Below are 57,671 nucleotides of genomic sequence, written 5' to 3'. Positions count from 1 at the left end.
CGGCTACCAATAATGCTTTGCTATAGTTGATCCTGCTATTCAGTTGTTTGCGCGCCAAAACAAGTTGATCACAGGATAGTTCTTGGTCTCGTCTATAACGGCTATAAGCCAACCAAACCAATGGATGGAACCAAAATAGCGCAAGCATGGCATGTGCTAAAAGATTCCAATAAATGTCATTGCGATCAAAATGACAAATCTCGTGTTGAATAATAAGCTGTTGCTGCTCATCATTATAAAGTTCTTTAAAATCATGTGGTAACACTAACTTTGGTTTAATAATACCAACAAGCATTGGACTATAGGCCTTTTCACTTTGATAAATCGCTAGGCTCTGAGGCAAAGTATTTTGCCTAGTAACATTAGTTAGATGGTGTTTTGATAGAGGAACGAGTGATAACTGCATTAAAAAACGAAAGTGATTAACGAACCAATAAAAAACTAGCAAACTTGATGACGTGACCCAAAAAGATAACAGCCAATATTGCGTAACGTTCTCTGTTATGTTGCTCGTTGGTTTTACAACATAACGTATAACCTCGGTATTTACGCCGCTTAACTGCGATGCCACCGGGGATGGTAAACCATAAATTAATAGCCCTATTGGCACTAAAAGCCAAATACGATATACCCCGTTAGCGCCTAAATGGCGCATTACCCATGCATGCGAAATGAGCAAAATTGCCAGCATGACGGTCAAAGGGAATAATAAATCAACAATAAATTCAGCCATTGTTATCATCCTCATCTTGAGTTTGTTCCCAAGTATCTATAATGGCTTTTAACTCGTTTATATCATCTTTATTAAGCTTATTATCCTTTGCAAAACCTGCAATTAATGGCGACACTCTGCCGCTAAATAAGCGCTCAATTAAATTGGCGCTTTGATTTTGCGTATAGGTTTCTTTATCTAATAACGGCGTATATAAATAACTTCTCTGCTGCTTTTCATAGCTAATTGCTTCTTTTTTGACTAAGCGATTAAGCAAGGTTTTCACCGTCTTGTCATGCCAAGGCTTTTGTTGATTTAGCCGCTCAATAACTTGATTTGCCGTTGCAGGATATTGCTGCCATAAAGCATCTAACACCTCAAATTCCGCATGACTTATTTCTGACATTGTTTTTCCTATTTACTCGACATGACTTTAATGATTACAAATGTAATCGACAACTCAAAGATTACACCTGTAATCAACAGTGTCAACTTTTATTTTTGTTTTACGCTAATAATTGATATTTTTATCGGAGAAAAAACAGATTAATGCTGTCTTGAGGCTATGATTTCGCTATAATATCGCTCGCTAAAAATTCATCCATTTGTCATCTAATTAATTAACAGGTAATTTGCATGTCTGTACAACAGCAGGAAGTCGATATTCGCAGAACGTTTGCGATAATTTCTCACCCTGACGCCGGTAAAACAACAATCACTGAAAAAGTATTACTTTTCGGACAAGCGCTACAAAAAGCGGGAACGGTAAAAGGTAAAAAATCAGGTCAACATGCAAAGTCTGACTGGATGGAGATGGAAAAAGACCGTGGAATTTCGATCACGACCTCAGTTATGCAATTTCCATATGGTGACTGTTTAGTTAACTTATTAGATACACCTGGTCACGAAGACTTTTCGGAAGACACTTATCGAACCCTTACCGCGGTTGATTCTTGTTTAATGGTTATTGATACCGCAAAAGGTGTAGAAGACCGTACCATTAAACTAATGGAAGTTACTCGTTTACGTGATACCCCAATTATTACTTTTATGAATAAAATGGATCGTGATGTTCGTGATCCTATGGAAGTCATGGACGAAGTTGAAGAAGTACTCAAGATAAAATGTTCACCTGTTACTTGGCCCATTGGGATGGGAAAGGAGTTTAAAGGTGTTTACAACATATTAGACGATGAAACTATTTTATATCAATCCGGTCAAGGCCATACAATACAAGAAAAGCGTGTAATTAAAGGGCTAGATAATCCTGAGTTAGATGAAGCGGTTGGCAACTATGCAGATGACTTACGCGAAGAATTAGAGCTTGTAATTGGCGCTTCCCACGAATTTAATCTGGATGAGTTTTTAAAGGGTGAATTAACCCCGGTATTTTTTGGTACTGCCTTAGGAAACTTTGGTGTTGATCACATGCTAGATGGGCTCACTAAATGGGCACCAACGCCAATGCCACGCAGTACCAATAAACGTGAAGTTAAAGCAACCGAAGAAAAGTTTTCGGGCTTCGTTTTCAAAATTCAGGCAAATATGGATCCAAAACATCGTGACCGCATCGCCTTTATGCGTATTGTATCGGGTAAATATGAAAAAGGCATGAAAATGCGCCAAGTGCGTATTGGTAAAGACGTTAAAATTGCCGATGCCGTGACCTTTATGGCAGGTGATCGCTCGAACGTTGAACAAGCATTTGCCGGTGACATTATCGGTCTGCACAATCATGGCAGTATTCAAATAGGTGATTCTTTCACCTCAGGTGAAGATATGAAATTCACCGGTATTCCTAACTTTGCACCAGAGTTGTTTAGACGCATTCGTTTACGGGATCCATTAAAAGCAAAACAGTTACAAAAAGGCTTAATTCAACTCTCTGAAGAAGGTGCCGTACAGGTATTTCGACCGTTTAGTTCAAACGATATGATTGTTGGTGCTGTTGGTGTTCTGCAGTTTGAAGTTGTTGTTCAACGCTTAAAGTCTGAATATAACGTCGACGCAATATATGAACCTATCAGTGTTGCCACAGCGCGCTGGTGCACATGCGATGATGAACGAACGCTAGAGCAGTTCCAGAAAAAAGCTTATGATAACCTCGCGCTCGATGGTGGTGATAACCTTACGTATATAGCGCCAACGATGGTTAACCTAAATTTAGCGCAAGAACGCCACCCAGATATAACGTTCCATCATACGCGAGAACATTAAATTTTATTAAGTGCGATGACACAGCTTAGAGGTCATTGCACAACACCCATTAACGCTATGGTTTGTATACCGATAGCTTGCTATAAGCAAATAGACAGAGATAAAAAATGAATATTAAACAACTACTTGCTGAAAAAGTTACAGCAGCGATGGTAGCGGCAGGGTTACCCGCCGACACAAACCCAGCAATAAGCATATCCACGAAACCACAGTTTGGTGATTACCAAGCAAATGGTGTGATGGGTGCGGCAAAAAAATTAAAAACTAACCCACGAGAGCTGGCAACTAAAGTAGTCGAACAGCTTGATTTAAATGGTATTGCAAACAAAGTTGAACTTGCAGGCCCAGGTTTTATCAATATTCATTTAGATGAAAAATGGCTATCAGCTCAACTAACCACTATTGCTAATGACGCACATAGTGGTGTGACTCAACGCAAAACTCCGCAAAATGTTGTTGTTGATTATTCAGCGCCAAACCTTGCAAAAGAAATGCACGTTGGACATTTGCGCTCAACCATTATTGGTGATGCAGTAGTTCGAGCGCTTGAATTTCGCGGTGATAACGTTATTCGCCAAAATCATATGGGTGATTGGGGTACACAATTCGGTATGTTACTCGCACACTTGAGTGACAAATTACAGGCTAACGAGGTTGCAGAAACTGCCTTAGCTGATCTTGAAGCCTTCTACCGTGAAGCGAAAATTCGCTTTGATGAAGAAGAAGGATTTGCCGATAGAGCACGCGATTACGTTGTTAAATTACAAAGCGGCGATGATGGATGTGCAAGATTGTGGCAACAATTTATCGATATCTCTATTGCGCATAGTGAAGAAATTTACAACAAGTTAAACGTTACCCTTACGCGTAAAGACATTATGGGCGAAAGTGCCTATAACGATGACTTACCTAAAGTGATTAAAGCATTAATGGCAAAAAATATAGCTGTTGAAGATCAAGGCGCTAAAGTCGTCTTTATCGAAGAAATGGCCAATAAAGATGGTGAGCCATCAGTATTTATCGTGCAAAAATCAGGAGGCGGCTACCTATACGCAACCACTGATTTATCGGCATGTCGTTATCGTAGCAATGAATTAAACGCTGATCGCATTATCATTTTTACCGATGCTCGCCAATCACTGCACTTTAAACAAGTGGAAGTCGTTGCGCGTAAAGCAGGCTTTTTACCGGAGAGTGTGCGTTATGATCATTGTCCATTTGGCATGATGATGGGTGACGACGGTAAACCGTTCAAAACTAGAACTGGCGGTACAATTAAACTTGCTGAGCTATTAGATGAAGCGGTTGTCCGTGCAAAAGATGTTATAAAAGAGAAAAACCCAGATTACACAGATGAAAAGTTAACAGAGATTGCAGAGAAAGTAGGTATTGGCGCAGTAAAGTTTGCAGATCTTTCTAAGAATCGCACCAGTGATTATATCTTCAATTGGAAAACTATGCTCAGCTTCGAAGGCGCAACTGCACCTTATTTACAATATGCATATTCACGTATTCAAAGTATTTTTGCTAAAGCGGCATTATCGCCAGAAACACTTAATACAGCATGTAACATCGTAGAACCGCAAGAAAAAGCACTCGCATTAAAATTATTACAGTTAGAAGATGTCATTGATGCAGTAATCAATGACTGTACACCTAACTTGTTATGCAATTATTTGTATGAATTAGCAAGCTTATATATGAGTTTTTATGAAGCCTGCCCTATTTTAAAAGATGGTATTAAGCCAGAAATAAAAGCAGCCCGTTTAGCGTTGTGTGCGCAAATATCATATGTTCTAAAGCAAGGCCTAGAAATATTAGGCATTGATGTAATGGAAAGAATGTAAGGATAGATGAATGAATGTGTTGCTAATTGATAGCAGTGAACAATCACTAGCAACAATTAACTCAGCGCTTAAAAAACAAGGATGTAAAACCGCACATACAGCAAATGCGGTAACAGGCTTAAAGCTGCTACAAAAGCATCGGTTTGATGTAGTTATAGCAGCTGATAGGTTAGCGCGTACTAGCTTAGAAAATCTACTTAAAGCAATTGAAATTAAATTTCCAACGCTCATTCGTATCGCAGTCGTTACCGACAAGGTTGCCGGTATTGACCAACATACTCACTATTTATATCAAAGACCGGTAAAGATTAACGCACTGATCTCTACAATCCACTCGTTTAGTGGTACACATCAAACGATTACAAAAAAGGTCGTTGTACAAAGTGTTGCAAAAGTAAAAACGTTACCAAGCCCGCCAAAAGTTTACATGCAACTGAATCAGTTACTGAAGAAGGCGAATGTAGACTCAGATAAAATAGCTAATATCATTTCACAAGACCCCGCTTTAACAGCGAAAGTACTTCAGTTTACCAATAATACCTTTGCTCGAGCTGAAAAGCCCATTACCAGTATTACTGAAGCAATCACTAAAATGGGTGTTGATACGCTTAGCTGTATTGTAATGACAGCAGAACTTTTTTCGTATCAGCCAAATATTCCAAACTTTTCAATTTTAGACGAACAACTTAAAGCATTGTCTACAGCCAAATTAGCCGCTTCATTGGTCCCAGCAGCGTTAAAACAAGATGCTTTGCTTGCAGGCCTTTTACATGGCATTGGGAAATTAGTGTTATTCGAAATCGATAAAGACCTGACATTAAAATATTTTAAAAATAGGGCCAAAGCATCTGATGATGTGGTGCTAGAAAAGCGAATTTTTTCAACTGATCATTGCCATGTTGGCGCTTATTTATTGCATATTTGGGGTTTTCCATACCATTTAATTGCGGCGATTCTAAATCAAAATTCTCCGAACAAGTTACTCGAACAACCTTTTGGTATTGCCCAAGCGACTTATTTAGCAACTGCATTACTTAAGAAAAAACCTGTTGATAAAGACTTTCTAATTCATTATCAACTTGAACAACAACTCGAAACACTCCAAGATAGTGCAGCAAAGTTAGCAAAACCACGGTAACCTTTATGCTATTTACCGATAGCCATTGTCATTTGGACTTTGAACCGCTAAGTGACAAGTTAACGCTGTTATTAGAAGACTGTTCCATCAATGGTATACACCGATTGATAATACCCTCTGTTGCACCAAATAATTGGCAATCCGTATTAGACCTTAAACATGCATCAAAACCTGAGCTTACCTTATTCCCTTGCTTAGGCATCCATCCTTGGTATCTCAATGACCTTTCAACCGAAGCACTTCAAGCGCTAAACACGCTAGTCGCGCAACATATTGATCACATCGTAGCTATTGGAGAGTGTGGCATCGATGGAAAAATAGCTAATGAGCAAAACAACTTAGCAAAACAGCAATATTTCTTTAAAGAACAAATTAAAATCGCCAACGATTATGCTAAGCCTATCATCATTCATCATAGACGCACCCATAATGAGTTGATCGAAATACTAAAAAAAGACAAACCGAATAAAGGCGGTTTTTTGCATGGTTTTTCAGGTAGCTACCAACAAGCAATTACCTATATAGACATGGGTTTTAAATTAGGGATTGGCGGAACAATTACCTATGAAAGAGCAGAAAAAACTCGAAAAGCGATCAAACGCTTGCCATTAGATGCGTTGGTCCTAGAGACTGATGCACCAGCTATGCCATTGTCAGGTGAGCAAGGCTCGCCAAACTCACCTTTAAACATTACTAAAATATTTAAAGCATTATGTTTGTTACGTGATGAAACACCTGAACAAATTGCACAGCAACTTGAGTTAAATATTGACCGCATTTTGCACGCCTAGCACAGGCGAGCAGCACTATCGCTCTTTCGCTAAACGAAAGCTTTGTCGGCTAAAACGATTCAAGCCTCGCGTTAACAAAAAGCCAACGACGCCAGCTAACATAAGCATTACTCGAAACATAGAGAAACTCTCCTGAGAGGCATTTTCTAGAGACTGAGTAAATGACTTATTTAATAACGTAACACGTAAATACCCTTTTAAGTCTTGACCTCGAACTTCACGAATAACCGGTAATTGCTGACTCGCTACGCTCTCTTGCGCTTCTCCCAGGCCGTAAATCGCGAGTACAGATTGTTGTTCGCTACTCGACAGAAGTAATTGCCCTGTTTCATCATAAAGACTAATATCTTTGATCCAAGGCGCCTGCGCACTATAATCAATAAACTGTTGTAACTTTTCTTGAGGTTCATCCCATAATGTCAGGCTAGTTACCGCCATTTGGCCAACAACTTCATCAGATAACTCAATAAAATGCTCAGTAATCGCTACTTTTTGTTCCCCATAACTAAACACCCAAATATTCATAACAACGACAATGAGTAAAATAGCTATAGCTAATTGCGTTATTTTATTATAAATAGATGACAATCTAGGGTATAAATGCGGTTGATTTTGTGTCATAAAGCAAATCTCGTCGCGCGTTAACCACACTATAAAGTGTTATAGTCGATTTTTAAATAAGCGTACGACAATATTTTTGAATATAAAACCGAACCAGACAAAGGTAATACCGTGACAAGTGCAGTAACTCAACTCTCTCTTTCTGAACATGCTTCTCAATCATTGGCACAAGTATTTAAACAAACGACGCTCGATAATCCTTGTTATATTTCGATAACGAAAGAAGCATTTGTATTTGAGCCAAAAGCAGCTTCAACAACATTATCAAATGATAGATGCGAGCTAGTAGTGTTTTCAACATTAACGTTATCTTTATTAATTGAATTAACAAAAACCTGCAATATTACGCTAATCGCCTTAACAAAAATCAATCATAGGGCTTCGTTAACAAGTTACCGTTTTACCATTCGTACAAATAACATTACTGCAAGCATTAAATTACTCGCTGATTTTATAAACGTTCAAAATATTGAAGCAGCAATTATCGATCATGCACCCTCACTAGATAAACCTGGTCTTCTCGTTATGGATATGGATTCAACAACGATTGAAATTGAATGTATTGACGAAATTGCAGTACTAGCCGGTGTAGGAGAGCAAGTTGCAGAAGTAACCGAGCGGGCTATGCAAGGTCAATTAGACTTTGCGCAAAGTTTACATCAACGTGTCGCTACATTAGCTGGTTCTCCAGTTTCCATATTAGCCGATGTCGCAAAAGACATACCATTAATGCCTGGGCTCACTTCTTTAGTAGAGACCTTGAAGGCACATCAATGGCGTGTTGCTATTGCATCAGGCGGATTTACTTATTTTGCCGATCATCTACAACAGTTGCTTGGCTTAGATGCCGCGTACGCTAACACATTAGAGATAGTTGATAATAAACTAACCGGTAAAGTTGTCGGTGACGTTGTTGATGCTCAAGCAAAAGCTGATTGCTTGAGCGCGTTACGTGAAAAGTACGCTATCGATAAAAACCAAACTGTCGCAATGGGAGACGGGGCAAATGATCTTGTCATGATGAATGCTGCGCATCTCGGCGTCGCTTTTCATGCAAAGCCAATCGTTTTAAAACAAGCCGATACCAGCATAAATAATGGCGGTTTAGACCTGATGTTGCATTGGCTGGTATAGCGCTGTTTAACAAGAACAGGGGCGCACGAAACTGTAATACACTAAGCTGATACCCGCGCTATGTTAAGCGGGTATTTCTTCCATTTGTAGCTTATAGCGAGCTAATGCTTCTTGTGTTACATCAAAGAGCTGAACTACACCCGCAACGCTAAATATTTCTTGTTCTATTTGCTTCCCTCTATGCATCGCATAGGTACTAATATAACTAAGCTCTGGGTTCAAATACTTCATGTCTGGCTTATCAGTACGAGATAATTTCAATTGAATACAGTAAAACTCACCACGCTTAAGCGCATTTTTAATGAACATCTTTTTAATCATGTCTGACTGTAACTCAGACTCTAATTTTGTATTGACTGCCTGCTCAACAATTTCGCTACTTGGGTTTATTGATATATAAAGTGTTTCACTAATTGATGGATCATCAGACTGCATTTTCTTTAATGATGCAGTAAGTACACTCGTTACATTTGCATGGTTAAGTACAGGGTAAAGGTTAAAATAATTATTCCTGTCACTCAGCTGTTTACAACGCGTTAAAAAAGGGTTATCTGTATCATTAGTTGCAATTGTTTCATACTTATAACGACTACCACTTGACTGCACTAAGAACGCAATCGTTTGTAGGCTTTGGCTATAAATATTGCGCAACGCTTTAGCAAGGCCAGGGCTAAACATTGCATACTCATCAGGTGTAAGTTTATGACGGTTTTTCTCAATCAATGCTTTAAAAAAAGAACGCCCAATATGCTGATGTTGTTCAACATAAACACGTAAGTGTAATACCGTTTTATCTTTACTGACGCGCATCACCTCATAAGGTAACTCGTTAAGGTTAAACGAAGAGGTAATTTTTTGTAATTGCGGAAATGTAACATTAATAACATTACCACGAATCAACACACTTGCTTTCTCTAATTCAACTTTCAAACCCGACGTTGAAAAATCTTCAGAAACACCATGCCATTTCACGCCATCAGCAGCAATTGCAACGGGTGTTTTATATTTAAATCTAGGTTCTTGTCTTTGGTTATTGTAATTGATACCCACATCATCAATAGCGAGCGGCTCGAGTAAACGCTTATGGCCAAAATTTTTCAGCTTATTGGTATTGATATTTTCAAAATCTAATTGTTGATAAAACACCGACATAGCTTCTGATTCAACACGATATGCAATGACAATACTTGCTAAATTGGACAATGAGACAAGCACATCTTCTGCAATTGGTTGGTTTAAATGTTGATCTCGTTTAGTAATCGTGTCAGCTAACGTAAGCGGCGAATAAGCACGAGACTCATCCAAAGACAATGCATATAACTGATGCACAGCAAAACTCGCTTTATTGGCTGCAAACCCCAAAAACTGTTTCTTAAACGCTAAGTCATCTTCAAGTTGAATAGTATCAGCGGTATAAAAGTAACTTTTCCCATTACTTGTGTGAATAAAGCTATAAACTAACAAAGGTTTATATTGGCTTGCATATTTTTTAATGCGTAGTAAACGCTCTGGCGTAACTAAAAAATTTAACGTACTTTGCCGGTTTTCATCTTGCCAGTATTGAAAAACATTCTGATTATTATGGCAGGTTAAGACATAACGAGGATGTACCCCTTGCTCATTATCCTCGATAAAAATAGGTAACTCATTTGATTTAGGCAAAATAAACTGCTCTATACTTCTCGATTGTAAAGCAGCTATTGTATTGTCTAAGTTAATTTTATACCGGCGCTTATTTCCTTGAATAAACCCGCTAATAAATTGTCGAATACCATCACGGCGAGGCTCTGTAGTGGATATGCGTTCTAACCCTACCAACTGTACATTATCGACAATATGAACATTCCGTACTTGATAATTAAACTCGTCGTTCTTACCAAACTGAAATTCACCCTCTAACCCAGTAAATCTCAACGAAACCATTTGACGAATGGTAAAGCTTTCCTCGCCTTTATAGCGAAATTTACAACCATTAATACTGATATCCGAGCTAGTTACCTCAACGATTTTGTTACCATTCAATTCAACAGTAAGTGGAATAGCGAAATTCATTCGCTCTTCTTTACGATTATAATATGGCCCAAAGGTAAATAGTTCTGCAGGATACTGAGTTTTCTCTAGTACTCTAGCTTTTGGTGTTACGGTATTACTGGGAGCAGAATCAAGCAGTTGGTCTTTTTCACGTTGATACATGACTCTAAAATTATTTTCAGTGTTCATAACCGCTTCATAAACACCAAAAGTATAGCCATTATATTGATTGAAAGTTTCTTCAAAACACTTAATTGCAATATCATCAAGGTAATGTACCCTGTCTTCATGCTCAAATGGACGACATTCACCATCAACATGACCTCGCAGATCAATTAAACGCGTGCAAGGAGCAGCAAGACGTTTAATCTCCATCTTCAACAAGAAGCGATCTGTTTTCGATAATTTACTTGTCGCTTCACTGTAGCGGGATTCAAAATCGTCAGCCGTTACAGTACCTGAAAACTCATCGATAATAGCTTGATATTTTGAAAAATCTTTAGTCATTTGGCCATCAATGTTAGTACAATTAAATTGGGGTTATACCCATAGTCGAATTCATTATAATGTGAATCATTTAAATGTCATACACTAAGTTGGCATTTAACACCTAAATCATTAATATTTTTAAGCAATAAACGTACCTAATATAATTATATGGCAAAAAATAAAACTTCTTATGTCTGCACAGAATGCGGCGCTGACTATTCCCGTTGGCTTGGCCAGTGTAATGAATGTAAATCTTGGAATACTATTTCCGAGTTTAGGCAACCTAAAGTGTCGAATAACCAACAAAGATATGCCGGTTATGCCGGCTATACAGAAGCAAAAGTTCAAACGCTTGACACTATCGATTTGGCCGATTTACCCCGTTTTTCATCTGGGTTTACGGAGTTTGACCGCGTTTTAGGTGGCGGTATTGTGCCGGGTAGTGCCATTTTGATTGGTGGTGAACCAGGAGCAGGTAAATCTACTCTTTTATTGCAAACTATGTGTGTATTATCCGCACAAATGTCTGCTCTTTATGTCACAGGTGAAGAGTCGTTACAACAAGTCGCCATGCGCGCCAAACGCCTTGGTTTGAAAGCGGAACAGTTAAAACTCCTTTCAGAAACAAGTGTTGAAAACATTTGCCACGTTGCAGAAAAAGAGCAACCCAAAATTATGGTTATTGACTCTATTCAAGTGATGCATATGGCTGACATTCAATCGGCACCGGGAAGTGTTTCTCAAGTCAGAGAAGCCGCAGCTTTCTTAACCCGATTTGCAAAGCAAAATCATGTTGCCATGATTATAGTTGGTCATGTTACGAAAGACGGTGCTCTTGCTGGGCCTAAAGTATTAGAGCACTGTATCGATTGTTCGATAATGCTTGAAGGTAGCACTGATTCAAGATATCGAACCTTACGCGGCAATAAAAACCGATTTGGTGCAGTCAATGAATTAGGTGTGTTTGCCATGACAGGTACGGGCCTAAAAGAAGTAAAAAACCCATCTGCAATCTTTTTAACACGAAGTGAAGAACAAACTCCCGGTAGTATTGTCATGGTACTTTGGGAAGGCACACGTCCATTATTAGTGGAAATACAAGCACTTGTTGATCATTCAGCCTTGGGTAACCCGCGGAGAATTGCAGTAGGTGCAGAACAAAACCGATTAGCCATGCTTTTGGCCATTTTAAACCGTCACGGGGGTCTACAAATGAATGACCAGGACGTATATGTGAATGTTGTAGGTGGTGTTAAAGTTTCGGAAACGAGCGTTGATTTAGCCCTAATGTTGGCATTGGTTTCTAGCTTTAGAGATAAGGCATTACCGCAAGATCTAGTTGTTTTTGGCGAAGTAGGTTTATCTGGAGAAATTCGACCAGTTCCAAGTGGTCAAGAGCGCATTAATGAAGCCGCTAAGCATGGTTTTAAACGTGCTATAGTGCCACATGCTAACAAACCAAAAGATGCTATAGATGGTATGGAAGTTATTGGTGTTAAAAAAATTAGTGATGCATTAGAAGTCATTTAATCATGTGCAAACTAACCTATTGGCTTACAAATATACACAAGACAGGAACGTTATTATGAAATTATCCCACCTATTATTTTGGTACTGCATTACTTGTACTTCGTTGCCGACTTGGGCGTCAGATAACCCTTTCATCGGTACTTGGCAGTTAGTCAGTGGTGAATATCTCAATGAAAATAAAGAAATCATTGCATACAGCACACTCGGTATTCGCTCACAAAAGGTAATCAATGCGAGTCACTTTAGTTTTGTCTCGTTTTCTGATGATAAATTTTGGGCTGCAGGTACCGGCCAATATTCTTTTAATGCTACGCAATATATTGAAACACCAACAATGGCATCATACCCCTTAGAAGGAGATGGTACTTATACCTTCACTTACGAAATTAAAGGGGATCAATGGCATAATGCGCGCTGGCATGACGGTATTAGAGTTGAATATGAAATTTGGCAAAAAGTAAAATAATTGTTACAAAACTTAACTAACTACTGGTAACTACTGGCCAACAACCGACAATATTTTGCATTAGCTTATTGTTTTCCATTAGTTTAATTTTTCTAACAGTTACTAATCGTAACAAAAAGGCTACTTGACCTTTCAAGGTTGACTTTATCTTCTTAGTCGCCATTATAAGTACGGTAAAATGACTTATAAAAACGATAAGAGACATCTATGAAAAAATCACTTTTAGCCATGTCGATCGCTTCAATTTTGTTAAGCGCATGTGGCCAACAATCTACCTCAAATACAACTAAAGAAGAAACCAAAACAGAAACCGTTGCTAAAGCAAGTACTGAAGCAAAAGCTGAACTCGGTACGTTTGGTGTCGATTTAACAGCACGAAACCTATCTGTTAACCCTGGTGATGACTTCTTCATGTACGCGAGCGGAAACTGGTATGATAACTATGAAATGCCAGCAGATAAAACGCGCTATGGTGCGTTTAATGCGCTTGCCGAACGCAGTGAAAAACAAGTTAAAGAAATCATTGATGATGTAACGTCTCGTGAAAATTTAAATGCAGAAGAGCAAATGGTTGCAGATTTCTATAATAGTTATATGGATGTCGACACTATTAATAAATTAGGTATTAGCCCTATCCAATCAACACTTGATGATATTGCAGCAATTAATTCAGTTGATGATCTTATCAAAATGTTTGGTCAAGCATGGCTAACAGGTGTTGCAAGCCCATTAAGTGGCGGCATGTGGTTTAACCGTTTAGACCCTGACAAATATGAAATGTCACTTGGTGCGAGCGGACTTGGTATGCCAGATCGTTCTTACTATTTAGAAGATAGCGAACGCTTTGAAAAAACACGTGCAGCATACGTTGCGCACATCGCTGAAATGCTTGCTTTCGCAGGCGTTGAAAATGGTGAAGAGAAAGCACAATCAATTTTAGCCTTAGAAACTAAAATCGCAGAAGGCCATTGGCCACGTGAAAAACGTCGTAACCGCGACTTAACATTAAATCAAATTGAGCGCTCAAAACTAGCAACAGAATACCCAGGTTTCAATTGGGATCTTTATTTTGCTGAAACACAATATAAAGTACCGCAATTGAACATATCTCAGCCAGAGCCGGTAAAAGCAATGATTGCACTAGTTGGTAGTGAAGATCTTAATGTCTGGAAAGACTATATGACGTATCACGCCATCTCAAATAATGCATCGCTATTATCAGAAGATATTTACAACACTAACTTCAAATTTTATGGCACAGAGTTACGTGGTCAACAAGAACCTCGTCCTCGCTGGAAACGCGCTGTTGCACAAATGTCTGGTACGCAATCATTAGGCTTTGCTATTGGTAAAGTTTACGTGAAACAATATTTCCCGGAATCTTCTAAGCAACAAATGGCAACGTTAGTAGAAAACTTACGTAAAGCCATGAGTGAACGAATCGAAGGCTTAGATTGGATGGGTAAAGAAACCAAAGTGAACGCACAGGAAAAGTTAGCTGCGTTTAACCCTAAAATTGGCTACCCTGATGTATGGCAATCATTCGACGGCTTAAAGATTTCTGACACTGACTTACTTGGCAATATCAAAAATATCCGCCAATTTTTCCGCGCTGATAGTGCGTCTAAAGAGTTAGAGAAAACAGACCGTAACCGTTGGGGCATGACACCACAACAAGTTAACGCATACTACAACAGTTCATTCAATGAAATTGTATTCCCGGCCGCTATCTTACAACCACCATTTTTTGATCCAAATGCAGATCCAGCAGTTAACTATGGTGGCATTGGTGCCGTAATTGGCCACGAAATGGGCCACGGTTTTGATGATCAAGGTTCAAAATCTGATGCTAAAGGAATACAACGTAACTGGTGGACCGACGAAGATCGTGCTGCATTTGATGCAAAAGCAGATGCACTCGCTGAACAATACAGCAAATATGAACCAATCCCAGACAACTTTGTTAATGGTCGCAATAGTTTAGGCGAAAATATTGGCGATGTTGGTGGTATTGCAATGGCATATCACGCATACAAGCTTAGCTTAAATGGTAAAGAAGCACCGATTATCGATGGCTTAACCGGTGATCAGCGATTCTTCCTTGCATGGGCGCAAGTTTGGAAAGAAAAACGTACCGAAAAAAGTATGCTCAGTCAATTGCGTGCTGGTACACATGCACCAGGAAGATTCCGTGCACTTGCACCACGAAACCATGATGCTTGGTATAAAGCGTTTGACGTAAAAGAAGGTGATAAGCTTTATTTAGCACCTGAAGAACGCGTACGTATTTGGTAAAACAAATACTCATAAAAAAAGCCGGTATATACACCGGCTTTTTTTATACTTTCGTTAACACAATAACAATAAAGTTACTGCCTTTTACCGTCATCGGTTGGCGATCTGTCAGCAATAATAAATCTCCTCGTTGAAAGTCGACCTGATGCTTACATACCGTTGTCATCGTTAACATTTCTTGCTTTTCATTCGTCGCCGCATAGATGAAAAAAGCTTCGTCTTTACTGTACTCAGTATGAGCTATCGAAACGGTGCTTCCCCCCTTATAATAATGGCACTCTACGTTGTACTCGTTTTTGCGCGTCATTAAATTTAAAGCTTGCACAGGACCATCTATTAAGGTTGATACGGTTTGACTATTACCATCAAACACAGCACCATCGAACAAATTCACTAAAGTATCGTGACGTTGAACTCCCGCTAAGCGATGCTTTAAGTACATGCCCTTACCTGCCACTAAAAATAAATCACGCCGTGTTTCAGGAAAAGTTGAGAACTCTCCACTTTCACTGATGGTGGCTAAACTTAACCGCCAATCAAAGTGGTTAACAGTACCACCATCATTAATAGCAAGTTCACATGTTTCACCAAGGCCATTTTTCCAAGGTTTACGTACAAAGTCTTTTTGAGGTATTACCTTTATCACAATTAATCAGGCTCATAATCTAAATTAGCAGACAACCAACGTTCAGCCTGTTCAATCGTCATATCTTTGCGCGCTGCATAATCTAGCACCTGATCCTTAGCTAATTTGGCCACTGCAAAATACTTGCTGTCTGGGTGAGCAAAGTACCAACCACTCACTGCAGCGCCTGGCCACATGGCGTAGCTTGAGGTGAGTTCCATGCCAATATTTTCTTCAACATTTAAAAGCTCCCATAGTAGACCTTTCTCGGTATGATCCGGGCAAGCTGGATATCCTGGCGCTGGTCTTATTCCTTGATACTTCTCTCGTATCAAGTCTTCATTTTTCAATGATTCATCCGCTGCATAACCCCAGTATTCAGTACGTATTTTCTCATGTAAATACTCTGCTGAGGCTTCTGCTAAGCGATCAGCAACCGCTTTTACTAATATACTATTATAATCATCATGCTGTGCATCAAAGGCTTTCGTTAAGGCTTCAATACCAAAACCAGCTGACACAGCAAAAGCCCCCATATAATCATCAATACCACTATTTTTATCAGCAACGTAATCTGCCAAACACCTATTATATTGGCCTGCTGGCTTTTTACTTTGTTGTCTCAACTGGTGCAGTCGCATTAATGGTGTAGCTTTACTTTCGTCTTCAAAAACCCATAAGTCATCTAGTTCACTGTAAGCAGGAAATAATCCAAATACCGCTTTTGCAGTTAACTTTTGGTTTTGAATAATATCATCGATCATGGCGTTTGCATCGTTAAAAAGCTTTGTCGCTTCTTCGCCAATCACTTCATGTTTTAAAATTAAAGGGTACTTACCAGACAATTGCCAGGTCATAAAAAATGGCGTCCAGTCTATGTAATTTCTTACGATATTTAGATCTAGTGAGTCTAAGACCGTAACCCCTAACATTTTGGGCTTTATTGGCGTGTAATGCTCAAAACTAATCGGCGTGCGATTTTCACGTGCATGTTCTAGTGTTATTAAACTCGACCTTGGTCCTTTTTTGTAATGACGCTCACGAACTTTCTCATATTCCTTATCTTGCCTTGCAACAAACGCTTCACGTAAATCATTTGATAGCAAATTACTGACTACCGAAACAGAACGAGAAGCATTCGGTACATAGACAACAGGTTCTTTATACTGATGTTCAATTTTAACGGCTGTGTGCGCTTTTGACGTTGTTGCTCCGCCAATTAACAGAGGTAATGCAAACCCTTGTCGCTCCATTTCTTTAGCAACGTGCACCATTTCATCAAGTGATGGCGTGATCAAACCTGATAAACCTATTACATCAACGTTTTCTTCTTTCGCTACACGCAAAATATCTTCACATGACACCATGACACCTAAATCTATAATGTCGAAGTTATTACACTGTAAAACAACGCCTACAATATTTTTTCCAATATCATGTACGTCACCCTTAACCGTAGCTAATAATACTTTACCGTTTGACTTTGCTTCCGTTTTTTCTGCTTCAATAAATGGGTTTAAGTGTGCTACAGCTTGTTTCATTACCCGCGCCGATTTTACCACTTGAGGTAAAAACATCTCGCCTGCGCCAAATAAGTCACCAACAACATTCATACCATCCATTAAAGGGCCTTCAATGACATCAAGTGGTTTAGTAGCAGTTAATCTTGCCTCTTCTGTATCAGAGACAATATATTCATTTATCCCCTTAACCAACGCATGTTCTAAACGTTTATAAACAGGTAAATCGCGCCATGCTAAATCTACTTTACTGTCTTTTTTACCGCCTTGCCCACGATACTTTTCCGCGACATCAAGCAACCTTTCAGTAGCGCCGTCATCTGTATTTTGAATAACATCTTCTACCGCTGTTTTTAAATCGAGCGGTAAATCAGAGTAGATAGCCAGTTGACCCGCATTTACGATCCCCATATCCATACCATTTTTAATGGCGTGATATAAAAATACGGCATGAATTGCCTCACGTACAGGGTTGTTACCACGGAATGAGAAAGATACATTCGATACACCACCTGAGATCATGGCGTATGGAAGGTTTTGCTTAATATCAGCAACAGCTTCAATAAAATCAACCGCATAGTTATTGTGCTCATCAATACCTGTAGCAACTGCAAATATATTAGGATCAAAAATAATATCTTCTGCAGGGTAGCCAATTTCTTCGACTAAAATTTTATAAGCGCGTTGACAAATTTCATATTTTCGTTTTCGTGTGTCTGCTTGACCAACTTCGTCAAACGCCATGACAATAACTGCTGCACCGTAACGTCTCAATAACTTGGCTTGATGTCTAAACTGTTCTTCACCTTCTTTCAAAGAGATTGAATTAACTACGCCCTTACCTTGAATGCACTTAAGGCCCGCTTCTAAAATATCCCACTTAGAAGAATCAAGCATAATGGGCACTTTCGCAATATCTGGCTCGCCGGCAATAAGATTTAAAAACTTAACCATTGCAGCTTTAGAATCCAACATGCCCTCATCCATGTTGATATCAATAATTTGCGCACCATTTTCTACCTGCTGTAATGCAACAGCAATTGCTTGTTCGTAGTTTTCTTCCGTGATTAATCGACGAAATATTGCAGAACCAGTAACATTTGTTCGTTCACCCACGTTAACGAACAACGTATCGTCCTGAATAGTTAATGACTCTAAACCAGATAAGCGACACGCTATTTTTCTCGCTTCAACTTTACGGGGTGCAAGGTTCGCTACTGACTCCGCCATACCTTTGATATGTTCAGGTGTGGTACCACAACAACCACCAATAATATTTAAAAAACCCGAACTCGCCCACTCTTTAACATGAGTATTCATGTCCTCAACGCTGAAGTCATACTCACCAAAAGCATTTGGAAGACCAGCATTAGGATGAGCAGAAACAGCAAAATCACAAATACGACTCATTTCTTGAACATATTGTCTTAATTCAACCGGTCCTAGCGCACAGTTCAGGCCAAAAGAAATCGGTTTAGCATGTCTTAGAGAGTTATAGAACGCTTCAGTTGTTTGGCCCGATAATGTGCGGCCAGACGCATCTGTAATCGTTCCTGATATCATGACAGGATATTTAACGTCGAGTTCTTCAAAGACTGTTTCAACAGCAAAAATTGCCGCCTTAGCATTTAACGTGTCAAATATCGTTTCAATTAAGATGAGATCAGACCCGCCTTCAATAAGCGCGTGTGTAGATTCTTTATAGGCTTCAACTAATTGGTCGAAAGTAATGTTTCTATATGCAGGATCATTTACATCTGGTGAAATAGAACATGTTCTATTTGTAGGCCCTAAAACACCTGCAACAAATCGAGGTTTATCTGGATTTGTTGCAGTATACTCGTCAGCGACTTCTCTTGCTAATTTTGCAGCAACTAAGTTAATTTGCGCGCTATATGACTCCATGTCGTAATCTGCCATGGCAATCGTCGTTGCATTAAAAGTATTCGTCTCAATAATATCAGCACCTGCAGCAAGATATTCTCCATGAATGGCTTTAATGATATCCGGCTGTGAGAGCACTAACATATCATTGTTGCCTTTCACATCTAGATGCCAATCTGCAAATTGTTCACCGCGGTAATCTTGCTCTTCCAATTTGTAAGCTTGGATCATCGTTCCCATCGCACCATCTAAAATTAAAATGCGATTGTTTATTTGCTGTTCCAATAGTGAAAATGAAACTGACTTTTTCATGCTACTACTCATAATTAACTTTGATTACTTGGGTGGATTGCTTGAATATTGTTAGCATCAAGCTGATACGGTGTAATTTGGTAAACGTAATAATTTAACCAGTTAGTAAATAATAGACTACCGTGACTCTTCCAATTACATATCGGCTGTTTTTTAACATTATTATCGGGGTAATAATTTTTTGGTATCATTACGTTATTTGATGTTTTTAAATCTCGTTTAAATTCGTCATCAAGTGTTGTTGCATCATATTCTGGATGACCTGTTAAATAGACCTGCTGTTTATTTTTACTTACAGCTAGATAGACGCCTGCCTCTGGAGATTCAGCAACAACATTTAAATTAGGCACGGAAAGATAATCAGCTTTATCAATATAACCAAATCGTGAATGAGGCACGTGAAAAAAGTCTTCAAAGCCACGTGTTAATTCTTCTTTTACATCTAACGGGCTATGTAAATAAACACCTGAAAGTTTTTCTGTACGTAAGTGACGATTAAGACCATAATGATGATACAAAGCAGCATGTGCAGCCCAGCAAGAAAACATGGTCGAGGTTACATTTTTCTCCGCCCAATCAAATACTTCACATATTTTGTCCCAGAATGTAACTTTTTCATAATCAAGTAACGCCAATGGTGCGCCCGTAATGATTAAACCATCGTATTGTTTTTCTTTAATATCATCAAAAAGGCGATAAAAGTTATCTAAATGCTCTTTGGGCGTATGTTTAGATTCAGCAGTATTAATGCGTACAAATTCAATGTTTATCTGTAATGGTGTATTCGATAACATGCGACATATCTGTACTTCCGTTTCAATTTTATTAGGCATTAAATTTAAAATAGCGACTTCCATTGGTCGTATATCTTGATTAATAGCTCTATGCTCTGACATAACAAAAATATTTTCATTATCAAGCACTTGTAAAGCAGGTAATTGATCTGGAATTTTAATGGGCATTACTTACACCTAAGGTCGATTCATTTAAATGTTCTCGAGATAACCTTTAAAGATTATTATAGCGTGTAATGTGCCTTGGTTTTTTAGCTATGTCAACTTCTAAACGTATAGACGTCTAAAACATATTTTCATATGATAGATTTCTCAGCGCCAAACAATATTTCAATACACAAAATATTAACTTGCTAATAAAAAAACCGCCTATCGGCGGTTTTTTCTTTTTGAAGCAATTTAGGCTTTATTCAGCCTCGACAACTTCTTGTTCTTTACTATCTTTGCTACGCGTTAAAAACATTTCGCGTAAACGTGTATCTAGCTCTTTTGATATTTCTGGATGCTCACGCAAGTAATCAACAGCTTTCGCTTTACCTTGGCCAATTCTATCGCCATTATAGCTATACCAAGCACCTGCTTTTTCAACCATTTTATTTTGTACACCTAGGTCAATCAATTCGCCTAAACTATTGATACCTTCGCCGTAAAGAATTTGAAATTCAACTTGCTTAAACGGTGGAGCAACTTTATTTTTCACTACTTTAACACGCGTTTCATTACCAACAATTTCATCACCTTGTTTAACTGCGCCAATACGACGAATATCTAATCGAACAGATGCGTAAAACTTAAGCGCATTACCACCAGTAGTTGTTTCAGGGTTACCAAACATTACACCAATTTTCATACGAATTTGGTTAATGAAAATCATCATGGTATTAGATTGTTTTAAATTACCCGTTAATTTACGCATTGCTTGAGATAACATACGTGCTTGAAGACCCATATGAGAATCTCCCATATCACCTTCAATTTCCGCTTTAGGCGTTAACGCTGCCACAGAGTCAACAACAATAACATCAACAGCCCCTGAACGCGTCAGCATGTCACAAATTTCTAATGCTTGTTCACCTGTATCTGGTTGAGATACAAGTAGATCATTAATGTTTACACCAAGTTTTTCAGCGTAGATAGGATCTAATGCATGTTCTGCGTCAACAAACGCACAGACTTTCCCGTTACGTTGAGCTTCTGCAATAACTTCCAACGTTAACGTCGTTTTACCACTTGATTCTGGACCATATATCTCTACAACACGACCCATTGGTAAGCCACCAGCACCTAGCGCAATATCTAAACCTAACGAGCCTGTAGAAATGGTTTCAACATCCATGCTACGATTTTCACCTAGCTTCATAATTGAACCTTTACCAAACTGACGTTCAATTTGGCTTAACGCAGCTGAGAGTGCTTTTTCTTTATTATCGTCCATTTCTTGCTCCAATGTTTCGGATAAATCTTTGTAATGCGCAAAGTATACTGTATGGTCGTACAGTATCAAGTGTTTTTTTACGCGCAAGTAAAATTTATACTTAACCAACTGATTTATCATGAAATTTAAAAGCAGTAACCTTCATATCATCTTGTTAAGTTCAGTATTTCAATGGTTTATACAGTAATAACAACAGTGTAATAATTAACGGGTGATGGGTTGAACTGCCTGTGGCATAATATCTCGCTGTAACGATAATCTATATGGCTTAGTGCCAACGACAATAATTAAGAGTATCAATGGCAACGCAAAATCTCGATAATACTTCTCATACCCCAATGATGCGTCAATATTTGGCGATAAAGGCTGAATTTCCAAACATTTTAGTATTTTATCGTATGGGTGACTTTTACGAATTATTCTTTGATGACGCTAAAAAAGCGGCTGATTTACTCGATATCTCTCTTACTGCTCGTGGAAAATCAGGCGGCAATGCCATTCCTATGGCCGGAGTTCCATATCATGCCGTAGAAGCGTATTTAGCAAAACTTGTCAAACTTGGTGAATCTATTGCCATTTGTGAACAGGTGGGAGATCCTGCAACAAGTAAAGGGCCAGTAGAACGAAAAGTAGTGCGTATTGTTACGCCAGGCACTATAAGTGATGAAGCCTTGCTCTCTGAGCGACAAGATAATTTATTAGTCAGTATTTTTCAAAACGAAAATGCTTTTGGCCTTGCTTATTTAGATATGACAAGTGGTCGCTTTATCATTTGTCAGCCACAGTCAAGCGAACAGCTGCAGGCTGAGCTTCAGCGATTATCGCCTGCCGAGCTTCTTTATCCAGAATCTTTCACGAATGAAGCGTTGATTAGTGAATTTAAAGGAAAGCGAAGAAGGCCCGATTGGGAATTTGATAATCAAACTTCTGTAGCGCTATTAAATCAGCAGTTTGGTACCAAAGAACTAAAAGGCTTTGGCGTAGAATCTTACCCATTAGGTATTGCTGCAGCCGGCTGTCTATTACAGTATGTCAAAGATACGCAACGTACAGCCCTACCGCATATTCGATCAATTAAGGCAGAATCTGCACAACAAGGTGTTATTTTGGATGCTGCTACTCGGCGAAACCTTGAACTTACCCAAAACCTGCAAGGAGGATTAGAAAATACGTTATCTTCTGTACTAGATCGAACATCTACCCCAATGGGCTCTCGGCTATTAAAACGATGGCTACATTTCCCTTTACGCGATCTAACAACACTGCAAGCAAGACAAAACGCAATAACAACGCTAATCGAACACGAGTACTATTTTGATATCCAAGATTTGTTGAAAAGAATCGGAGATATCGAACGAATTGTTGCACGAATTGCCTTACGCAGTGCAAGACCACGTGATTTTGCAAGATTGAAAAGCGCTTTGCATGTGCTGCCAGAGTTACAGCCCATTATTTCGACAACAAACAGCACATTGTTAACTCATATTGCTGAAGATACTAAACCAATACCTTCGCTGAGTAGATTATTAGATAATGCAATTGTAGAAAATCCGCCTGTATTAATAAGAGATGGCGGAGTAATAGCACCAGGTTATCATCAAGAACTTGATACGTTGCGTGATTTGAGTCAAGGGGCAACAGAATTTCTAGCACAATTAGAACAACGTGAGAAAGAAAGAACGGGCATTCAATCATTAAAGGTTGGTTATAATAAGGTACATGGCTTTTATATTGAAATAAGTCGTGCCAATGCCAATGAAGTTCCTGAAGAGTATATAAGACGCCAAACGTTAAAAAACAATGAACGATTTATTACTGAAGAGCTAAAAAGCCACGAAGAAAGAGTATTAACGGCGCAAAGCAAGTTTTTAGCCTTAGAAAAGAAACTGTACGATGAACTTTTTGATATCATTTTACCCGATATAGCACAATTACAATCATTAGCGGCATCGCTCGCTGCACTTGATGTGTTAACAAATTTTGCAGAACGTGCCGAGTCACTTCAATACACTCAACCACAACTAGAAGAAACACCAGGGATCTACATTGAAGCTGGCAGGCACCCTGTTGTTGAACAAATGACTGTCGATCCATTTATTGCAAACCCTGTTGAATTAACTAATAGCCGAAAAATGTTGATTATTACTGGTCCTAATATGGGGGGTAAGTCAACATATATGAGGCAAACAGCACTCATTGTGTTACTTGCTCATGTTGGCTGTTTTGTACCTGCAGAATCAGCAAAAATAGGGTTAGTCGATCGCATTTTTACTCGTATAGGCGCTTCTGATGATCTTGCCAGTGGTCGTTCAACGTTTATGGTAGAGATGACAGAAACAGCAAATATTCTACATAACGCAACGAGTAGCAGCTTAGTACTACTAGATGAAATTGGTCGAGGCACAAGTACATATGACGGTCTTTCTCTTGCGTGGGCATGTGCGGAAATGTTGGCAGTCAATACTAAAGCATTTACATTATTTGCCAGTCATTACTTTGAATTAACCTTACTTGCTGAACAAATACCAACACTTGCAAATGTGCATTTAGATGCAAAAGAGCATGATGATAAAATTATTTTTATGCATGCAGTACAAGAGGGAGCAGCAAGTAAAAGTTTTGGTTTGCAAGTAGCTCAACTTGCAGGCGTGCCACGCGTCGTTATCCAACGTGCAAAACAAAAACTTAAAGAATTAGAAACACAGCAAACATACTGTCAAACACCTTCGGAAGCGACTTATGAGCAATTGACTTTAGTTGAAACTAATCACCCTGTTGTAACAGCATTAGAATCAACAGATATTGACAACTTAACGCCTAGGCAAGCACTTGACCTGCTATACAAATTAAAAGAAAACGTTTAAAGCATAAAGTAAAAGCGAGCTCAAATAGAAAACCAGCCAGTAGGCTGGTTTTCTAACAAAACAAAAAACTATTTATGCTTGGAACAACGCTTCAATTGACAAGTCTTGAGCACTTAAAATATCTCTTAAGCGTTTTAACGCCTCCACTTGTATTTGACGGACACGTTCACGTGTTAAGCCAATTTCAACACCTACGTCTTCGAGTGTCGCTGCTTCATAGCCTAATAAACCAAAGCGACGCGCGAGTACTTCTCGTTGCTTTGAGTTTAGTTCATTTAACCAATGAACAATATTATTTTTAATATCATCGCTTTGTAAGTTATTCTCAGGACCGTTAGCTTTTTCGTCAGGAATAACATCTAACAATACCTTATCTGATTCTGCCCCGAATGGTGTATCTACCGACGCAATACGTTCGTTTAAGCGCAGCATTTTCGACACATCAGCAACAGGCACATCAAGCTCGCTGGCAATATCTTCCGCGGTTGGTTCATGATCGAGTTTTTGAACAAGTTCCCGCGCAGTGCGTAGATATATATTAAGCTCTTTTACAACATGTATAGGTAAACGAATCGTGCGTGTTTGATTCATGATCGCGCGTTCGATTGTTTGCCTAATCCACCAAGTTGCGTAAGTAGAAAACCTAAAACCACGTTCTGGATCAAATTTTTCCACGGCACGAATGAGACCTAGATTACCTTCTTCAATTAGATCAAGTAACGGTAATCCGCGATTATTATATCGGCGTGCAATTTTAACAACGAGACGTAGATTACTCTCAATCATACGTTTTCTAGAGGGTTCGTCGCCTTTTAAGGCGAGGCGAGAAAAATAAACTTCTTCTTCAGCAGTCAATAACGGTGAAAAGCCAATCTCACCTAGGTATAACTGTGTGGCGTCTAAATTTGAAGGTACTTCATCCTGTACTTTGTCTAATACTTCCTGTTCAGCTGCATTTGCAGCATTATCGACAATTTGATTTTTTAATTCTTTTTTTTTGCTCATGCTATATCTCCCATCATTAGCAAAGCTGAATTACTTATAAAATACTCACGTCATCTCCAAATTATTATTTTAGCTATTATCTTCTCGGCAGATATTTAAGGGGATTAACTGGCTTACCGCGAAAGCGAACTTCAAAATGAAGCATGACTCTTTCCGCACCACTATCACCCATCTTCGCAATAGTTTGACCTGCTTTTACAGTTTGCTGTTCCTTGACCAAAATTTGATTGTTATGAGCATAAGCACTAAGGTAATCATCATTATGTTTAACAATAATTAACTGGCCGTATCCTCGTAACACATCACCGGCATAAACTACCTTGCCATCAGCTGCTGCTTTCACAGAATCATTACGATTACCTGCGATGTCTATTCCTTTACTACCTTGCTTTCTTGTAGAAAACTTATTAATAAGTTTTCCTTTAGCAGGCCACTTCCACGTTCTAATTTTTTGTGAAAATGTACCTGAATCGTTAGAGGGCTTTCTGTATGTTTTTTGTCCTCTTACATTTTCACCATACTCTTGCTTTTTATTTGTTGCAACAGGTTTTTTTACAACTTTTTGTTGTTGATTATGAAAGGTTTTACTGGAGCGTTTATTTTTACTCGGCTTCACGGATTTTTTCGCTAAGAAAATTTTTTGTCCGGGAAATATTTTAAATGGTGGCGAAATATTATTGATGGATGCAAGCGTTCTCACATCGAGTCCTGCACGCCAAGAAATCGAATATAAGGTTTCACCTTTTTTAACGATATACTCAGCACCAGACAAACTGTTTCTCACTTGCTTACTGAGTGGTACCTTCGCTTTTGCTTCAACCACAGGTGCAGGTGTTTGCCTAGACGAGCAGGCAAATAAAGTAACTAATAATAAACAAACAGCAATTCTATTAAGCACACATCCCTCTTATAGTTTTACTTTATTATCTACCGCAACATGAAGTAAAGAATGACAATTAAGGCAACTAATAACCACCCCAAAATATCAACCCATTTGCGCAGCTTTTGTTCCATCGTATCACCGCCCAAATAGATCAAACCGGCAACAAGAAAAAAGCGTAAACCTCTTCCTACTGCAGAAACCAATAAAAATGGCCAAAATGCCATATGTAAAAAACCGGCGCTTACCGTAAATATTTTATAGGGGACGGGTGAAAAACCTGCAATAAATACAACCCATACTCCCCATTCTTGGAACCATAAAACGGCTTGATCAAATGTTTCCTGTTTACCCCATTCAGTAATAACGGGTTGTATCCAAGGTTCAAACATATAGTAACCAAGGGCATAACCTGCCACACCACCAATTACCGATGCGATTGTCGTCAATGTTGCATAAAACCATGCTTTTCTACGTTCAGCTAACACCATTGGTGCAAGGAGTACATCAGGAGGAATTGGAAAAAAAACAGACTCAGCAAAGGTGAGTATTGCCAATATGTGTGGGGCAAACTTATGCTTTGCCCACTTTATCGTCCAGTCATAAAGAGACGTAAATATTTTCATTGTACCGCTCCTGGTACTAAAGGCACAAAACGCACAGCTTCAACGTGCTCTTCAATGAAGTTATCCCCTTGGCGTTTAATTATTTTAAGTATTTGTGTTTGCTCACCAACAGGAATCACGAGCCTTCCACCGTCGGCTAATTGTGCTAACAAATCACTCGGTACAGTATTGGGTGCTGCCGTCACAATAATAGCCTGAAAAGGAGCCTTACTTTTCCAGCCCTTCCAACCATCTCCATGCTTCATAGAGATATTATGTAAATCTATCGATTGCAGCTTTCGTTTTGCCTGAAATTGCAGTGATTTAATACGTTCTACAGAGAAAACGTGCGGAGTAAGTTGAGCAAGTATAGAGGTTTGATAACCTGAACCAGTACCAATTTCCAAGATACTGTCTGGCATTCCATCCTCTAATAACAGTTCGGACATTTTAGCAACAATATAAGGCTGAGAAATTGTTTGTCCCTGCCCAATAGGTAACGCAGTATTATCGTAAGCTTTATGAGCTAATATTTCAGGCACAAATATTTGTCTAGGGCTTCTCGCAATAGCTTGTAATACTTGTTGATTTTTAATACCTTCTGATTGCAGTTTTTGCGCCAGCAACTCACCACTACGTGTGGATTTTCCACCCACTCGATGTCCTACTCTGACATTCATTTTATTATTCTCTTAAATTAAATTCACTAACCCATTCGGTCATTGTTTGCATACTTTTATATGCAGTCATATCAACGGTTAATGGCGTAACAGATGCATAACCTTGACTTACCGCATGAAAATCTGTGCCTTCTCCTGCGTCGAGTTCAGCACCTAATGCCCCATACCAGTATATTTTACGCTGCCACGGATCTTTACTCATTTTCATCGTTTCGGCTTTATGACGATGACCTAATCTTGTTACTTTTATACCCTTTATGTCTTCAATGGACAGGTCAGGCACATTTAGATTAATAATTTGATCAGCAGGCAATGGATGTTCTTTTAGCCGTTCAATAAACTGAGCAGCAACAATTGCAGCCGTTTTAAAGTTATTTTCATGTTTACCCACTAACGAAACCGCTACGGCGGGCATCCCCATGTGTCGTCCTTCAGTAGCAGCAGCGACGGTACCGGAATATAAGGTATCATCTCCCAAATTAGCACCGTGGTTTATGCCAGCCACTACCAAATCTGGTGCAGGATCCATTAATTGGCTAATACCTAGATGCACAGAGTCTGTCGGCGTGCCATTGACGGAATAAAAACCATTGTCTAGTTTTTGAGCGCGCAATGGGTTTAATAGTGTTAACGAATTACTTGCACCACTGCAGTTTCTATCAGGCGCAACAACCGTAACATCTGCTATTTTAATTAATTCGTCAAACAACGCCTTAATGCCAAATGCGTTTACGCCGTCATCGTTACTTAAGAGAATTCTCATGCTTTGCCACTCCCCTGTCGTACTGTTAAATCTTGATAACACACTAATTCACGCAATACAGCGGTTGCAAAACATCCTGACTCAAGTGTGAATGTGAGCTTAGCGAGTTGTTGTTTTTCATCAGTATCTATGCCGCACATTTGGGGAAGTAACCTTATGCGCCTTCGCTCTTGTTTAAGACCAAATTCTTCCAAGCCTTGACGTAGGCCATCACACATTTCTGCCACTTGCGCTTCATCATCAGCAACGTCGGCAAAAGTAAACAGTTCCCCTTTACCCCACATGGCCGCAGTGAGATCTACATCACCTTCTATAAGCCGCGCTGATAGCTCTTCTGTTACCTTATCAACTTTAAATACTGAATTAGTACCCGATAGCATTAATGCATCACCAATTTTTATTACATCAAATATTTTATTTTCTATTCTGTTGGCGACAATTTGATTAAATATAAATGAACGTGCTGCCGACAGGTAAATACCTCGCATTTTTTTGTTTTTTACTTTTGCGCCAGCAAACATTTCTCGTGCCTTGGCAACATTGCCGCCGTCAATGCCAAAACGTTGTTCGCCAAAGTAATTCGGCACGCCGAAACGACTAATAGCAAGCCAACGTTGCTTTAATGCTTCAAGATCACTTACGTTTCTTAATACAATTTGAAAGGTATTCCCACTGAGCGCACCTATGCGTAACTTTTTGTGATGACGTGTAGTGGTAATAACGTCGACACCTTCAAGATTAAAACCATCTAAATTATCAATTGTTTTTCCAGGAAGGTGAACACCAAACCACTGCTCAGTTACCGCAAAGCGATCCTTTAAACCCGCGTAACTTACTAAGGTATCTTTAATATTAAAAAAGTTTGCCAACTCCTTTGCAACAAATCCTGTATTAACACCTTTTTTTCTAATTTTTACAAAGAGATGCTCACCGTCACCTGAGGGTTCGAATGGCAACATTTCAAAGACTTTAAAGTCTTCTGGGCTCGTACGCAGGTCAGCGGTTATATTAGGTAAGCCATACAAGTAATGCCATTTTTCCATGATGCTATTAGTCATGCGGTACCAACAATACAACGGCATGAACAGCTACACCTAATTTCTCACCCACATAGCCCAACTTTTCAGTAGTTGTCGCTTTAACATTTACTTGGTTTAACTCACATTGTAAATCGGTAGAAAGTATTGTTCGCATATCAACAAGGTGTGGCGCCATTTTAGGTGCTTGTGCCACGATAGTAATATCAGCATTCCCTAGCTTAAAACCCTGTTCAAACATCAGGTTAACAACATGGCGGAGTAATACACGACTGTCTATATTTTTAAAAGCATCATCAGTATCAGGAAAATGGTTACCAATATCTGCAAGACATAACGCACCTAACATTGCATCACATAATGCATGAATGGCAACATCACCATCTGAGTGCGCAATAAACCCTGCTTGATAAGGAATTTTTACACCTGCCATCACAATCGGGCCTTCACCACCAAATTTGTGAACATCAAAACCGTGCCCTATTCGCATAATGATTCCTGTTGTTTCATTAAGATAAATTCTGCCATAGCAAGATCATTAGGTTGTGTTATTTTAATATTATCTGCACGACCTTCGACCAATAAGCTATCTTCGCCGGCTAATTCCATCGCAGAAGCCTCATCGGTGACGACCTCACCTTTAATTAATGCTTGTTCAATCGCACTCTGTAATGCTTGAGCGTGGTACATTTGTGGTGTTAATGCATGCCATAGTTGTTGACGCTCTACTGTCCTATCTACAAGAGATAACCCGTTACTCATTAGTTTTGCACGTTTCATTGTATCTCTTACCGGCACAGCTAATAACCCACCGCGTTTGTGTCTAGTGCATTGTTCAATAAGCAAACTAATGTCTTCATGTGTAATACAAGGTCTTGCTGCGTCATGAACAATAACCCAATCTGCCGCTAAACGTTCAATAGCGCATAAGCCATTGAGTACCGAATCAACGCGCTCTTTGCCGCCTGTTGCTATATGCACATTTTCGTACTTTGACAGCTGAGTACTATCAAAATATTCATCATTTTTGCTAATTGATAAAACAACGGCTGATATCTTGGGGTGGCTTACAAGCTTGTCTACGGTATGTTGCAGAATCGTTTTATTTGCAATAGTTAAATATTGTTTAGGGCAATTCGCTTTCATGCGTTTGCCTACGCCCGCAGCGGGAACAACTGCAACTATTTTAGGAAAATCAGGCATTAGCGCGTTTAGCCTTTATCAGGTTTTTGTGTAATGATACGAACAAATGTTTCATTCTCTTTTATCATACCTAACTCATTACGGGCACGTTCCTCTATTGCCTCAACCCCTGACTTTAAATCGTCGGTATCTGCGTAAAGTAACTTGTTTCGTCTGATTAACTTGTTGTTATCAGCTTGTTGACGTGCAATTTCATCTTCTAACGCAAGATAATCAGGTACGCTGTTTTTACCAAACCAAAGTCGGTATTGCAGCATAACCAAAAAAATAAGCAAAATGCCTGTTATCACGCGCATGAAGTTAAGAATATTATTTTAAGAATAGGGTTATTATAAGTGCGATAAACGTGCTGTAAACAACCAAGCATCAATTCACACGTTTATTATTGAAGGTTGCTTGAAATTACGCCAATTTATCTCACAAGAAAGCAACAATTCACGTAACGTTGGCATGACAGGGTTTCCTTTTACATCATTGTTCCAAGTATGCCCAGAGCACGCAGCTGTCATCACCTTTTTGTTTGGTTTTAATAACTGTAATCGCTCATATTTCTGCTTTGTTAAATCAAACCAACCAAAAGTATTTGTTCGAAATCGATTGTTTTCAACATCAATTCTATCGATTGAATCTAACATTATCCGATTATTATCCGCTATAGGTACCACTAAACCCAAAGCAAGTTTGTTTGTTAAATACCATTGACTTATTGCGCTGGAGTCCTGTCCCGTTAAAGGCATATGCGCAGATTGCTTCGCTGACCAACTGGCATTTTGAATATCGAGTGTAAGTGGCGTTTCTGCTTGTAGCATTTTTTCAGCTGTGCGCTTTATATAGTAGGAAAGGCTCTTTAAACGCCCTTGAAGGACGTGAGGGTTATCAATTTGTAAATTAGATAAGGTTGCAATTTCTCTTTCGTACAAGGCACAACACAACTCTGCAAAGTCTGCTGATTGAGTTTCATCTTGCCATAAAGATACTTGCGTTGTCATAACTGTTATATGTTGCTCTTTAACCTTATTTGTTTACGCTTTAAGCATACTGCATTGTAACTCAAAGATAAATTGCTTATTCAGGCTCGCAAATGAGACTTGATATTTAATCGATTAGCAACCGATACTCGTTTACACTATTGATATTATCACTAAGCCTTATCGTACAAACTAGGGAGTAAACAATGCTGTTTCAAGAACCAACATCAGCTTCAGAGGCAGATGGACTCGATCCAAGTAAATTGCTACAAAATGAAATAGATTTAATCACACAAGCCTATCAAGTTACTGTGGAATTTTTTACCAATTATACCTTTCAGCTAATTGGTGCCGTTATTATCTTTATTATCGGGTTTATTCTTGCAGGTAAAATTGCCGGAGCAGTACTAAAACTTTGTCAAAAGCATGATTTGGACATTACCTTAAGTCAATTCTTATCTAACACAGCTAAAATGCTCATTGTTGTTATGATAACAATTATTGCGCTTGGAAAGTTGGGGATCAGCGTTACTCCCTTTATTGCTGCAATTGGTGCGATTTCATTAGGCGCAGGTTTGGCACTACAAGGTTTGCTTGCCAACTATGCAGCAGGTTTTAATATTATTTTAATTCGACCCTTTGTTGTCGGTGATACCATCACAGTAGAAGGCGTTACTGGTGTTGTTAAGCAAGTTTTGCTCGCTTACACCATTATTGCCGATGAAGATAATGTAGAAATTACCATTCCAAATAAACATATCGTTGGTGAGATACTACACAACTCTAAAAATGATTCATTATTAGAGCTTTCGGTTGGTATAGCCTATAAAGAAGACCCTATCAGTACGATAGCATTGCTTGAAGAAGTTATTGAAAAACTAGGTATTGCTGGTGACACTAAAGCTCCGCAAATTGGCATTGATGCGTTTGGCGATAGTTCTATCGATATTTCTTTACGTGTTTGGACACCTACCGAAAGCTTGTATGAGACAAAATTTAAAGCATACAAGGCGATCTATTTAGCTTTAAAAGAGGCGAACATCGAAATACCGTTCCCTCAACGCGATGTACATTTATTAAAAGAGTAACGGCTTTTCATAAAACGGATACAAATAAAAAACCACTCAAATGAGTGGTTTTTTATTATCGCTTGTAAAGGTTATTGACCTTTAACTTCAGATAAGCCGTTAAATACAGCTTTATCACCTAAATACTCTTCAATTCTTAATAGTTGATTGTACTTAGATACACGATCTGAACGACATAGAGAGCCGGTCTTAATTTGCCCCGCAGCAGTACCTACCGCTAAATCAGCTATTGTTGCATCTTCTGTTTCGCCACTTCTGTGTGAAATCACGGCAGTAAAGCCTGCATCTTTAGCCATTTTGATCGCCGCTAACGTTTCAGTTAATGAACCAATTTGGTTAAACTTGATTAAAATTGAATTACCAATTCCTTGTTCAATGCCTCTTGCTAGGATCTTAGTATTTGTTACAAATAAGTCATCACCAACAATTTGTACTTTATCGCCGAGTAACTTAGTTTGATAAGCAAATCCATCCCAGTCTGACTCATCTAAACCATCTTCAATAGATACAATCGGGTATTGCTCACAAAGTGTCGCTAAGAAGTCAGAAAATTCGTTAGCACTAAACTGCTTGCCTTCGCCTTTAAGATCATAGATACCTTGCTCAGCATCGTAAAACTCAGATGCAGCACAATCCATTGCCAACGTAATATCTTTGCCTAAAACATACCCTGCCGCTTCTGTTGCTTCTTTAATCACAGCCAAAGCATCTGCATTTGATTCTAGGTTAGGAGCAAAGCCACCTTCGTCACCAACAGCAGTATTCATGCCTTTTGCAGACAATACTTTCTTAAGTGCGTGGAAAATTTCTGCGCCCATGCGAAGAGCTTCTTTAAAACTAGGCGCGCTAACAGGCTGTATCATAAACTCTTGAATATCAACATTGTTATCAGCATGCTCACCGCCATTTAAAATATTCATCATCGGTAGTGGTAATGAGTATTGTCCAGACGTGCCATTTAGGTCAGCGATATGTTCAAACAACTGTACTTTCTTTTCCATCGCTGCAGCTTTTGCATTGGCTAATGAAACAGCAAGAATCGCATTCGCACCAAATTTCTCTTTATTCTCAGTGCCATCTAAATCAATCATAATTTGATCAATCTTTGCTTGTTCAAGAGCATTCTGACCAACAAGTGCAGTTTGGATTTCATTGTTAACGGCAGCAACTGCCTTTAGCACACCTTTACCTAAGTAACGTGCTTTGTCGCCATCGCGTAATTCTAACGCTTCACGAGAGCCAGTAGATGCACCAGATGGAGCCGCAGCACGTCCCCAAGCGCCTGATGCTAAAAATACGTCTACTTCTACCGTTGGATTTCCACGCGAATCCATAATCTCACGTGCTATCACTTTACTGATATTTGCCATTATTATTCCTCTGACTTTATTGTTCACTACAGCGAATGAACAACTAACTTAAGTTAATGCTTTATTTTTCTAAATAAGCGTTAAAAATACAAAACCGCAGCAAGAGCTACGGTTTTAAAAGACTATGCTTTATTTGATTTGTTTTTGCGATACTCGTAAGCAGCGGCAATAAAACTCTCAAATAGTGGGTGGCCATCTCGTGGTGTTGAATTAAACTCCGGATGAAACTGCCCAGCAATAAACCATGGATGTTCTGGAATTTCTATCACCTCTACCAAGCTCTTATCGGTAGACAACCCAGAAAACACTAAACCAGCATCGCTAATTTTTTCTCTATAGTTATTATTTACCTCAAAACGATGACGGTGTCTTTCATAAATTGTTTCACTACCATATACGTCACACACCTTGGTACCTTTCAACAGGTGACACAATTGCGATCCTAAACGCATAGTACCACCCAGATCTGAATTTTCATCCCGGTACTCAACTTGCCCTTCTTCGTCTAACCATTCATTGATTAAACCAACAACTGGATAAGGTGTGTCTTTATTGAATTCTGTACTGTGAGCACCTTCCATGCCTACTACATTTCGTGCATATTCGATTAGGGCGACTTGCATACCTAAACAAATACCTAAGTAGGGAATTTTGTTTTCACGGGCATATTGTGCCGCTAATATTTTTCCTTCAACACCACGTTCACCAAAACCGCCTGGCACTAAAATAGCGTGCAGATTAGATAATTGCTCAGTACCTTTTGACTCAATATTTTGCGAATCAATATATTCAATTTTAACATTCAACTGGTTTTTTAAACCGGCATGCTTTAAGGCTTCGTTGACAGATTTATAGGCATCAGGCAATTCTATATACTTGCCTACCATACCAACTCTAACTTCACTGATAGAGTTAGCTTCTTGATATAATACTTTTTCCCATTCTGATAAATCGGCTTCCGGCGCTTCTATACCAAATCGCTTAACCACAAGTTCATCAGCACCTTGTTCTTTTAAAATGGCTGGAATTTTATAAATAGAATCAACATCACGCATCGCGATAACGGCGCGTTCAGCGACATTACAAAATAATGCGATTTTTTCACGTTCATTGGCTGGAATTGCGTTTTCACTGCGGCAAACTAATAGATCAGGGAAAATACCGATAGAGCGAAGCTCTTTAACCGAGTGTTGAGTCGGCTTAGTTTTAATTTCACCTGAAGCTGCCAAATACGGCACAAGTGTAAGGTGCATAAACATTGCTCGTTCACGACCCAGTTCTGTACCAAGTTGGCGTATTGCTTCTAAGAACGGTTGAGATTCAATGTCACCAACAGTGCCACCAATTTCTACCATTGCAACATCAGCACCTTCAGCACCTTCAATTACACGGCGTTTTATGTCGTTGGTGATATGTGGCACAACCTGAATTGTTGCACCTAAATATTCACCTCTACGTTCACGCGCAAGCACGTCTTGATAAATACGGCCTTGGGTAAAGTTATTACGCTTTGTCATTTTGGTGCGAATAAAGCGCTCATAATGACCTAAATCTAAGTCAGTTTCGGCACCATCTTCGGTAACAAATACTTCACCATGTTGAATAGGGCTCATTGTCCCTGGGTCAACATTAATATACGGGTCTAACTTTAACATCGTGACTTTTAAACCACGTGCTTCAAGAATTGCAGCGAGAGATGCAGCAGCAATACCTTTACCAAGAGACGATACAACGCCACCGGTTACAAAAATATATCTAGTTGTCATGCGTTACCCAGAGTCAGGAGAATTAGAAAAATTTGCTTTTTGTGTATTGAATCGGCATTAAAGTGCAATGAATTATAGCGCTACTGCCGTCTCAACAAGACGGGAGAGCATTATACGCAAATCCCTCTTTAACAACAACACAAAGTTAATATCAATCTATAGAAAATAGTCGATAAATTGGGAAACGAAAACTTGAACTCCTTTTATTAAGCGATATGATCAAACCAAATACTACAATTAACAGGCGTTAATATGACTATAGATCGTTGTCATCAAGTGTTAACTGCGATTGATAAAATCAACCAGCAAGACCCTAATAAAATAAATATCAATGGCGAAATGATTGCCAAAGAGCTTATTTATGGTCATCAAATGACTGCGTGTTTAAACAAATACTGGCCAACGGCTAATGAATATTTACAGATAGCAGTAAGAGCTCAGCATGTAAAACGTTGGCATATTGCACGCTCTACCTACCCTGAAGGTAAGCAGGGTTATTTAACGTGGCGTAAAGATCTAGGGAAAATGCACGCAGAGTTAGCTAAAGATGTGATGCTTGACTGCCAGTACAATAATGAAGAGGCTGAAAAAACCGCAAGTATCATCCGAAAAGAAAAGCTAAAAAGAAATCAAGATAGCCAAATATTGGAAGATGTCGCTTGTTTAGTCTTTTTACAGCACTATTTTGAGCCCTTTGCAGTAAAACATAACGATGAAAAGGTTATTAGTATTTTACAAAAAACATGGAAAAAAATGTCAGCTCAAGGCCATGAAATTGCACTAAGTCTACAACTACCAGAGCATTTGGCGGCACTAGTTAGTAAAGCACTTAGCTAATCTATCGTCAGTATCATTGCTCATTGATGCGCCTATTAAGTAAATAGGCGGAAAACCAAAACACACTAAAACATAAGCTAGAAAGTATCAAATAATGGGGCGTCGCAAATAAAATGAATGGCCCTGATTTTCTTTGAACCACTGCAACAACACAGTTGCAAACGGTATAAAGACTAATTGACTAATGCGTAAAACCTTTTGCGAGTGATACGATGTTAACTTAATCGTCAGCACATGATTCACCGAATGTGAGAATTGAATAACAAACAGGTATAAAGCCAAGAGGAAAAGTGAATCGAAAACAACACCTGTATAAATAACGAGACCAACCCAAATACAAGCGGCGAATATGCTATTAATTCGCCGTACATCAACATTTGTCATTATAGATTCCCTTCTATTAATGTAATCATTCTATTGTTATTTCGATAAGTGATTTCCATTCGCTACAGGCAAACGACAGATAAAAATAAACGGACCGCTAATTAAAGCGACGGTTAGTAACTTAAGCCAAATATTATCAAGTATATAAACTGACCAAGCAGCCGCTAATATTATTGAGACAAGTGCAACCACTTTACCTCTTTTTGGGATACTTTTAGATTGTTGCCAATGATAAATTAGTGGCCCAAATACTTTGTTGGCTAATAGCATTTTATAAAGTCGAGGTGAAGACTTAGCAAAACATGCAGCTGCCACCAATAAAAAGGGCGTAGTAGGTAACAATGGTAAAACAGCACCAATAGCAGCGAGTGTTACAAAAAATATTCCAACTAATTTTAACAACAATGACGTAACTCCATGTTTGGCCTCTATTGCCAAGTATAGCAGGGTTTACGTCATTTATTCACCGTCAATAATTTACTATATTAATCATAATCAATAAGTTGGCGTTTCTCACCACTTGGCGTTCCTCGCCATTTTTCATTACCCTCTACGATGAGTACTTCACCATATTGACCACGTTTAATACTCGAATCAATAGCGATAACTCGCCCTTGATGCTTAGTTAACACTTCTTTTTGCGACGTATGACCAACAACGAGGTGTTTAACATCAAAATGTGTCAAAAGCAGATCGATTTCAGCTGACGTAGCGCCATTGTCTCTTAATAGTCCTCGATACCAGATAGGCCCATTAGATTTATGAAGGTAACGTCCTAAGCCAGTGCGAGGCTCAGCAAGTTCACGCTTAACTAAGTTTGTTTTAAACGTTGTGTTAATTGTTTCAAGGGTTAGTTTTTTTTCAACGAGCTCGGGATGAAATCCCCCATGAGCAAACAACATATCGTTAATTTTTACCAAAACAGGTTTACTTCTCAACCATTCACCTAAAACAGTCCCCTGATCAAAGAGAAGTTCAAATGGAGTATCAAGCATTCTAGCAACGTCAATGTACTTAGGGTGCAAATAACGTAAATCGCCATTTAAAATCATCACCTCATGATTACCTAATAAAAGGTGCACATAGCCACCTGCCGCTTTGGCTTGCTGTTCTAAATGGTAAATAAACCAAAGAATTTCCGTGACTTTGTCGCCACGATCAAAAATATCCCCGGTGATAACAAAGTGCCCTTTACCTAATGCCCAATTACCATTGTTATCAATAACACCGTTATTTTGCAGAATACTTTTCATTAAGCTGTATTGACCATGAAAATCACTCGTGGCAACAATACGCTGATTGGTATCAAACCTTAAAGTAGATTGTTCAATAAAATTAATCGCCGATAATGTTACTGGATAGCCGCAGTTTTCAACATTTAGGCTTGGCGTATATGTCATATTTACAAAACGCTTAACTTCACTATTAACAACACATTCTACCGTTAACGATTTATCCTGCTTTTTGATATAAGGGCCATCTGACACTAGCATTTGCTGCTCATCATCAGATGCCTGACTTATCGAAGTAGATACCGCGGTCAAACCTAAAAATGCGGCACACCACCATTTACCGATTATACCCATACACTTACCTATTTATGGTGAAAAAATTACACATCCATGTGCTGCATCTTGCAGTAAAGTCCGTTTCACTTGACTTCACATCCTTGTGAAAATGTTTCGTCCAGAGAGAACATTCAGTTCAATTAAAAATAGTTATATTTTTAATGAACCTTAGAACTTAACTTCTGCGCCAGCGTAGAAGAAACGTCCTTTACCGCCACCGTAAGCACTGTCGTAATTACCTTTACCACCTAAAATGAACGGGCCATTATTATCAAACACGTTGTTAACACCACCAAATACACGTAATTCAGCGCCGTTGCTTAAATCAGTGCTGTAAGAAACAGACACATCATTACGCACATATGATGGCAAGAATAACTGGTATGGTTTTTCTGGGTTATCAACACAAACACTTGAGTCTTCTGCACAAGCCGCTTGATATTCTGGGATAAGACCGCCACGCCCATCTGCATCTAGTGGCTCGTAGAAGTCATCATAAAGAGATTTGCTTGATACAACATCACTCTTATACTTCATGCTCCAACGCACGCGCCAGCTATCTTTGTACCAGGTAACAGAAGCACTCGCTGCATCTTGGAAAACATCAGCAGATAATGATCCTGTATAGTCGGTGGTATATTGACCATCAGGTGATGTTTTCGTTTCAGCATAGCTGATCACATGTGTCCAGTCGGCTTTAATTTTAACGTTACCATATTCATTTAAATCAAAACGGTATTCTGCCGCAACATCATAACCACTTGTACTAATTTCATCTTGGTTATATAGGCGTTGCATAACCCCCGTAATTTGACCGTCTGTTGGATCACGCTGAACGTCATTACAGAATGGGTTGTCATTACCAAATTCTAACGATGAGTTATAACAAAATTCAATGATGTCTTCGTTACCAAAAGAAGTAATCGCATCTTCAATTGAAATATCATAATAATCAATCGCCATTCTAAAGCCATCTAAAAATGCCGGTGCCATTGTGATACCTAAAGTAACGGTATCAGCCGTTTCTTCAAATAGATCTTCGTTACCGACATTTGGTGAATAACTATTGTTTTCATCATCAAATACCCCTTCTGATGCGATAGTCGCAGCAATACCTGGTATTTGTCTACAATTTGCATGACCTGGTTCAGTGGACGTAGCCGTTGTGCCATCACAAATATCGTCAAAGGAATCGTAATCACCACGTGGTGGTGACATTGCTTCAGTAATGGTTGGTGCACGTTGCGCACGCGCCCAGTTTGCACGAATAGCATAACCTTCTATTGGTTCCCACACTAAACCTGCTTTGTAACTTTGTACTAAATCGATATTATCTAAATCATATTCAGCTAAACGTACAGAGACTTCAGCAGATAAGTTTTTTGCACCCTCAACATCTTTTAATAATGGGAAAGCCGCTTCAGCAAAAACTTCAGCTACACTTAAGTCACCTTTAAAGTCAGGAACATAGTTAAAGGTAACACCACCATTAGGTACATTTGTATTTACTTCTTGTGAATCTTTACGGTATTCAAAACCAAATACAGAAGACACCATACCAGCAGGCATTTCAAACAAGTCGCCTGCCATATAACCTAATACATTAAACTGTTCGATATCAGTATTAATTTGTGGGTTTGAACGAATATAATCTGCCGCTTCAGTAGAAATCGCGCCTTCACCAAACATGTTTAATGGAACACAACCTTCAGCACGTGCAGCTGCGTCAACACATTGATAACCGCCATTTCCGTCACTTTCGACATCTAAGGCATTACGCACATTAGCAACAAATATTTCATTAAAGCGGCGTTGGCGCTGTTCAAATTTGCCAAAACCTACCGATAAGTCCCAATCCCAATTACCATCTAACATAGTGCCTTGTAGACCTGCCCATGAACGAATCGTTCTACGGGTATTGTCAGTAACAATGTTGCCTACTTCTGCAAAGTTTCTGTCCCACTTTACACCTCGAGAACTTGCTTGTTCACGAATCTCTTCTGGCATGAATGGGTTATTTTTTGGTATACGGCCGATACAATCTTCACCAAATTCTCCAGTTGATGAGTCACGTGTAACAATTAAATCACATTCATCTTCACTTTCTGGTGATTTGTGATTTATCGAGCGGTTATAACTGTATTGCACTTGACCATAGAACATCGTGTCGTCAGTAATGTCATAGTCAACTTTTACCGCCGCAGAGGCTTTTTCATCTGGAACACGAAGCATAACAAATTGGTTAGTATTAATACCGTAACGCTCTTCGTGCCAATCATCTCTTAAGCCGTTTTGATCATACCAAAAACCAGCATCTGGGCGTGTACTGCTTTTTTCATCAAACACACCACCTGGGATTGAATCACTTAAACTGCGCCAATCAGCTTTCGTGATGTCACGCATACATTGATCGCCAGTTTCCGTTAGCATCACATTACACATTAACTCATCATCGTAATCCCATGAGTCTTGCTGTTGCGCACGTTTACGATCTTCAAAGTCTAAACCAAATTCACGATCGTAGCTTGATGCTAAGAAAATGCTACCACGGCCATCAGCAATATCAGTACCATAATCAATATCTAAACCGTATTCTCTTGCACCGCCAGCGTCTGATTCGCCGCCACGTGCTTTAAATGAAAACCCTTCGGCATCTTTTTTGGTAATAATATTTACAACACCTGCTACCGCATCAGACCCATACGCTGCTGATGCGCCACCTGTAATAACTTCAACACGATCTACCATTCCTGATGGGATCGTACTTAAACTCACGTAATTGCCACTGTAACTGTTAGAGACAACACGGCGACCATCAATCAGAGTTAATGTGCGATTCGTACCTAACTCACGTAAATCAATGGTAGAAAGGCCTGTGTTTTGTACACTTGATTGCGAGTTACTATTACTAGTACCTTCAGATAACTGTGGTAATTCATCAATTAATATATCTGAAAGAGAACCAATACCAGTGTCTTCTATAGCTTCTCTGTCCATTGTCGCTAGTGGTGTAGCAACACTGAAACTATCGCGTCTTAAACGTGAGCCTGTAACAGTAATTTTTTCAGGCTTATCTTTGGCAACTGTTGATTCTGAAGATTCATCTACCGAAGATGATTGTACTTCTACTTCGGCCAATGATGGATTTTCATCAGCAATGGCGGTGTTAGAAAAGGCAACAGCAGAGCTAAATATAGCTGTCTGTATCGCCATCGTAACGAGCGTTTTTTTCATGACATTTCCCTTATATATTGTGTATTTATCAAAAACATGTTGCTGACGTTAATATATCGCGAATGCGACAAAACACGTATTACAACATCAAAAGCAACCAGTATTATTATTCTTGCTTTAACGCTATTAAGGCATGTTACGAAATAGGTGCAATCGGCTAGGCGTCTTTTCTATATCTATTTAATATCTATTTTAAAAATTAACCATATAAAACAGTGGGTTAACAACATTAAAAATCAAACATTTTTGTTAATACTAGGTTACATTTAATTGCACTAATGTAAGATGTTTTTATTGTATGTGCGCATAGTACTGGGTATTATTAATGAATAATTTTTATCTATCTTACCCTCTAAATAAAACAAGGCATTTACTCGGTTTATGATTTCAGATTCGGTATTCAATATTGGTAGTTGCCAGGTGATCCCTATCGAATATGCTATTTGTTTTTCAGGCCAAGAAAAGCAATCAATACAACCTAAATTTATTGAATTGTTGTGTTACCTAGCAAAAGAATACCCGCGTGTTGTTCCTAGAGATGAGCTTATTGAGCAAGTATGGGCAGGCAATCATTACGTTGGTGAAAAAGCGTTAACCAATGCCATTTGGCATTTACGCCAAAAGTTAGAGGGCGCAAGTGGTGATAGTGAAATAATTGAAACGATTAGAAAAGTTGGCTATCGCTTAATCGTTGAACCAGAGTTTGTCGAGGCAAGTAATACTGAAACGATAGAACTAGATTCAACACCTGAACCCTCGCCAACTGCACCAAAAGGTGTCATTGCTTTATCAGTTGTATTAATAGGTTTACTCGCCATTGTTGCTATGCAACTCACTAAACCATCTGAGTTTACTGATATTGAAGTGTCTCAAGTTACCAGAGAGCCTGGCACAGAGCTTTTTGCTTCTCCTTCACCTGATGGGAGAAAAGTCGCTTTTAAATGGAGCGGTGAACAAGCCAGCCGAAATTTGTACTTGAAAGATCGCGATAACCCACAGCAAGCCCCAAAGCAACTAACGTTTGGTGATGATCATGTGAGTCATTCTGTGTGGAGTAATGATGGACAATATCTTTATTTTGCAAAGCGTGCAGCTGACCGAAGTCAATGCCAAGTTATCCAATTAAGAATCAAAACAAACGAAGAAAAGCCTATTGTCGATTGCCCACTAAGAGGCGGTTATTACTATATTGATATTTCTCCAGACGACAAAACACTTGCCTTTCATGGTTTTCATGAACCCGCAGATCATAATGGTATTTACTTTATTGATTTAACCGATCAACAAAGCCAACCAATTCGTTTTTCATGTAGTCAAGATTGCGGCTATAAAGATAGGGACTTTAAATTCTCGCCCGATGGCGAACATATTGCGGTAACGCGTCGTATAAGTCGATTCAACGAGAATATTTACTTAATTAACCTAACTACAGGCGAAGCTACGGCTCTTACAAGTAATGAAGAAGACATCGTCGGGCTTACTTGGCACCCTTCCGGTAAAAAGTTAGTTTATGCAGCCCAGAGAGCAGACAGACGTAGCGGCTATATTATTGATATTGAAACCAAAGAAACGGTTAAAATCAGTATAGATGGTTTTAGCTATCCGGCCTTTGCGAGTAAAAGTGCAGAACTCTTTTTTCAACAACGAAGTGAGAAATACTTTTTAGCAACATTAGCTTTAGATAGTGACGTTGTTTCAACACCATTCCCATTGATTCAATCTGAGTTTAGTCATCACCATCCCCATTATTCAGCAAAACAAGATAAAATTGCCTATGTATCAAACGAGTCAGGTTTTTACGAATTATGGCTGTCAAACCCTCAAGGAAAACAGCGCACACAGGTGACTTTTTTAGAACGCTCAATTCGCTACCCTCGTTGGTCTCATGATGGTTCAAAAATAGCATTTTTAGCGCCCGTGGATGGTAATGAATCCGACAAAATATATGTCTATGAATTAGCAACAGAAAAACTATCAATTGTACCTAGTCAGCATAAAGTTCATAATCGACCTACATGGTCATGGGATGACACCGCCATTATTTCTGCAGTATATGAACCGGAATACGTTGATTTACATAAAATAAACGTTTCTACAGGCAAAAGTGAACGTTTGACCTTTGACGGCGGCCGCTACGGTATAATGACATCGCCTTCAACCTTAGTTTACACTAGCTCTAAAAAAGGGCTTTGGCAAAAAGAACTAGACAATAACCTGTTCAATGATACCCCCCTTGAAAAAGTTTCAGGCAAAGATTTTAAAGTCACTTATGCGTGGGAATATACAAATCAGGGGATTTTTTATCGCAAAAATTATCGCCGATACCATTTAATTTCTTTTTATAGCTTTGCAAATCAGACGAGCGCCCCATTGGTCAAATTACCAAGAGGCTCACTAGGTCCAAGAACAAACTTGTCAACGTTAGCAAGTACCAATACATTGCTTTTTACTCAATCTACATCGCCACAAGCTGACATAAAACGGATTAAACACCCTTTTTGGGAAGATTAACGCTCCGTATTCCAATTAAAAAGGTAAGCACCGAGCGATAAAAAGAGAATTGTCATCACCGACATAATTGTTAAATGGTAACTCACATCAGCTAAACTCGCTCCTTCGGTAATTATTTTTCTCGCCCCTGAAACTAAATGCGTTAGAGGCAAAAAATCCGCAAAAAACTGCAAGCTTTTCGGTGCCCCTTCCAGACTAAACCACACACCTGATAGCATCATCATTGGCCACGATACAAGATTAAGTAACCCTCCGGTCAACTCTTCACTTTTACTGCGTGACGCCATAAGTAAACCCAAGGTGATTAAACTAGCAGCACCTAATATACCGACAATAAAGAGATCAAAGTAACTACCGAGCATATAAAAATCAAAAAAGACATTACACCCTGCATAGATAACACTAGACGTTAACATGACGATAATTGCGCGAGACGTTAGCTGAGCACTTACGAATTCAAGCGCTGTTAATGGCGTTGCTTTCAATCGTTTTAGTACTGCATTTTTCCTATACCTTACGATGACATAGCCGACACCAAATAAACATGAAAACATCATATTCATCCCTAAAATTCCTGGCAACACCCAGTCTACATAGCGAATTTTTTCACCCATTGTCGTTAACGCTTCAAAACCTGGCTGAGATGCTAGAAATATTTTTTCAACTAAATAACCGTTTGGTGAATCTTGATTGATCCAATATTGTTGGCGTTGAAAATCTATCACTAAATCAAGGCTATGCTGTGACAGCTTAGTTTGTGCAAGGGTTACGTCTTGATAATCAACAAAATCAATATATTTCGTGTCTAGAAATGAAGAGTCTGTTTGTGCAATATTTATAACCCCCACTTTATAGGCCGCTTTACCATCTCCAGAAAAAACAAAAGATAACACCACCAGTAAAATTACCGGGAACAATAGACTCCAACCTAAAGAGGATTTATCACGCACAAATTCTAAGTTTCTTGCTTTTACTACAGCTAAAAATCGTTTTATATTCATATTATTCTCTCAACGAATGGCCTGTTAATTTCAAAAACAAATCATCAAGGTTTGGAGACTTTACGTGCAAGCCTGTTAATGAAATGTTTTGTGCGATGAGATATGCCAACGTTTGCTCCACCTGTGAGGTCGACATAGCGACTCGATTCGCTTCAATTGACCAGTTATTTTCTTTAATAATATCGTCGCTTACATCTTCTTTGGGTAAGTAAATGAAAACATCATTAAAATGTTTTGTTAATAATTTTTCGGGCGCACCATGCTCAATCACTTTACCTTTATCCATAATAGCGACCTCATCACACAGCTGTTCAGCTTCATCCATATAATGAGTTGTCAAAATAACCGTTTTATCATTGGCTTTTATTTTTCTGATCAGTTGCCAGAAATTACGCCTTGCTTGCGGATCAAGGCCCGTCGTAGGTTCATCTAAAAAAATAATATCGGGATCATTAATAAGTGCTAACGCCAGTAACAACCTTTGTCGTTGGCCACCAGATAACAAGCGATTATCACGAGAGAGAAAGTCACCAAGATCGCATAATTCGATTAGTGCATCATGCGTCACCGTGTGTTGATAAAACGATGTAAATAAATCTAACGTTTCTTTTACCGTTAGAAAGTCTTGTAATGCCGTATGTTGAAATTGAATTCCAATTTGTTGAGCTATCTCCGGTGAAGCAGGTTTACCATAATAGTTTATTTCCCCACTCGTTGGTTGGATAATGCCTTCCATAATCTCAATTGTTGTGGTTTTTCCTGCACCATTAGGTCCTAGCAGACCAAAACATTGCCCTTTATTTATTGAAAAATCGACACCATCTACCGCTTTCAGTTCACCATATACTTTGGTTAACCCTTTTACTTCAATGACAGCTGTCATCAAATTACTCCCAGTTTTTACTTTTCGGATCAAATAGTAACGCTATTAATTACGCTAAACAATAACCTTAAACCCAAATACAATTAATTATCATTTGCATTTAATAATTATAATAGCTACTGTTAGTTATAAAACGACGAGCAAAAGGAAGACAAATGGGCAGACAAACAACTACTTATTGCGAAAGAGAATTAGCGCAAGTAGCTTTACCAACGCAATTACTTGCTAAGCTGATTTCAAACGGCGTTATACATGGTAATGAATGCCAAAGTTTAAACACGGTGGCGAAAAGAGTGATATGGCAAAGTTTACTTACAAGCTGTGTCAGTAAAAATAGACAATAGGATAACATGATGAAAAAACTTCCAGATACACTTTCTGACCCTGAGCGATGGCTATCGATACTTGTTAAAACATATCTCCACACGCCAAATGCAGCATTAGCGAATGTCATTTTATATTACGTTGATAAAATCATATTAGATACTGATTTCAACCTATCAGCTCAACAAATGTGCCTATTTCATAAAATGCGTAAATTCTGGTTGTGGCAGGTTCAAATACACTAGTGCGTGTTGATCTTTCATGTTTACTTTTGCTGCAATTTGTTTGGTATTTATACAAGGCAGCGATTACGCCGTGTAGTTATTCTACTCCAGTAAAGCGTTAACACAGTAAAAATGCCAAACAGCTAAGTTCAACACGCTCTAAATTAACGCTCAATAATATTGCGCAACACTTTTCGTAATTGTTGCTGAATTTGTTTTTTACCCGTTAATGAATATTGCCATGCAATCTCTTCATCTAATTGCTGCTGTAGTATTTTTGCAACGATAAAATTTAATGCCTGTTCGCTAGAGGTAAATAACGTATTTTTATCTAAACAAATATAAGTATCTTCATCAAGATGGCTGAGTTTATTTATTAACCATTGTTGCAGACTAAATGCGCTCTGCATAAATTGCATTTGTTGTGCGAGGTATGCATGCACAATGTGAAGATCAGATGTTTCAATTGAAGGTAAATGCTTTTCTTTAGCCATTAAGAGTAGCTGTAAAACGAGATCTGCCGGCAGTTGTTTAAAAGATGTCATTAAGTAAAAACTTAATTTACGATAAAACTGCACAACCAACTGGTCTGCGAGAAAAATCGATTTTTGTGTTAACGGCTTCAGCATTAACGCTGCATGTTCACCACTGGCCTGATCTTTTGATATGCCAAGGTTTACAACGACATAGGAACTCGCCTGCCAAAAAGCAACAATTGATGAATTTGCCGCAAAACTTGTCGTTAAACAATCTACATTTTCATTGTTAGCTTGTTGTTCAATAAAGGTTAACAGTTCCCCCCCTACGCCTTGTTGTTGTTGCGATTCAATAACAGCAATACGGTTCACACGCCAATATCGATATTCAAATGCCTCATTAACGCCTAAATGCCTTAGCAAATACTGCGGCGTAAACTGATCTTTAAGTTGCCTTTCATTGTCCTTAACCGCAGCAACCTCTTCGGCTGTTGCTTTACCTTCTTCAATAACAAGTGCAACTGCGATCACAGTCTGACTTTCCGGAGCAATAGCGATGAAAATGCGGACTTTTTGATTATCCAATAATAACTTTAAATCTGATGGGGTTGTTTTATAGTGTGCACTAACTAACACAGCAAATACTTGTTCTAAGAGCTTTTCATCTTTTGCTAACATCGCTTGGCTAATTTGAGATACTTTATAATGAGCAACTTTTTGGTCTAGCGTATCGACTTCAAGTGAACTATCAAATAAAAAAGTATCAAATACCAGCTGTTCCAGTGGATCATTATCTCGCCATCGAATAGGTTGATTAAGATGAAATGATTGAAATTTTGGAGCAATGACTTTAAGCATTTTACGAAACTTTATAGCAAAGCCTCTCCCCGCACCTTCGTATCCATGCTGCGTCGAAGTAAAAACGATACGATTATAGTTCATTGATAATTGTAAAAGCAGGTGCACGGGGATCCCTGCGGCTTCATCAATTAATAGCAGGTTACACGATGGCGATGTTGCAAGTAATACATCAACAGCTATAAAACTGATGGTATGCTGTCGATAGCAAAATTTATGCGGTGAATAACGACCATCAGGTAAGTGCTTACGCAATTGCTGGAAAAATACTGTCGTTGCTTGTGGTGAAGGTGCGCTAATGTTGATATTAATTGCAGACACCTGTGTTTCGGAAGTTATTAAGCGAATACAGGCAAGCGCTAATGCTGACGATTTTCCTCTACCGCGATCAGCTGTAAGGATTAACGGCCTATTCCGGTGCCCCTTCGCGACATGGCAGATAGCGTTTACCGCACTATGTTGTTCTTGAGTCAAGCAGCCATCGGCTATACTTACACTGAATTCATGTTGCACATATGTATTGATTGAAACAATCGGCAGCGTAGCGCTCGTTAAGTGAATAACATGAGCATCTTGTATAAACTTTGTCATGACACGTTGCATGAAAATACCCGGACTTTGTACCTCAGGCTTTAGCCACAACAAAATTCCGCCGGCTTTTAAAGTACCTGATAACGCTGAAAATGCATCGGGATGAAATAAAGGATCCGAAAATATAACAAGATCATACTCACAGCCAAGTTGATGGCGATAATTCTTCGTTGTTCCGGTAAGAAATGTTTGATCTTCCCCCCATAAAAAGCATTGTCTTTTATCGGCATTAAAATAACGGTAAAAGACCTCTGCAACATGCTGCTGCCACTCACATTCACCTTCTACAACCACTAGCCGTCTTTCAAAATTTGCAGCTATTGCCGGCTGCCATTGACTAAGCCATTGATGTATATCGTTAAATGAATTCACAAACAATACTCGAGTGTATAGATGAAATAGCTATCCATCATACCAAGCAAATTATCAATTCTGAACTACACTTAAAAAATTATTCAGTATCGATTAAATATTAAACATTGATATGGATCAATACTTCATAAAATTAGCTAGACATAATGGATGAAAAAAGACCAAGGAGAAATAAGATGGCGCACAACCTTTCCCCTGAAAAACAACGTAAATATGAAAAAAATACCTTTATATTTCTAGTGATATTTTTAGCGCCTATTTTATCCGTCATTATTGTCGGTGGCTTTGGCTTTATGGTGTGGATATCACAGTTACTTTTTGGTCCACCTAGTGCCTAATGAGTGTTACATGTCATGAGTCATTTAGCGAACCTAAGCGGCATTCACCTTTTACCAAAAAAGTGTAAAACGACAGCATTAAGTCTGAACTATCCTGCATCACATAAAGAAATCAAGCTAACAAGGATAAGCACAAACGGGGGCATAGGTGCGGAAACCAACGCTAATAATGCTATCAATATTATTTCACTCGCGTTTATTCATCCCAACGAGGCACATTATGGATAATGCCATAACTACTTGCGCTGCAACCCAGCAAAAAAAATCAGAGTACCATGTCGCCAGTTTTGTTGCGCATGTCAGCCCAGACTTTATCGAACAATTTATCAATGACGTTAACGCTGAACAAGGCACAGAAATCCACGCCGTCAGTGATATTGGCAAAATTGTTTTTACCATTGAGGCCACGAGTCAGAAACAAATAGCTATTGTTGTTGACCAACTCAAAATTCATGTCGGACTTTATAGTTTATCTCCGATATACCATCAATTTTTAACGGAAGATTAAGGTGACCTTATGCGTATCAATCGCCGAGAGTTTATTAAAGCAAATGCTGTTGCAGCCGCTGCTGCGGTTGCCGGTGTATCAATACCAGCAACTGCGTCAAACTTGATCACAACCAGTGATCTAACGAAATTAAAATGGGATAAAGCCCCTTGTCGGTTTTGTGGTACTGGCTGTAGCGTTAATGTAGGAGTGATGGATGGAAAAGTCGTTGCTACACATGGCGATATTAAATCCCCAGTCAATCGCGGCTTAAATTGTATTAAAGGCTACTTTTTATCAAAAATCATGTATGGCAAAGATCGATTAACTACGCCATTACTGCGTATGAAAAATGGCAAGTTTGATAAAAATGGTGATTTTGCCCCCATAACTTGGGAGCAAGCGTTCGATATTATGGCAGAGAAAGCAAAGCAAACGCTTAAAAAGGTAGGTCCTACAGGGATTGGAATGTTTGGCTCCGGTCAATGGACCGTATTTGAAGGTTATGCTGCCTCTAAATTATTTAAAGCAGGCTTTAGGAGTAATAATATCGACCCAAATGCGAGGCATTGCATGGCTTCAGCAGTTGGGGGGTTTATGCGAACTTTCGGCATAGACGAGCCAATGGGTTGTTATGATGACATTGAAGCAACAGATGCAATGGTACTCTGGGGATCTAATATGGCAGAAATGCATCCTATTTTATGGACGAGGATCACTGATCGCCGCCTAAGCGCCCCTCATGTTAAAGTTGCAGTGTTATCTACATTCCAACACCGTAGTTCGGATCTTGCAGATAACAGTATGATCTTCACCCCACAAACAGATTTAGCCATTCTAAACTTTATTGCCAATTATATTATTACCACCAATCGCGTTAATAAAGACTTTGTAACTAAGCATACAAATTTCCGGATGGGAAACACCGATATCGGCTACGGTTTACGCCCAGAACATCCACTTGAACAACGTGCTAAAAATAATAATTCGAATGCCGGCGGTTCAAAGGCAATCAACTTCGAAGAATATGCTAAATTCGTCAGTACTTATACAGCCGAGTATACCTCGAGACTTTCAGGCGTTCCAATTGCGAATTTAGAAGCTTTAGCTGAACTATACGCGGATCCAAATACCAAGGTTTGCTCCTTCTGGACGATGGGATTCAATCAACATACCCGCGGAGTCTGGGCAAACAATTTAGTTTATAACATTCATTTATTAACTGGAAAAATATCAACACCTGGAAATAGTCCTTTCTCACTTACCGGTCAACCTTCAGCATGTGGAACTGCGAGAGAAGTGGGTACTTTCTCGCATCGTTTACCTGCCGACATGGTAGTTAAAAACGAGAAACATCGCGCTTATTCTGAAGACAAGTGGAAAATCCCTCGCGGTACAATTCCAGCAAAACCTGGCTACCATGCTGTCTTGCAGAATCGCATGTTGAAAGACGGTAAGCTAAATTTTTATTGGGTACAATGTAACAATAATATGCAGGCTGCAGCCAACATGAATCAAGAAGGCTATCCTGGTTACCGTCATCCAGATAACTTTATTGTAGTATCAGACCCGTACCCAACGGTTACGGCACAAGCAGCTGATCTTATTCTACCAACAGCAATGTGGGTGGAAAAAGAAGGCGTTTACGGTAATGCAGAAAGGCGCACACAAGCTTGGTATCAGATGGTAGAGGCTCCTAAAGGCGCAAAATCCGACTTATGGCAGTTAGTCGAGTTTTCTAAACGTTTTTCAATTGAAGAAGTTTGGCCAAAAGAACTGCTCGATAAAAATCCTTCATATAAAGGAAAATCAATGTATGAAGTGTTATTTGAAAATGGTCAAGTGAACAAATACTCAATCAATCAAGTCCCCACAGACAGGCTTAACGACGAAGCACGTCATTTTGGGTTTTATATTCAGAAGGGACTCTTTGAAGAATATGCAAGCTTTGGTCGAGGTAAAGCACATGATTTAGCCGAATATGATCGTTATCATGAGGAACGAGGCTTGCGTTGGCCTGTCGTTGACGGTAAAGAAACCCTCTGGCGCTTTAAAGAGGGAACAGATCCATATGTTACACCAGGAAGCGATTTTGAGTTTTATGGCAAGCCAGATGGCAGAGCGGTAATATTTGCCTTACCTTATGAACCACCAGCAGAAGTACCTGACACTGAATATGACTTATGGTTATCTACAGGTCGTGTGTTAGAGCATTGGCATTCTGGTTCGATGACGCAACGAGTACCAGAGCTGTATAAAGCAATGCCTGATGCTTTAGTTTACATGCATCCTGATGATGCTAAAAAAAGAAAAATGCGCCGCGGCGATCTCGTAAAATTAGTTTCTCGACGAGGAGAGGTACAAACACGCGTAGAAACACGAGGCCGAAATAAGCCACCAAAAGGGTTGGTTTACATGCCTTGGTTCGACGCGAGTCGCCTCGTAAACAAAGTAACACTAGATGCAACAGATCCCTTATCCAAAGAAACTGACTTTAAAAAATGTGCAGTCAAAGTTGTTAAAGCCTAGGAGCAAGATCATGAATTATATTATCCAATGCTTGTCTCGCACTATTATACTGATATCGATATCTTCATCAGTGTTTGCATTCGATGACGTTGCTACACTTAGAAAAGGCAAGGCACTGCAAGAGCAAGTTGCTCCTCAAAGTATCGCAAACGTCATGAACAATGATGTAAAGCAAGCAAGAAGTTACCCAATGCAACCTCCGGTTATACCGCACAAAATCAGAAACTACGAGGTAAACTTAAACACCAACAAGTGCATGTCATGCCACAGTAGAAGCCGAACGGAAGAATCACAAGCACCTATGGTGAGTGTTACCCACTTTATGGATAGAGATGGTAACTTCCTCGCAGAGGTTTCTCCTAGAAGATACTTCTGTAATCAATGTCATGCCACACAAACGGATGCAAAACTGCTGGTCGAAAATAACTTTGTTGACATGCATACCTTGATGAATCAAAAACAAGGTAGCAACAAATAGGAGCGCATAATGAGAAAACTCATTCAAATCGGTTGGCAAACATTAAGAAAACCGAGCGCCTATTTTAGCTTAGGCTTCCTTGTCATCGGTGGTTTTGTTATGGGTATTATTTTTTGGGGTGGTTTTAATACAGCACTCGAAGCAACAAATACCGAAAAATTTTGTATTTCTTGCCACGAAATGGAAAACAATGTCTATGAAGAAATGAAAACAACGATACACTTTTCAAACCGCTCAGGGGTACGAGCTACTTGTCCCGACTGCCATGTACCGCATAAATGGACGGATAAAATTGCTCGTAAAATGCAAGCCTCCAAAGAAGTTTGGGGAAAGATCTTTGGTACCATTAACACACGAGAGAAATTTTTGGCACATCGCAAGCGATTAGCACAAAATGAATGGAATCGATTAAAAGCAAACGACTCTCTTGAATGTCGCAATTGCCATAACTTCGACTATATGGATTTTACGGCACAAAGTGACAGAGCTTCACAACAGCATGCAACATCATTAGCAAACGGAGACAAAACTTGTATAGATTGCCATAAAGGCATTGCACATCAACTTCCTGACATGAAGGGAGTTGAAGGCTGGTAAACTGTATAGCCGAGTTACTCCCACAACACTCATTTAAAAGCCAATCAAGTGACAATCATACTTGATTGGCTTTTTATATTTTTAATCATGAAAGTTTGACCTCAAGAATTTCCTTGCCTATTTTCAAACTAAGAAGATAAAATCTGCGAAATTGATATTCGTTATACGCATGCATCAGGTAAATACCATGACATATGACAATACCGACGATTTGGATGATTCAAATCTAGATACCGACAATGACAACATAGAAATTAAGCCAGGCGAAGAAAAGAATGCACAAGTCAGGCGAAAAATTGATGATCTTCTCGAAAGAAAGCGCTTAAAAGAGTTACTTGATGACTCTGATGACTGGGATATATAGTCCAGACATTTATCGTCATTAATATTAACTTGCAACATAACGCTAACTTACGACAAAAAGTAAGCGTTGATATAACTGAACTTAAATACTTTGCCCTTTTTCTATAAAACTCATGCCGTTATTGATAAAATTCTTTTACTTAATCTTTGGAGTTTAACTGCATGACATTTATTGAAAAGCTACGTTGTTTACTGACGTTTGGCCAAGGCGTTGCTTTACCACTACCTGAAATCAAACCAAATCAATCTCCATTTGACTTATTTCAACAATGGTTTGAAGAAGCAAATAAGTCAGGCATTCTGCTACCAGAAGCCATGTCGGTAAGTTCTGTAGCTCAAAATGGTCAACCCAGTTCTCGTATGGTATTACTTAAATCCTTTAATGAGGAAGGCTTTGTTTTCTATACAAACTATGGCAGCAGAAAGCATTCAGAACTACAACAAAATGACAAAGTCGCCCTCCTATTTCACTGGAACATATTGCAACGTCAAGTACGTATTGAAGGCACTATCGAAAAATTAAGTGTAAAACAATCAGAACAATACTTTCACAGCCGTGATCGTGGTAGTCAAATTGGTGCATGGGCGTCAAAACAAAGCCAAAAACTCAGTTATGACGACGAATTAAAAGATCGCGTTAGCCACTATGAAGAAAAGTTCGCGGGTCACGAGGTTCCATTACCCAATTTTTGGGGAGGATTAAATGTTAAGCCGCATTATATTGAGTTTTGGCAAGGCCGAGCTAGCCGCTTACATGATCGCATTTGCTTTGAAAAACAAGATCAATGCTGGCAACAGTTTAAACTGCACCCATAAATACGCTAACGTCTGAAAATTGCTTTATTTTTTTAATTTGTGCTAGGGTTAGAGCTAGTAGCAAGGACTTAACACGTGAAAAAACTATTACTAGCGCTATGCTTTTTCGTACCAAGTTTAACGAGTGCACAAGATATAGCTGTTGAATTGGAACCTTTCCCACCTGTTATTAATGAAGATGGCTCGGGCATATTGCAGGAATTACTAAAGGCTATCGAACGAAAATCATCATTAAAGTTTCAAATAGCCATCGCAAACTATGCAAGGGCAAAAAAAGATTTATTTGATAACAAGGTTCAGTTAATCGGTTTAACACCAAAGGGAAATGAGACGGCTAGTTTTTATCAAAATGCCATCGAATTAGACTGGTACTTTCAAGCGACTGTTGATATTTACGCCAAAAAACGTAAAAACCTTGATATGAAAAATTTACCGAAAAAGACTATTGGCACTCTTACCGGTAATGCAGATTTCTTCGCCATGGTTACAGGAATACCAAGAGATAGATTTATCGAAGTAAGTAAGCTTGAGCAACTCGTTAAATTAATAATGAAAGGACGTATCAAAGCTGCAATTTTTGAACGAGCTTCCATGATGAGTACAATAAATAAACTTCAACTTGGTAAGATACACTATCAAAAACTCACATCAATACCTGCAAGTCTTGCTGTTAAAAACTCTGTATCTGGACAAATGCTCAAAGAGACGTTAGATAAAGCATTCAACACAATTAATACCAAAGCTTATTTCACACCGTTAAGATATTACAATCAATTGGCTGATGCTGGCATCGTGACAACTATTTCAGATAAAAAAAGCGCTAACTGCTTTAAATTGCAGTAGCACTTCTTTAACTATGTTAACTATACGCTAAAAGGTTATTGACCAACCAACGCAAGTAAGATGCCAGCAGCCACTGCTGAACCTAATACACCCGCGACATTGGGCCCCATTGCATGCATTAATAAAAAGTTATGTGGGTTAGCCTCTAAGCCCACCTTATTCGCCACACGGGCCGCCATCGGAACAGCTGAAACACCTGCAGCGCCAATTAATGGATTAACTTTCTCAGCACTTAGTTTATTCATAAATTTCGCCATTAACACACCTGAAGCAGTACCAATTGAGAAAGCAACAGCACCTAGACCAAGGATCCCGAGCGTCTCCACATTTAGAAACTGTTCTGCACTTAACTTAGAACCGACACCTAAACCTAAGAAGATGGTCACAATATTGATCAATTCATTTTGTGCCGTTGAGCTCAAACGATCTACTACGCCACACTCTCGCATCAAGTTACCTAAACAAAACATACCAACTAATGGTGTTGCGGCAGGTAAAAAGAAAATAGTCATCATTAACACGCCAAGTGGAAAAATAACTTTCTCTATTTTGGTGACATGGCGAAGTTGTGCCATTTCAATTTTTCGTTCGTCTTCCGTCGTTAATGCTTTCATTATTGGCGGTTGAATAATCGGCACTAGCGCCATATAAGAATAAGCTGCTACCGCTATCGCCCCTAATAATTCAGGTGCTAATTTAGAAGCAAGAAATATTGCGGTTGGCCCATCTGCGCCACCAATAATCGCAATGGCTGATGCATCTTGAATGGTAAATTCAAACCCCGGTATTGCATTAAGAGCAATAGCACCAAACAAGGTTGCGAATATACCAAACTGCGCGGCTGCACCTAAAAATAATGTTTTAGGGTTGGCGATCAAAGCGCCAAAGTCCGTCATTGCACCTACGCCCATAAAAATTAGTAATGGGAATATACCTGTATCTATACCCGCATAATATACATAATGCAGTAAACCGCCGACCTCAGAAAACCCCGCAACTGGTATATTCGTCAGTATTGCGCCAAATCCCATTGGCACGAGCAATAAGGGCTCAAAATTTTTCGCAATGGCTAAGAATAATAAACCGCCCCCCACAAGCATCATGATTACTTGGCCAAGCTCAAAGTTAGCTAAACCAGTTGACAACCAAAGTGTATTTAACTGCTCCATAATATCACCTATGCCAAGCTTAACAGGGTGTCACCTACCGCTACGGCATCCCCTTCTCTGACATTAATGTTGGCTATTGCCCCGCCAGAAACAGCACGAACCTCTGTTTCCATCTTCATGGCTTCCATAATAATAACCACATCACCTGCAGCAACTTCATCACCTTCATTAACAAGGACTTTAAATATATTGCCTGCTAATGGCGCATTTAATGTTTCACCCGTGCTCACAGGTGCTGATTGTTTAATTGGCGCATCAGCTGTAGTAACCGAAGAAACACTTCCACTTGGTCCAACAACAACATCAAACACTTGCCCGTCGACACTAACTGCATAACTTTCAGTTGCAGTTACACTTTTCGTCTCCGATGGCGCAGCAGACTCTTTCGTTGGTGCAGGCTCAAAAGCATCAGGATTATTACGATTTTCTAAAAACTTAAGGCCAATTTGCGGAAACAAAGCATAAGTCAGTACATCATCAATAACTTCGTCGGCAAGCGTAATGCCTTTTTCTTTAGCGATTCCTTCAAGATCAGCCGTTAACTTGTCCATTTCAGGTGATAACAAATCAGCAGGTCGACACGTGATTGCCTCCTTGCCATCGAGTACTTTATCTTGTAATTGACGATTAACAGCTGAAGCAGTGGCGCCATACTCGCCTTTAAGCACACCAGCAGTTTCTTTGGTAATAGACTTATAACGTTCACCTGTTAATACAT

The 57,671-nt window shown here is 39.1% G+C and carries 50 protein-coding genes (2 of these 50 cut by a window edge); 22 read left to right on the top strand and 28 right to left on the bottom strand.

Features of this window, described 5'->3' with window-relative positions; genetic code table 11:
* Both QUE09_RS04925 and QUE09_RS04920 read right to left on the bottom strand, forming a co-directional pair.
* Positions 1 to 733 carry the 5' portion of a M56 family metallopeptidase gene (locus QUE09_RS04925; RefSeq protein WP_286235093.1) on the bottom strand. It extends 533 nt beyond the left edge of the window, so 733 of the gene's 1,266 nt are visible here — the first part of the coding sequence; it begins with the start codon at positions 731 to 733; the stop codon falls past the left edge of the window.
* On the bottom strand, positions 726 to 1,118 hold the full coding sequence (locus QUE09_RS04920) for a BlaI/MecI/CopY family transcriptional regulator (RefSeq protein WP_286235092.1): 393 nt from the start codon (positions 1,116 to 1,118) through the stop codon (positions 726 to 728). The genes QUE09_RS04925 and QUE09_RS04920 overlap by 8 nt, the downstream gene beginning before the upstream one ends.
* A gap of 230 nt (positions 1,119 to 1,348) precedes the next feature.
* Here QUE09_RS04920 and prfC point away from each other — a divergent pair, with 230 nt between their 5' ends.
* The 4 genes from prfC to QUE09_RS04900 all read left to right on the top strand — a co-directional run bounded on the left by prfC (position 1,349) and on the right by QUE09_RS04900 (position 6,705).
* Complete coding sequence (gene prfC / locus QUE09_RS04915; RefSeq protein ID WP_286235091.1) at positions 1,349 to 2,929, top strand: peptide chain release factor 3; 1,581 nt, start codon at positions 1,349 to 1,351, stop codon at positions 2,927 to 2,929.
* Positions 2,930 to 3,036: 107 nt separating this feature from the next.
* The gene (argS, locus tag QUE09_RS04910; RefSeq protein WP_286235090.1) at positions 3,037 to 4,776 is read left to right on the top strand and encodes an arginine--tRNA ligase; all 1,740 of its coding nucleotides are present in this window, start codon (positions 3,037 to 3,039) and stop codon (positions 4,774 to 4,776) included.
* A 10-nt stretch (positions 4,777 to 4,786) separates the two neighbouring features.
* A complete protein-coding gene (locus QUE09_RS04905; protein ID WP_286235089.1) occupies positions 4,787 to 5,914 on the top strand; it encodes a response regulator in 1,128 nt (375 codons plus the stop codon).
* Between the two features lie 5 nt (positions 5,915 to 5,919).
* The gene (locus tag QUE09_RS04900; protein WP_286235088.1) at positions 5,920 to 6,705 is read left to right on the top strand and encodes a TatD family hydrolase; all 786 of its coding nucleotides are present in this window, start codon (positions 5,920 to 5,922) and stop codon (positions 6,703 to 6,705) included.
* A 15-nt stretch (positions 6,706 to 6,720) separates the two neighbouring features.
* Here the strand turns inward: QUE09_RS04900 and QUE09_RS04895 are convergent, their stop codons facing one another.
* A complete protein-coding gene (locus tag QUE09_RS04895) occupies positions 6,721 to 7,326 on the bottom strand; it encodes an AhpA/YtjB family protein (RefSeq protein WP_286235087.1) in 606 nt (201 codons plus the stop codon).
* 111 nt (positions 7,327 to 7,437) lie between these two features.
* Between QUE09_RS04895 and serB the strand changes: the two genes are divergently transcribed.
* Positions 7,438 to 8,460 carry a phosphoserine phosphatase SerB gene (serB, locus tag QUE09_RS04890; protein ID WP_286235086.1) on the top strand — a complete coding sequence of 341 codons (1,023 nt, stop codon included), beginning with the start codon at positions 7,438 to 7,440 and terminating at the stop codon, positions 8,458 to 8,460.
* A gap of 63 nt (positions 8,461 to 8,523) precedes the next feature.
* Here serB and QUE09_RS04885 read toward each other — a convergent pair whose 3' ends face one another.
* Entirely contained in the window at positions 8,524 to 10,998 is a 2,475-nt protein-coding gene (locus QUE09_RS04885; protein WP_286235085.1) for a PilZ domain-containing protein, read from the bottom strand.
* A 150-nt stretch (positions 10,999 to 11,148) separates the two neighbouring features.
* Here QUE09_RS04885 and radA point away from each other — a divergent pair, with 150 nt between their 5' ends.
* The 3 genes from radA (at position 11,149) to QUE09_RS04870 (ending at position 15,271) form a co-directional block, all read left to right on the top strand.
* Positions 11,149 to 12,510, top strand: a complete 1,362-nt coding sequence (gene radA / locus QUE09_RS04880) for a DNA repair protein RadA (RefSeq protein ID WP_286235084.1) — start codon at positions 11,149 to 11,151, stop codon at positions 12,508 to 12,510.
* A gap of 55 nt (positions 12,511 to 12,565) precedes the next feature.
* Positions 12,566 to 12,976, top strand: a complete 411-nt coding sequence (locus QUE09_RS04875) for a hypothetical protein (protein WP_286235083.1) — start codon at positions 12,566 to 12,568, stop codon at positions 12,974 to 12,976.
* A 207-nt stretch (positions 12,977 to 13,183) separates the two neighbouring features.
* Positions 13,184 to 15,271, top strand: a complete 2,088-nt coding sequence (locus QUE09_RS04870; RefSeq protein ID WP_286235082.1) for a M13 family metallopeptidase — start codon at positions 13,184 to 13,186, stop codon at positions 15,269 to 15,271.
* 43 nt (positions 15,272 to 15,314) lie between these two features.
* Here the strand turns inward: QUE09_RS04870 and QUE09_RS04865 are convergent, their stop codons facing one another.
* The 4 genes from QUE09_RS04865 to recA form a co-directional block, all read right to left on the bottom strand.
* A complete protein-coding gene (locus tag QUE09_RS04865) occupies positions 15,315 to 15,917 on the bottom strand; it encodes a HutD/Ves family protein (RefSeq protein ID WP_286235081.1) in 603 nt (200 codons plus the stop codon).
* Positions 15,918 to 15,919: 2 nt separating this feature from the next.
* Entirely contained in the window at positions 15,920 to 19,612 is a 3,693-nt protein-coding gene (gene metH / locus QUE09_RS04860) for a methionine synthase (protein WP_286235080.1), read from the bottom strand.
* Between the two features lie 14 nt (positions 19,613 to 19,626).
* Positions 19,627 to 20,574, bottom strand: coding sequence for a homoserine O-succinyltransferase (locus QUE09_RS04855; RefSeq protein WP_286235079.1), 948 nt, complete (start codon positions 20,572 to 20,574; stop codon positions 19,627 to 19,629).
* A 238-nt stretch (positions 20,575 to 20,812) separates the two neighbouring features.
* Positions 20,813 to 21,841: a recombinase RecA gene (recA, locus tag QUE09_RS04850; RefSeq protein ID WP_286235078.1), complete on the bottom strand. Its 1,029-nt coding sequence runs from the start codon at positions 21,839 to 21,841 to the stop codon at positions 20,813 to 20,815.
* A 299-nt stretch (positions 21,842 to 22,140) separates the two neighbouring features.
* Between recA and mutS the strand changes: the two genes are divergently transcribed.
* Positions 22,141 to 24,705, top strand: a complete 2,565-nt coding sequence (gene mutS / locus QUE09_RS04845; protein WP_286235077.1) for a DNA mismatch repair protein MutS — start codon at positions 22,141 to 22,143, stop codon at positions 24,703 to 24,705.
* 72 nt (positions 24,706 to 24,777) lie between these two features.
* Here the strand turns inward: mutS and rpoS are convergent, their stop codons facing one another.
* The 10 genes from rpoS to QUE09_RS04795 all read right to left on the bottom strand — a co-directional run bounded on the left by rpoS (position 24,778) and on the right by QUE09_RS04795 (position 31,867).
* On the bottom strand, positions 24,778 to 25,710 hold the full coding sequence (gene rpoS, locus QUE09_RS04840) for an RNA polymerase sigma factor RpoS (RefSeq protein WP_286235076.1): 933 nt from the start codon (positions 25,708 to 25,710) through the stop codon (positions 24,778 to 24,780).
* A 76-nt stretch (positions 25,711 to 25,786) separates the two neighbouring features.
* The gene (locus tag QUE09_RS04835) at positions 25,787 to 26,608 is read right to left on the bottom strand and encodes a peptidoglycan DD-metalloendopeptidase family protein (RefSeq protein WP_286235075.1); all 822 of its coding nucleotides are present in this window, start codon (positions 26,606 to 26,608) and stop codon (positions 25,787 to 25,789) included.
* 29 nt (positions 26,609 to 26,637) lie between these two features.
* Positions 26,638 to 27,216 carry a YqaA family protein gene (locus QUE09_RS04830; protein ID WP_286235074.1) on the bottom strand — a complete coding sequence of 193 codons (579 nt, stop codon included), beginning with the start codon at positions 27,214 to 27,216 and terminating at the stop codon, positions 26,638 to 26,640.
* Positions 27,213 to 27,875: a protein-L-isoaspartate(D-aspartate) O-methyltransferase gene (locus QUE09_RS04825; RefSeq protein ID WP_286235073.1), complete on the bottom strand. Its 663-nt coding sequence runs from the start codon at positions 27,873 to 27,875 to the stop codon at positions 27,213 to 27,215. Before QUE09_RS04825 ends, QUE09_RS04830 begins: the two co-directional genes overlap by 4 nt.
* 4 nt (positions 27,876 to 27,879) lie before the next feature.
* Entirely contained in the window at positions 27,880 to 28,638 is a 759-nt protein-coding gene (gene surE, locus QUE09_RS04820) for a 5'/3'-nucleotidase SurE (RefSeq protein WP_286235072.1), read from the bottom strand.
* On the bottom strand, positions 28,635 to 29,696 hold the full coding sequence (gene truD, locus QUE09_RS04815; protein WP_286235071.1) for a tRNA pseudouridine(13) synthase TruD: 1,062 nt from the start codon (positions 29,694 to 29,696) through the stop codon (positions 28,635 to 28,637). The genes surE and truD overlap by 4 nt, the downstream gene beginning before the upstream one ends.
* Entirely contained in the window at positions 29,689 to 30,165 is a 477-nt protein-coding gene (ispF, locus tag QUE09_RS04810) for a 2-C-methyl-D-erythritol 2,4-cyclodiphosphate synthase (protein WP_286235070.1), read from the bottom strand. The genes truD and ispF overlap by 8 nt, the downstream gene beginning before the upstream one ends.
* Entirely contained in the window at positions 30,156 to 30,878 is a 723-nt protein-coding gene (gene ispD / locus QUE09_RS04805) for a 2-C-methyl-D-erythritol 4-phosphate cytidylyltransferase (protein ID WP_286235069.1), read from the bottom strand. Before ispD ends, ispF begins: the two co-directional genes overlap by 10 nt.
* A gap of 8 nt (positions 30,879 to 30,886) precedes the next feature.
* Positions 30,887 to 31,174, bottom strand: a complete 288-nt coding sequence (gene ftsB, locus QUE09_RS04800; RefSeq protein WP_286235068.1) for a cell division protein FtsB — start codon at positions 31,172 to 31,174, stop codon at positions 30,887 to 30,889.
* Between the two features lie 75 nt (positions 31,175 to 31,249).
* On the bottom strand, positions 31,250 to 31,867 hold the full coding sequence (locus QUE09_RS04795) for a hypothetical protein (protein ID WP_286235067.1): 618 nt from the start codon (positions 31,865 to 31,867) through the stop codon (positions 31,250 to 31,252).
* A gap of 185 nt (positions 31,868 to 32,052) precedes the next feature.
* On the opposite strand from QUE09_RS04795, the gene QUE09_RS04790 reads away from it, so the two are divergent.
* Positions 32,053 to 32,934, top strand: a complete 882-nt coding sequence (locus tag QUE09_RS04790; RefSeq protein ID WP_286235066.1) for a mechanosensitive ion channel family protein — start codon at positions 32,053 to 32,055, stop codon at positions 32,932 to 32,934.
* A gap of 71 nt (positions 32,935 to 33,005) precedes the next feature.
* On the opposite strand, the gene eno is transcribed toward QUE09_RS04790, so the two are convergent.
* Complete coding sequence (gene eno / locus QUE09_RS04785) at positions 33,006 to 34,304, bottom strand: phosphopyruvate hydratase (RefSeq protein ID WP_286235065.1); 1,299 nt, start codon at positions 34,302 to 34,304, stop codon at positions 33,006 to 33,008.
* A 122-nt stretch (positions 34,305 to 34,426) separates the two neighbouring features.
* On the bottom strand, positions 34,427 to 36,070 hold the full coding sequence (gene pyrG / locus QUE09_RS04780) for a CTP synthase (RefSeq protein WP_286235064.1): 1,644 nt from the start codon (positions 36,068 to 36,070) through the stop codon (positions 34,427 to 34,429).
* Positions 36,071 to 36,322: 252 nt separating this feature from the next.
* Between pyrG and QUE09_RS04775 the strand changes: the two genes are divergently transcribed.
* Positions 36,323 to 36,907, top strand: a complete 585-nt coding sequence (locus QUE09_RS04775; protein WP_286235063.1) for a DUF4202 domain-containing protein — start codon at positions 36,323 to 36,325, stop codon at positions 36,905 to 36,907.
* Between the two features lie 420 nt (positions 36,908 to 37,327).
* On the opposite strand, the gene QUE09_RS04770 is transcribed toward QUE09_RS04775, so the two are convergent.
* From QUE09_RS04770 to QUE09_RS04760, 3 genes are all read right to left on the bottom strand, one after another.
* The gene (locus tag QUE09_RS04770; protein WP_286235062.1) at positions 37,328 to 37,696 is read right to left on the bottom strand and encodes a YbaN family protein; all 369 of its coding nucleotides are present in this window, start codon (positions 37,694 to 37,696) and stop codon (positions 37,328 to 37,330) included.
* A gap of 80 nt (positions 37,697 to 37,776) precedes the next feature.
* Positions 37,777 to 38,877 (bottom strand): metallophosphoesterase, encoded by a 1,101-nt coding sequence (locus QUE09_RS04765; RefSeq protein ID WP_286235061.1) that lies wholly within the window; start codon positions 38,875 to 38,877, stop codon positions 37,777 to 37,779.
* Positions 38,878 to 39,027: 150 nt separating this feature from the next.
* On the bottom strand, positions 39,028 to 42,093 hold the full coding sequence (locus QUE09_RS04760) for a TonB-dependent receptor plug domain-containing protein (protein WP_286235060.1): 3,066 nt from the start codon (positions 42,091 to 42,093) through the stop codon (positions 39,028 to 39,030).
* Positions 42,094 to 42,474: 381 nt separating this feature from the next.
* Between QUE09_RS04760 and QUE09_RS04755 the strand changes: the two genes are divergently transcribed.
* Entirely contained in the window at positions 42,475 to 44,604 is a 2,130-nt protein-coding gene (locus QUE09_RS04755; RefSeq protein WP_286235059.1) for a winged helix-turn-helix domain-containing protein, read from the top strand.
* Here the strand turns inward: QUE09_RS04755 and QUE09_RS04750 are convergent.
* Positions 44,601 to 45,605 (bottom strand): ABC transporter permease, encoded by a 1,005-nt coding sequence (locus QUE09_RS04750; RefSeq protein ID WP_286235058.1) that lies wholly within the window; start codon positions 45,603 to 45,605, stop codon positions 44,601 to 44,603. The two genes, QUE09_RS04755 and QUE09_RS04750, sit on opposite strands and share 4 nt — an antisense overlap.
* Before the next feature lies 1 nt (position 45,606).
* Positions 45,607 to 46,488, bottom strand: a complete 882-nt coding sequence (locus QUE09_RS04745; RefSeq protein WP_286235057.1) for an ABC transporter ATP-binding protein — start codon at positions 46,486 to 46,488, stop codon at positions 45,607 to 45,609.
* Between the two features lie 155 nt (positions 46,489 to 46,643).
* On the opposite strand from QUE09_RS04745, the gene QUE09_RS04740 reads away from it, so the two are divergent.
* Together QUE09_RS04740 and QUE09_RS04735 are read left to right on the top strand one after the other, a co-directional pair.
* Complete coding sequence (locus tag QUE09_RS04740; RefSeq protein WP_286235056.1) at positions 46,644 to 46,832, top strand: hypothetical protein; 189 nt, start codon at positions 46,644 to 46,646, stop codon at positions 46,830 to 46,832.
* Between the two features lie 6 nt (positions 46,833 to 46,838).
* Positions 46,839 to 47,057: a hypothetical protein gene (locus QUE09_RS04735; RefSeq protein ID WP_286235055.1), complete on the top strand. Its 219-nt coding sequence runs from the start codon at positions 46,839 to 46,841 to the stop codon at positions 47,055 to 47,057.
* Positions 47,058 to 47,200: 143 nt separating this feature from the next.
* Here the strand turns inward: QUE09_RS04735 and QUE09_RS04730 are convergent, their stop codons facing one another.
* On the bottom strand, positions 47,201 to 49,333 hold the full coding sequence (locus QUE09_RS04730; RefSeq protein ID WP_286235054.1) for a tRNA(Met) cytidine acetyltransferase TmcA domain-containing protein: 2,133 nt from the start codon (positions 49,331 to 49,333) through the stop codon (positions 47,201 to 47,203).
* A gap of 176 nt (positions 49,334 to 49,509) precedes the next feature.
* Here QUE09_RS04730 and napE point away from each other — a divergent pair, with 176 nt between their 5' ends.
* From napE to QUE09_RS04690, 8 genes are all read left to right on the top strand, one after another.
* On the top strand, positions 49,510 to 49,671 hold the full coding sequence (gene napE / locus QUE09_RS04725) for a periplasmic nitrate reductase, NapE protein (RefSeq protein WP_286235053.1): 162 nt from the start codon (positions 49,510 to 49,512) through the stop codon (positions 49,669 to 49,671).
* A gap of 220 nt (positions 49,672 to 49,891) precedes the next feature.
* Positions 49,892 to 50,179 carry a chaperone NapD gene (locus QUE09_RS04720; RefSeq protein ID WP_286235052.1) on the top strand — a complete coding sequence of 96 codons (288 nt, stop codon included), beginning with the start codon at positions 49,892 to 49,894 and terminating at the stop codon, positions 50,177 to 50,179.
* A 9-nt stretch (positions 50,180 to 50,188) separates the two neighbouring features.
* On the top strand, positions 50,189 to 52,687 hold the full coding sequence (gene napA, locus QUE09_RS04715; RefSeq protein ID WP_286235051.1) for a nitrate reductase catalytic subunit NapA: 2,499 nt from the start codon (positions 50,189 to 50,191) through the stop codon (positions 52,685 to 52,687).
* A 10-nt stretch (positions 52,688 to 52,697) separates the two neighbouring features.
* Positions 52,698 to 53,165 (top strand): nitrate reductase cytochrome c-type subunit, encoded by a 468-nt coding sequence (locus QUE09_RS04710; RefSeq protein ID WP_286235050.1) that lies wholly within the window; start codon positions 52,698 to 52,700, stop codon positions 53,163 to 53,165.
* 9 nt (positions 53,166 to 53,174) lie between these two features.
* Positions 53,175 to 53,762, top strand: coding sequence for a cytochrome c3 family protein (locus QUE09_RS04705; protein ID WP_434017280.1), 588 nt, complete (start codon positions 53,175 to 53,177; stop codon positions 53,760 to 53,762).
* 187 nt (positions 53,763 to 53,949) lie between these two features.
* Positions 53,950 to 54,126, top strand: a complete 177-nt coding sequence (locus QUE09_RS04700; RefSeq protein WP_286235049.1) for a PA3496 family putative envelope integrity protein — start codon at positions 53,950 to 53,952, stop codon at positions 54,124 to 54,126.
* Positions 54,127 to 54,287: 161 nt separating this feature from the next.
* On the top strand, positions 54,288 to 54,941 hold the full coding sequence (gene pdxH, locus QUE09_RS04695) for a pyridoxamine 5'-phosphate oxidase (RefSeq protein WP_286235048.1): 654 nt from the start codon (positions 54,288 to 54,290) through the stop codon (positions 54,939 to 54,941).
* A 75-nt stretch (positions 54,942 to 55,016) separates the two neighbouring features.
* A complete protein-coding gene (locus tag QUE09_RS04690) occupies positions 55,017 to 55,784 on the top strand; it encodes a type 2 periplasmic-binding domain-containing protein (protein WP_286235047.1) in 768 nt (255 codons plus the stop codon).
* 35 nt (positions 55,785 to 55,819) lie between these two features.
* Here the strand turns inward: QUE09_RS04690 and QUE09_RS04685 are convergent, their stop codons facing one another.
* Together QUE09_RS04685 and oadA are read right to left on the bottom strand one after the other, a co-directional pair.
* Positions 55,820 to 56,953: a sodium ion-translocating decarboxylase subunit beta gene (locus QUE09_RS04685; protein ID WP_286235046.1), complete on the bottom strand. Its 1,134-nt coding sequence runs from the start codon at positions 56,951 to 56,953 to the stop codon at positions 55,820 to 55,822.
* Between the two features lie 8 nt (positions 56,954 to 56,961).
* Positions 56,962 to 57,671, bottom strand: the final stretch of a protein-coding gene (gene oadA, locus QUE09_RS04680; RefSeq protein WP_286235045.1) for a sodium-extruding oxaloacetate decarboxylase subunit alpha. The gene runs 1,054 nt beyond the window's last position; 710 of the gene's 1,764 nt are visible here — the last part of the coding sequence; its start codon lies beyond the right edge, outside the window; its stop codon occupies positions 56,962 to 56,964.

This window comes from Thalassotalea sediminis (assembly GCF_030295915.1).
Classification (GTDB): Bacteria; Pseudomonadota; Gammaproteobacteria; order Enterobacterales; family Alteromonadaceae; genus Thalassotalea_C; species Thalassotalea_C sediminis.
The sequence above is the reverse complement of the archived record's forward strand: the minus strand, read 5'-3'. Positions and strand labels throughout refer to the sequence as shown.

What these genes read in the sequence shown, in the direction of transcription:
- metH (WP_286235080.1), bottom strand. Translation starts at nt 19,612, where the DNA reads ATGAAAAAGTCAGTTTCATTTTCACTATTGGAACAGCAAATAAACAAT.
- recA (WP_286235078.1), bottom strand. Translation starts at nt 21,841, where the DNA reads ATGGACGATAATAAAGAAAAAGCACTCTCAGCTGCGTTAAGCCAAATT.
- QUE09_RS04700 (WP_286235049.1), top strand. Translation starts at nt 53,950, where the DNA reads ATGACATATGACAATACCGACGATTTGGATGATTCAAATCTAGATACC.
- QUE09_RS04870 (WP_286235082.1), top strand. Translation starts at nt 13,184, where the DNA reads ATGAAAAAATCACTTTTAGCCATGTCGATCGCTTCAATTTTGTTAAGC.
- QUE09_RS04750 (WP_286235058.1), bottom strand. Translation starts at nt 45,605, where the DNA reads ATGAATATAAAACGATTTTTAGCTGTAGTAAAAGCAAGAAACTTAGAA.
- ispD (WP_286235069.1), bottom strand. Translation starts at nt 30,878, where the DNA reads ATGCCTGATTTTCCTAAAATAGTTGCAGTTGTTCCCGCTGCGGGCGTA.
- QUE09_RS04745 (WP_286235057.1), bottom strand. Translation starts at nt 46,488, where the DNA reads ATGACAGCTGTCATTGAAGTAAAAGGGTTAACCAAAGTATATGGTGAA.
- QUE09_RS04795 (WP_286235067.1), bottom strand. Translation starts at nt 31,867, where the DNA reads ATGACAACGCAAGTATCTTTATGGCAAGATGAAACTCAATCAGCAGAC.
- surE (WP_286235072.1), bottom strand. Translation starts at nt 28,638, where the DNA reads ATGAGAATTCTCTTAAGTAACGATGACGGCGTAAACGCATTTGGCATT.
- pdxH (WP_286235048.1), top strand. Translation starts at nt 54,288, where the DNA reads ATGACATTTATTGAAAAGCTACGTTGTTTACTGACGTTTGGCCAAGGC.
- QUE09_RS04685 (WP_286235046.1), bottom strand. Translation starts at nt 56,953, where the DNA reads ATGGAGCAGTTAAATACACTTTGGTTGTCAACTGGTTTAGCTAACTTT.
- QUE09_RS04790 (WP_286235066.1), top strand. Translation starts at nt 32,053, where the DNA reads ATGCTGTTTCAAGAACCAACATCAGCTTCAGAGGCAGATGGACTCGAT.
- QUE09_RS04875 (WP_286235083.1), top strand. Translation starts at nt 12,566, where the DNA reads ATGAAATTATCCCACCTATTATTTTGGTACTGCATTACTTGTACTTCG.
- QUE09_RS04885 (WP_286235085.1), bottom strand. Translation starts at nt 10,998, where the DNA reads ATGACTAAAGATTTTTCAAAATATCAAGCTATTATCGATGAGTTTTCA.
- QUE09_RS04830 (WP_286235074.1), bottom strand. Translation starts at nt 27,216, where the DNA reads ATGAAAATATTTACGTCTCTTTATGACTGGACGATAAAGTGGGCAAAG.
- napA (WP_286235051.1), top strand. Translation starts at nt 50,189, where the DNA reads ATGCGTATCAATCGCCGAGAGTTTATTAAAGCAAATGCTGTTGCAGCC.
- QUE09_RS04760 (WP_286235060.1), bottom strand. Translation starts at nt 42,093, where the DNA reads ATGAAAAAAACGCTCGTTACGATGGCGATACAGACAGCTATATTTAGC.
- eno (WP_286235065.1), bottom strand. Translation starts at nt 34,304, where the DNA reads ATGGCAAATATCAGTAAAGTGATAGCACGTGAGATTATGGATTCGCGT.
- argS (WP_286235090.1), top strand. Translation starts at nt 3,037, where the DNA reads ATGAATATTAAACAACTACTTGCTGAAAAAGTTACAGCAGCGATGGTA.
- QUE09_RS04825 (WP_286235073.1), bottom strand. Translation starts at nt 27,875, where the DNA reads ATGAATGTCAGAGTAGGACATCGAGTGGGTGGAAAATCCACACGTAGT.
- pyrG (WP_286235064.1), bottom strand. Translation starts at nt 36,070, where the DNA reads ATGACAACTAGATATATTTTTGTAACCGGTGGCGTTGTATCGTCTCTT.
- QUE09_RS04705 (WP_434017280.1), top strand. Translation starts at nt 53,175, where the DNA reads ATGAGAAAACTCATTCAAATCGGTTGGCAAACATTAAGAAAACCGAGC.
- napE (WP_286235053.1), top strand. Translation starts at nt 49,510, where the DNA reads ATGGCGCACAACCTTTCCCCTGAAAAACAACGTAAATATGAAAAAAAT.
- QUE09_RS04740 (WP_286235056.1), top strand. Translation starts at nt 46,644, where the DNA reads ATGGGCAGACAAACAACTACTTATTGCGAAAGAGAATTAGCGCAAGTA.
- truD (WP_286235071.1), bottom strand. Translation starts at nt 29,696, where the DNA reads ATGACTAATAGCATCATGGAAAAATGGCATTACTTGTATGGCTTACCT.
- ispF (WP_286235070.1), bottom strand. Translation starts at nt 30,165, where the DNA reads ATGCGAATAGGGCACGGTTTTGATGTTCACAAATTTGGTGGTGAAGGC.
- ftsB (WP_286235068.1), bottom strand. Translation starts at nt 31,174, where the DNA reads ATGCGCGTGATAACAGGCATTTTGCTTATTTTTTTGGTTATGCTGCAA.
- QUE09_RS04765 (WP_286235061.1), bottom strand. Translation starts at nt 38,877, where the DNA reads ATGGGTATAATCGGTAAATGGTGGTGTGCCGCATTTTTAGGTTTGACC.
- QUE09_RS04735 (WP_286235055.1), top strand. Translation starts at nt 46,839, where the DNA reads ATGATGAAAAAACTTCCAGATACACTTTCTGACCCTGAGCGATGGCTA.
- mutS (WP_286235077.1), top strand. Translation starts at nt 22,141, where the DNA reads ATGGCAACGCAAAATCTCGATAATACTTCTCATACCCCAATGATGCGT.
- QUE09_RS04855 (WP_286235079.1), bottom strand. Translation starts at nt 20,574, where the DNA reads ATGCCCATTAAAATTCCAGATCAATTACCTGCTTTACAAGTGCTTGAT.
- radA (WP_286235084.1), top strand. Translation starts at nt 11,149, where the DNA reads ATGGCAAAAAATAAAACTTCTTATGTCTGCACAGAATGCGGCGCTGAC.
- rpoS (WP_286235076.1), bottom strand. Translation starts at nt 25,710, where the DNA reads ATGAGCAAAAAAAAAGAATTAAAAAATCAAATTGTCGATAATGCTGCA.
- QUE09_RS04900 (WP_286235088.1), top strand. Translation starts at nt 5,920, where the DNA reads ATGCTATTTACCGATAGCCATTGTCATTTGGACTTTGAACCGCTAAGT.
- QUE09_RS04720 (WP_286235052.1), top strand. Translation starts at nt 49,892, where the DNA reads ATGGATAATGCCATAACTACTTGCGCTGCAACCCAGCAAAAAAAATCA.
- QUE09_RS04710 (WP_286235050.1), top strand. Translation starts at nt 52,698, where the DNA reads ATGAATTATATTATCCAATGCTTGTCTCGCACTATTATACTGATATCG.
- QUE09_RS04920 (WP_286235092.1), bottom strand. Translation starts at nt 1,118, where the DNA reads ATGTCAGAAATAAGTCATGCGGAATTTGAGGTGTTAGATGCTTTATGG.
- QUE09_RS04775 (WP_286235063.1), top strand. Translation starts at nt 36,323, where the DNA reads ATGACTATAGATCGTTGTCATCAAGTGTTAACTGCGATTGATAAAATC.
- QUE09_RS04755 (WP_286235059.1), top strand. Translation starts at nt 42,475, where the DNA reads ATGATTTCAGATTCGGTATTCAATATTGGTAGTTGCCAGGTGATCCCT.
- QUE09_RS04905 (WP_286235089.1), top strand. Translation starts at nt 4,787, where the DNA reads ATGAATGTGTTGCTAATTGATAGCAGTGAACAATCACTAGCAACAATT.
- prfC (WP_286235091.1), top strand. Translation starts at nt 1,349, where the DNA reads ATGTCTGTACAACAGCAGGAAGTCGATATTCGCAGAACGTTTGCGATA.
- QUE09_RS04895 (WP_286235087.1), bottom strand. Translation starts at nt 7,326, where the DNA reads ATGACACAAAATCAACCGCATTTATACCCTAGATTGTCATCTATTTAT.